Here is a 44331-nt window from a genome sequence, read left to right as displayed (position 1 = left end):
CGTGCGGGGCGGCGTCGCCCAGCGCGGCGATGTCGCTCACGCGCACGACGTCGGCCCAGTTCGCCAGCGCGCCGCGCGCGGCTTCCGCCTCTTCGACGACAGGACGACAGCAATGACCCAGCCTCCCGTATCCCCGAGCGACGCCGGCGCGCAGCAGGACGTGACCGGGCGCCGCGCGCGCACGCTGTCCGGCACGCGGCTCGGCGTGTCGAACTATCTCGGGCTCGCCGGCGCGCTCGCCGCGATGATCGCGCTGTTCTCGACGCTCAGCTCGCATTTCCTGACCTACGATACGTTCAGCACGATCGCGAACCAGATCCCCGATCTCGTCGTGATGTCGGTCGGGATGACGTTCGTGCTGATCATCGCCGGCATCGACCTGTCGGTCGGCTCGGTGCTCGCGCTGGCCGCGTCGATGGTCAGCGTGGCCGCGCTGAAATGGCATTGGGGGCCGCTGCCCGCCGCGCTGATCGGGATCGCGGTCGCGACCGTGACCGGCTCGCTGACGGGCGCGATCACGGTGGGCTGGCGGATTCCGTCGTTCATCGTGTCGCTCGGCGTGCTCGAGGCCGCGCGCGGTGTCGCGTACCAGCTGACGAATTCGCGCACGGCCTACATCGGCGACGCGTTCGATTTCCTCTCGAACCCGATCGCGCTCGGCATCTCGCCGGCGTTCCTGATCGCGGTCGCGGTGATGATCGCCGCGCAGTTCGTGCTCACGCGCACCGTGTTCGGGCGCTATCTTGTCGGTATCGGCACGAATGAAGAAGCCGTCCGGCTTGCCGGGGTTAACCCGCGGCCGTATAAAATCCTCGTATTCGCACTGATGGGCGCGCTCGCGGGGCTCGCGTCGCTGTTCCAGATCTCGCGGCTCGAGGCCGCCGACCCGAACGCGGGCGTGGGCCTCGAACTGCAGGTGATCGCAGCCGTCGTGATCGGCGGCACGAGCCTGATGGGCGGGCGCGGCTCGGTGATCAGCACGTTCTTCGGCGTGTTGATCATTTCCGTGCTGGCCGCGGGGCTGGCGCAGATCGGCGCGAACGAGCCGACCAAACGGATCATCACCGGGGCGGTGATCGTGGTGGCGGTCGTGCTCGATACGTATCGCAGCCGGCGCGCGCGCGCCCGGTAAAACTACACAGAAAGCAGACCAGAGAGAAACGGGAAATGGCGACGATCAAGGATGTGGCGGCCATGGCGGGCGTGTCGTTTACGACCGTCTCGCACGTGGTGAACAATTCGCGGCCGGTGTCCGCGGATGTGCGTGCGAAGGTCGAAGGCGCGATCCGCGAGCTGAACTACGTGCCATCGGCCGTGGCGCGCTCGCTGAAGGCGCGCTCGACGGCGACCATCGGCCTCGTCGTGCCGAACAGCACGAATCCGTACTTCGCGGAGCTTGCGCGCGGCATCGAGGACCAGTGCGCGGCCAACGGCTATTGCGTGTTCTTCTGCAACTCGGACGACGATCCCGTGAAGCAGCGCAACTACCTGCGCGTGCTGCAGGAAAAGCGCATCGACGGGCTGATCGTCGCGTCGGCCGGCGAGGACGCGGTGCTCGCGCAGACGCTCGCCGACGCGCATGCGCCGCTCGTCGTCGTCGACCGCAACATCGAGGGGCTCGCGGCCGATCTCGTGCAGATCGACCACGAACGCGGCGCCTACCTGGCGACGCGCCATCTGCTCGAACTCGGGCACGCGAAGATCGGCTGCATCACCGGGCCGACCGACACGGCCGTCAGCGCGATGCGCGTGCACGGCTTCATCCGCGCGATGGCCGAGCGCGGGATCGACATCGTGCCGGGCGCGATCGCGGAAAGCGATTTTTCGTGCCTGGGCGGCTATCACGCGGCATCGCGGCTGTTCGAGTCGGTGCACCCGAGCGCGATTTTCGCGGGCAACGACCTGATGGGCGTCGGCGCGCTGCGCGCGGCGGCCGAGCGCGGCATGCGCGTGCCGGACGACTGCTCGATCATCGGCTTCGACGACATCGAATTCTCCCGTTATACCTATCCGGCGCTGTCGACGGTCGGCCAGTCGGTGCGCGCCCTCGGCGAAATGGCCGCGCAGACGCTGATCGAGCGGATCGGCGGCGGCTCGACGGCCGCGCCGAGCCGTCGTCGTGTCGTGTCGCCGCGCCTGGTGCTGCGCGAATCGACGGCGGTCTACCGCGAGCCGGCCGCGCCGGGTGCTCGCCCATGACGGCGCGTGCGGCAGGCGCCGGCCGCGTGACGGTGGTCGGCAGCCTCAACATGGATCTCGTCGTACGGGCGTCGCGGCTGCCGTTGCCGGGCGAAACGCTCGCCGGTCACGCGTATGCGCAGGCCGCGGGGGGCAAGGGCGGCAACCAGGCCGTCGCGGCCGCACGGCTCGGCGCGCAGGTCGCGATGATCGGCTGCGTCGGCGCGGATGCGCACGGCACCGCGCTGCGGGCCGGCCTCGAGACCGAAGGCATCGACTGCTCGCGGCTCGCGACGAGCAAGACGGCGTCGACCGGCGTCGCCTTGATCGTCGTCGACGACGCCAGCCAGAACACGATCGTGATCGTCGCGGGCGGCAACGGCGAAGTCACGACGGATACGGTGGCGCGGCACGAGGCGGCGCTGGCCGCGACCGACGTGCTGATCTGCCAGCTCGAGACGCCGCCGGACGCCGTGTTCGCTGCGCTGTCGGCCGGGCGGCGGCTCGGCCGCACCGTGGTGCTCAATCCGGCGCCTGCCGTCGCGCCGCTGCCGGACGGCTGGTTGCCGCTGGTCGATTACCTGATCCCGAACGAAGTCGAGGCGGCCGCGCTGACCGGGCTGCCGGTGCGCAATCCGGCCGAGGCGGAAGCCGCGGCGCGTGCGTTGCGGGCAGCCGGCGCGCGCAATGTGCTGATCACGCTTGGCGCGCGCGGCGTGTTCGCGGTGACGGCCGACGGCGCGGCGCGCCACTATCCGGCCCCCGTCGTCAAGGCGGTCGACACGACCGCGGCGGGTGACACCTTCATCGGCGGTTTCGCCGCACGGCTCGCGGCCGGCGCGGACGTCGATGCCGCCATCCGCTTCGCGCAACGCGCGGCGGCGCTGTCGGTCACGCGCGCAGGCGCGCAGCCGTCGATTCCCACGCTCGCCGAACTGGCCGAATAGGGCTGGATCGCGCATCCCGGCCGGCGCGTGCGACAACAGGCGGCCGGCCATCTTTCCCCACTTGTCTGTCCTCGATTGCTTGCCGTGCGCGTTCGCGAAGCGGGCCGGCGATGCTTCGCCCCTATTATTCTGGAATCTGTAATGAACTGGTGAATTGCTGAAAAAATTGATGTGAATACCATCAAGCTGCGCAACATCCGGTCGTAAATACACCTGGGCGAAACACTGTTTCGAAAAACGGGCCTTGCCCGTCCACGACGACGCAACACAGGAAGAATGATGGTGATCGGAAACCTGACGATACGTGCGCGCATCGGTTTGACGATGGCGTTTCTCGCGGTACTGCTGGGCGTGATTGGCGTGCTCGGCGTGTACGGGATGACGCGCTCGAACGATGCGACGCGCGAGATTTTCACGAACCAGATGCCGAGCGCGGTCGACGTGGCCGTTGCCGAAATGTACGCGGCGCGCGAGCGCCTGGCGCTCGATCGCGCCGCGCTGCTGGCGGGCACGCCCGACTCGGCTGCGGCCGTGGAACGCAGCCGCGCGATGCGCACGCAGTCCGACGCGTGGTGGCAAAAATACCTTGCACTGCCGCGCGGCCCGGAGGAAGACCGGCTCGCGCAGGACGTCGCCGCGAAGCGGCAGGCGCTGCAGCGCAGTTGCGACGCGTTCGGAGGGCTGGTCGCGGCGGGCGACCACGACCGGATCGGCGAGGGCGCCAAGCAGCTCTCGACGCTTTATAACGAGCTCTCGGTTGCGGGCGAAGCACTGCGCAATTTCCAGTTCACCGACGGGCAGGCGGGCTTCAACCGCGCGGAATCGTTGTACGAGACGCTGCGCGTGCTGTCGATCGTCCTGCTTGCGGCCGGTCTGGTTGCCGCCGCGTTTTCCTGGCTGACGCTCAGCCGTGCGATCGGCCGTCCGCTCGCGGACGCACTCGCGCATTTCGACGCGATCGCCGCGGGCGACCTGCGCCGCTCGATCGTCGTGCATCGGCGCGACGAAATGGGCCAGCTCCTGGACGGTCTCGCGAGGATGCAGCGCGGCCTCGTCGACACGGTGCGCACCGTGCGCGGCGGCAGCGAGTCGATCGCGACCGCGGCGCGCCAGATCGCCGCCGGCAACATCGACCTGTCGTCGCGCACGGAAGAGCAGGCGTCCGCGCTGCAGGAAACCGCATCGAGCATGGAACAGCTGACCGGCACCGTGAAGCAGAACGCGGACAATGCGCGGCAGGCAAGCTCGCTGGCAGCGAACGCGTCGGAGATTGCAAACAAGGGCAATACGGTAGTCGGCCAGGTGGTCGGCACGATGGGCGAGATCAACGACAGCTCCGCGAAGATCGTGGACATCATCGCAATCATCGAGGGAATCGCGTTCCAGACCAACATCCTGGCGCTGAACGCGGCGGTCGAAGCCGCGCGCGCCGGCGAGGAAGGCCGCGGCTTCGCGGTCGTCGCGGGCGAGGTGCGCAGTCTCGCGCAGCGTTCGTCGAGCGCGGCCAAGGAGATCAAGATGCTGATCGACGCGTCGGTGGAGCGCATCCGGACGGGGTCGACGCTGGTCGACGAAGCCGGCCGCACGATGAGCGACGTGATCGGTGCGGTGCAGCGCGTGACCGACATCATGGGCGAGATCGCGGCGGCGTCCGAGGAACAGAGCGGCGGCATCGACCAGGTCGCGCGCGCGGTCGCGCAGATGGACGAGGTCACCCAGCAGAACGCCGCGCTCGTCGAGGAAGCGGCGGCCGCCGCGCAATCGCTCGACGAACAGGCCGCGCGCCTGCGCGAGACGGCGTCGGTGTTCCGGATCGACGACGACGCGGCGCAGCCGGCGACCGCTGCCGCCGCACGTCAGGCGCCGCGCGCGGTGCCCGCAGCGGCTGCGGTGCCGGTTTCGCCGCCCGCGCCGGCCGTGGCGCGCAACGATCGTGATGCAGCGCCGAAGCGCGCCGCGCCGGCGCGCAAGCCGGCTGCCGCGGCCGCCGCGCCCGCTCCGGTGGCTGCCGGCGCCGACGACTGGGAAACGTTCTGATTCGCGCGTGACGCGCATCTTTTCGCGGTAACGCTCCCCGGTATCTTTCCCCGTATCTCTCCCCATTTGGCAGCACACGACGCCCGCGACATGCGGGCGTCGTCGTTTCGACCGATGGAATGTGACAGCGCACGTGAAAGTTCGTGCGTCGCCGCGCGCTGCGTGTTCGCATCCGCACTACGGGTATCTCCGGACGATGCGAAAAAAATTTGTAACGGCGCGCGCAGCGTGTCGTCGTAAACGGCCGCTCGAACGTCCAGGGATGAAGGGGGAGTGAAGGGTGCCGCGACGACGACGGAGGTGTCCAACGCACGAGACGTTCCGATGCTCGACGAGACGTCGCGGATGCCGTTTCCGCGACACGGGAGATCGATTGTAAAGCGTCGAAATGCGTTGTCCAAGCGGTGTTGTCGAGAATGACGAACTTCATACGAAGAGTTCGTGAAAAAAAATAAGAAAGGGTTTAGGATGAATTCGAACGCGCTTGCTTCTGCGCAGTCATAGAAGGCAGGCACGTCTTCAGACTCAGGCGAGGGAGGTAGCATGGATATTTACAGCAGCTTCGCGAACCGCTTCGAAAAAACGCGAGAGGAAGAGTTCTCGCTGGAGGAGTACCTCGCGCTCTGCAAGAACGATCCGTCAGCGTACGCCACGGCTGGCGAACGCATGCTGGCTGCAATCGGGGAACCCGAACAAATCGATACCCGCATCGACCCGCGCCTGTCGCGGATCTTCGCGAACAAGGTTATCAAGGTCTATCCCGCGTTCCGTGAATTCTACGGAATGGAGGAAGTGATCGAGCAGGTGGTCGCGTACTTCCGCCACGCTGCGCAAGGGCTCGAAGAGAAGAAGCAGATTCTCTACCTGCTCGGCCCAGTGGGCGGCGGCAAGTCGTCGATCGCCGAGCGGCTGAAGCAGCTGATGGAGCGTGTGCCGTTCTATGCGCTGAAGGGTTCGCCCGTCAACGAATCGCCGCTCGGGCTGTTCGACTACGACGAAGACGGCCCGATCCTCGAAGAGCAGTACGGCATTCCGCGCCGCTACCTGAAGAGCATCCTGAGTCCGTGGGCCGTCAAGCGCCTGCACGAATACAACGGCGATATCCGCCAGTTCCGCGTGGTACGCCGCTTTCCGTCGATCCTGCGGCAGATCGGCATCGCGAAGACGGAACCTGGCGACGAGAACAACCAGGACATTTCGTCGCTCGTCGGCAAGGTCGACATCCGCAAGCTTGAACAGTACGCGCAGGACGACGCCGATGCGTACAGCTACTCGGGCGGCCTGTGCCTGGCGAACCAGGGCCTGCTCGAATTCGTCGAAATGTTCAAGGCGCCGATCAAGGTGCTGCACCCGTTGCTGACCGCGACGCAGGAAGGCAACTTCAAGGGCACCGAAGGATTCGGCGCGATTCCGTTCGACGGCGTGATCCTCGCGCACTCGAACGAGTCGGAGTGGAAGGCCTTCCGCAACAACCGCAACAACGAGGCACTGCTCGACCGGATCTTCGTCGTGAAGGTGCCGTATTGCCTGCGCGTGTCGGAAGAGATCAAGATCTACGAGAAGCTGATTCGCAACTCGTCGCTGGCCGAGGCCGTGTGCGCGCCGGGCACGCTGAAGATGATGTCGCAGTTCTCGGTGCTGTCGCGCCTGCATGAGCCGGAGAATTCGAGCCTGTTCTCGAAGATGCAGGTGTACGACGGCGAAAACCTGAAGGACACCGATCCGAAAGCGAAGTCGTACCAGGAGTATCGCGACTACGCGGGCGTGGACGAAGGGATGACCGGCGTGTCGACGCGCTTCGCGTTCAAGATCCTGTCGCGCGTGTTCAACTTCGACTCGAGCGAGGTCGCGGCCAACCCCGTGCACCTGATGTACGTGCTCGAACAGCAGATCGAACGCGAGCAGTTCCCGCCGGAGACCGAGCAGAAGTACCTGTCGTTCGTGAAGGACGTGCTCGCGTCGCGCTACGCGGAGTTCATCGGCAAGGAGATCCAGACGGCTTACCTCGAGTCGTATTCGGAGTACGGGCAGAACATCTTCGACCGCTACGTCACGTATGCGGATTTCTGGATCCAGGACCAGGAATTCCGCGATCACGACACGGGCGAGAGCTTCGACCGCGCCGCGCTGAATGCGGAACTGGAGAAGATCGAGAAGCCGGCCGGGATCAGCAATCCGAAGGATTTCCGCAACGAGATCGTGAACTTCGTGTTGCGTGCACGGGCGGCGAACGCCGGGAAGAACCCCGTGTGGACGAGCTACGAGAAGTTGCGCGTCGTGATCGAGAAGAAGATGTTCTCGAATACCGAGGAACTGTTGCCGGTGATTTCGTTCAACGCCAAGGGTTCGGCGGAGGAGCAGCGCAAGCATGAGGACTTTGTGAACCGGATGGTCGCGAAGGGCTATACGCCGAAGCAGGTGAGGCTGCTTTGCGACTGGTACCTGCGCGTGCGCAAGTCGTCATGACGCGCGCGGTACCGCGCCCGTGCGGCGAGTCCGTACGGGCGCTTTCAGAGGCGCCGCCCGCATGACGGCAGACGGCATGCGCGGCGAGTGCCCCGGCAGATCGACTTTCGAGCGGGAGACCGGGAGTGCTTCATCAAATCATCGACCGCAGGCTGGCCGGCAAGAACAAGAGCATCGCCAACCGCGAACGCTTTCTGCGTCGCGTCAAGAACTACATTCGTCGTGCCGTGTCCGACGCGGTGCGCGACCGTAGCATCAAGGATATCCAGAGCACGCAAAGCATCACGATTCCGCGCAAGGACATCGCCGAGCCGAATTTCCGGCACGCGCCGGGCGGGCGTCGCGAATACGTGCACCCGGGCAACGAGGACTACGTGCGCGGCGACAAGATTCCGCGTCCGCAGGGCGGCTCGGGCGGCGGCGGCAGTCAGGCGAGCAACGAAGGCGAAGGGCAGGACGACTTCGTGTTCGAGCTGTCCCGCGACGAATTCATGCAGTACTTCTTCGACGACCTCGAACTGCCGCGCCTCGTGAAGACGCACCTGCTGACGGTGCCGAGCTGGAAGAACGTGCGCGCGGGCTGGTCGGCGGAAGGCACGCCGAACAACATCGACGTCGTGCGCTCGCTGCGCAGCGCGCTCGGGCGACGCATCGCGCTCGGTTCGCCGCTCGTCAACGAGCTGCGCGAACTCGAAGCGCGGCTCGAGGTGATGAAGCTCGATCCGGAAGACCGTCGCGAGGATATCGCGACGCTCGAGGCCGAGATCCATCATCTGAAGGGGCGCATCTGGCGGATCCCGTTCATCGATCCGTTCGACCTGCGCTACATCAACCGCGTGAAGCAGCCGCAACCGTCGAGCCAGGCCGTGATGTTCTGCCTGATGGACGTGTCGGGCTCGATGGACGAGCAGCGCAAGGATCTCGCGAAACGCTTCTTCATCCTGCTGTACCTGTTCCTGAAGCGCAACTATGAGCGCATCGAGGTCGTGTTCATCCGTCACCACACGCGCGCCGAGGAGGTCGACGAGGACACCTTCTTCCATTCGACCGAAAGCGGCGGCACCGTCGTGTCGAGCGCGCTCGAACTGATGCGCAAGGTGATGAACGAGCGCTACTCGCCGACCGAGTGGAACATCTACGGCGCGCAGGCGTCCGACGGCGACAACTGGACTGACGATTCGCCGAAGTGTCGCAAAATCCTGGAAGAGGATATCCTCACCAAGACGCGTTACTTCGCGTATATCCAGGTCGCCCCGGAAGAGCAGAACCTGTGGCTGGAGTACGCACAGCTGGCGCTGTCGCAACCGCACCTCGCGATGAAGAAAGTCGAATCGGCTGCCGATATTTACCCGGTGTTTCGCGAATTGTTCGAAAAGCAGGTGGAAATGTCATGACGACCCGCCATCTGCACAACGAGTCGCGCGGCTATGCGCCGCGCCCTTCCGGCGACGACACGGCCGGCCCTGCCGCATCGCAGCAAAGCGGCCGGACCGAACCGGCGGCGCCGGCCGCCGACTTGCCCGGTGCCGGGCAGAAGGAAGCGCGTATGAACGTTGCCGAACGCAAGCCGCTGCCGTGCCCGTCCGACTGGACGTTCGAGCTGCTCGAGGAATACGACACGCACATCTCGCAGGTCGCCGAGCAGTACGAGCTCGACATCTATCCGATCCAGCTCGAGCTGATCAGCGCCGAGCAGATGATGGATGCGTACGCGTCGGTCGGGATGCCGGTCAACTATCGCCACTGGTCGTTCGGCAAGCACTTCCTCGCGACCGAGAAAAGCTATCGCCGCGGCCAGATGGGCCTCGCGTACGAAATCGTCATCAACTCGAATCCCTGCATCGCGTATCTGATGGAAGAGAACACGATGACGATGCAGGCGCTCGTCATCGCGCACGCGGCGTACGGGCACAACTCCTTCTTCAAGGGCAACTACCTGTTCCGGTTGTGGACCGACGCGCACGCGATCATCGACTATCTCGTGTACGCGAAGAACTACGTCGCCGAATGCGAGGAGCGCTACGGCCTCGATCGCGTCGAGGAACTGCTCGATTCGTGCCATGCGCTGATGAACTACGGCGTCGACCGCTACAAGCGGCCGCAGAAGCCGTCGTTGTCGAAGGAGGCCGCGCTGCGGCGCGAGCGCGAGGCGTATCTGCAGTCGCAGGTCAACGAGCTGTGGCGCACGCTGCCGGGCAAGAAGCCCGAGCAGATGGAGGAGCAGGAAGGACGCTATCCGCCGGAGCCGCAGGAGAACCTGCTGTATTTCGCGGAGAAGAACGCGCCGCTGCTCGAGCCGTGGGAGCGGGAAGTGATCCGCATCGTGCGCAAGATCGGCCAGTACTTCTATCCGCAGCGGCAGACGCAGGTGATGAACGAAGGCTGGGCGACGTTCTGGCACTACACGCTGCTGAATACGCTGTACAACCAGGGCAAGCTGGAAGACGGCTTCATGATGGAGTTCCTGCACTCGCACAGCAACGTGGTCTACCAGCCGCCCGTCACGAAGCCGTACTACAGCGGGATCAACCCGTATGCGCTCGGCTTCTCGATGATGAGCGACATCCGCCGGATCTGCGAGGCGCCGACGGAAGAGGACTACAAGTGGTTTCCGGAGATCGCGGGCACCCCGTGGCTGCCGGCGATGCACTACGCGATGCGCAACTTCAAGGACGAGAGCTTCATCGCGCAGTACCTGTCGCCGAACCTGATCCGCGAGATGCGGCTGTTCTCGGTGCTCGACGACGACATGCGCGATTCGCTCGAGGTGTCGGCGATCCACGACGAGTCCGGCTACCAGTACGTGCGGCAGGCGTTGTCGCGGCAGTACGACATCCATCACCGCGAGCCGAACATCCAGGTGTGGGCCGTGAACACGCGCGGCGACCGCAGCCTCACGCTGCGCCATTTCATGACCGACAACCGCCATCTGTCGAACGACAGCGAGGAAGTGCTCAAGCACATGGCGCGGCTCTGGCAGTTCGACGTGTTCCTGGAAAGCGTCGACGAGGCCGGGACCGTGCGCAAGCGCTACGAGTGCCGCTACGTGCCGCCGGAGGTGCGCGTCTGACGATCGCCCGAGAGCAGTTTGCATCGGACGCCAGCCTGAGGGCTGGCGTTTTCATATGACGAACGCGTACCGGGAGAAAAATTTTCTACATCCGGACGAACCCGGAAAGCCCGTTACTTTACATTTCGCTAAAATCCCGTAGCGCCGTGCCGCCGGAACCGGTGCCACGTGCGACCGTACGCGACGGCCCGCGAGCCGTCTCGCCCAGAAAGCACTAAAAGGAACAGACCAACCCATGGACGTCCAGACCGACCAAGCTGCGCTGTCCGCGCATGACACCCGGCGGCGCGTGTTCGCCATCGTCGGCGCCTCGTCGGGCAACCTCGTCGAGTGGTTCGACTTCTACATCTACTCGTTCTGCGCGCTGTACTTCGCACCGGCGTTCTTCCCGAGCGGCAACACGACCACGCAGCTGCTGAACACGGCCGGCGTGTTCGCGGCCGGCTTCCTGATGCGTCCGATCGGCGGCTGGCTGTTCGGCCGCATCGCCGACCGTCACGGCCGTCGCACGGCGATGATGATCTCGGTGCTGATGATGTGCGGCGGCTCGCTCGTGATCGCGGTGCTGCCGACCTATGCGCAGATCGGCGCGCTGGCGCCGGCGCTGCTGCTGGTCGCGCGCCTGTTCCAGGGGCTGTCGGTGGGCGGCGAATACGGGACGAGCGCAACCTACATGAGCGAAGTCGCGCTGAAGGGGCGGCGCGGTTTCTTCGCGTCGTTCCAGTACGTGACGCTGATCGGCGGCCAGCTGTGCGCGCTGCTGGTACTCGTGATCCTGCAGCAGGCGCTGTCGAACGACGAGCTGAAGGCGTGGGGCTGGCGCATTCCGTTCGTCTGCGGGGCGGCGGCCGCGCTGATCTCGCTGTACCTGCGCAAATCGCTCGACGAGACGTCGACGAGCGCATCGCGTGACAAGAAGGACGCGGGCACGATCCGCGGCGTGTGGCAGCACAAGGGCGCCTTCTTCACGGTGGTCGGCTTCACGGCCGGCGGCTCGCTGATCTTCTACACCTTCACGACGTACATGCAGAAGTACCTCGTGAATACGGCCGGCATGCATGCGAAGACGGCCAGCAACGTGATGACCGTCGCGTTGCTCGTGTACATGCTGATCCAGCCGGTGTTCGGCGCGCTGTCCGACAAGATCGGCCGCCGCACGTCGATGATCCTGTTCGGCATGTTCGCGGTGATCGGCACGGTGCCGCTGATGCACGCGCTGAAGACCGTCACGAGCCCGACGGCCGCGTTCGTGCTGATCACGATCGCGCTGGCGATCGTCAGCTTCTACACGTCGATCAGCGGCCTCATCAAGGCCGAGATGTTCCCGCCGGAAGTGCGCGCGATGGGCGTCGGCCTGTCGTATGCGGTCGCGAACGCGATCTTCGGCGGCTCGGCCGAGTACGTCGCGCTGTGGTTCAAGTCGATCGGCAGCGAGGAAACCTTCTACTGGTACGTGACGGTGCTGTGCGCGATCTCGCTGATCGTGTCGTGGCGGATGCGCGATCCGAGCAAGGAAGGGTACCTGCGTCACGAACCGTGATCGATTGCGCGGCGCGCGCATCCGCATCATGACGAACGTCCCGCCAGCCGGCGGGACGTTTTTTTGCGGCGTGCGATTTCACGGGCGGAGCCGTCACGGCGGCGACACGGCGGTGGCATCCGCTGGTCGACGCGGGGCGTACCGGCATGCGTGCATCCCGTCATATCGATATTGAAATCGATTCGTTGTTTGTTGCAGGCGATTTCCTTAATCTGAACTCGTAGTTCGTGTGACACCTCCTTGACTGGGATTCGCGCCCGCTGCGTGCAGCGGGCGTCTTTTTTTGCGCGCCGCGCGGTTCGCAAGCCGAGGCAGGGCCGGTGCCGCGTGGCGGCTTGCTTGCCCATGGGCGCTTGCTGCATGTCATCGCGACGGTCCCGGTCCGCGGTGACGGGGCCGCCTGCGGCCGACCGAGTGGATGGCGATGCGATGCACGTCATGCCCGTGCCGAGTCAAAGACACGATGAGCAAACTTGCGGTCGCCTTGCTCAGGGCTTCCGGGGCGACGCCAGGAGGGGGCAACACGATCGTCGGGCCGGTATCCAGACGACATGCGTCTATGCACGCGGTCGAACTGTCGCCGACGTTGCTCGACGGCGACGCCGAGTGCCGCGCCAGATGCTCGCGCAGCAGGGCGGATCGGTGCTGCCGGTCGGCCGCTTGCACGATGGCGCAGCGACCAGTGAAGCGGACGACTTGCGAATGTCACGCGTCTCGTGTACCTCGCGGCACTTGCGCCGAACACCGGCGAAAACACCGACCGGCAGCGGATGTCGGTGCGGACGAACGCGCGCCGGACATCACCCTCGAAACAAACCATGCATCGCTCGCCAGACGACGACTGGGCGGTTGCGGAATGAGACGCGTCCGTGACGGAGCGTTCGTCGATGTGATTATGCGGAAAATTCCGGATCGCCATGGCGAATCGCGATCGAAAGTCGAATTTGGACGCAATGGCTATTCCGTATGGCCAATTCCGCGGCGAAACGAAAATCCTTGGAGCGTTCGGGCATTTGACTTGTCCTACATCCGATCGGTTATAAAAATAAATTTCAAATTACTTCGCGCGGAAGCGCGAGGGATTATTGGCTTTCAATAATCCTGACGATTGGTGTAGGTTTCTTTGGCTGTCCGCGGCGCATCGTGCCGCATCGCTGGCCATCGCTTCTGGCGGGCGGTCGATTTGGAGATCCGGCGAGACGATCCGCGACAAGCGCTTCAAACAGACGGGAGCGACGGATGTCGGCATATGTCTGCATTTGAATTCCGGGTGAGTGAAAGTCAATCCAATAATTCTTACTTGTACTATATCGGGAATCTGCATTCGAAAATAGAATGACTCGGTCGTCATTTTTCTGGATGGAATCATTCGCTTATTCGGAATAGGGCGATTCGATCCGGCTGCGGGTAGTGAGGTGCCTGCATGGCGATCGAGTTGTTTCGAGAAAAACGTCTGCTTTTAGAGGAATTCAACGATGAAAATGAATCTGCTTCGGGGTTGCGTTGCAGCCGGCATCGCGAGCGCCGCGCTGGTACCGTCGGTTTCCCACGCGTTCGACGGCGAGCTCGCCTTCTACGGCAGCATCTCCGACGTCACCTGCAACATCAACGGCGCAGCGCCCGGCGCCGGCAACCGGAAGGAAGTGCAACTCGGCGACCGCATCAGCCCGAGCAAGTTCGACAAGATCGGCGCGACGTCGGAGCCTGTCCCGTTCAGCCTGGTACTTGGCGGCAACGCGGGTTGTGCGGACGGCACCAAGGTCGTGATCGATTTCGATCCGGTTTCGGTCAACGTCAACCCGGAAACCGGCAACCTGAAGCTCATCGGGACCAAGCCGGCGGAGGGCGTCGAGATCCAGATCAGCGATGCAGGCAACGGCAAGACCGGCAAGATCGTGCTTGGCAAGCCGCAGAATCTGGCGGACGCGCAGGTCGCGACCATCGACAAAAACACGGCGACCCTGACGTACTCGGCGGCTTACGTATCGACCGCCGAACCGGCCGCGATCAAGACCGGCTCGGGCAACTCGTTCATTCGGTACACGCTCGCTTACCACTGATCGGTGCATTTCCCGTTCCACGTCATGGCCTTGTCAATTCGTAATCCTTATTTAGCATCCGTGGCCGGCTTCGTGGCGTGGGCTGCCTGCGCCGCGATGGCGCAGGCAGCGCTTCTGCTGGACGGCACCCGCGTGATTTTCCCTGAGCATGCCCGCGACGTGACCGTCCGGATGGAAAATTCCGGCACCGCGCCGGTGCTCGCACAGAGCTGGATCGACGACGGTCGCGCCAACGTGCCTCCGGAGCAGATGCGCACGCCGTTCATCGTCGCGCCGACGCTGGTACGCGTCGAAGCGGGGCGGGGCGCGGTGCTGCGCATCACGAACATGCAGGAGCCGCTGCCCGCCGACCGTGAGTCGGTGTTCTGGCTCAATGTGCTCGAGGTGCCTGCGGCGGAGCAGGACACGGACAACCTGCTGCGCTTCGCTTTCCGGACTCGCATCAAATTGTTCTACCGGCCCGCGGCGCTTGCGAACGACGTCGAGACCGCGCCGGCCAAACTGGTCTGGAAGGTATCAGCCAGTACGTCGCATGCGAACGAGCGACAGGTGTCGCTCGACGTTTCCAATCCGACACCCTATTACGTCTCGTTCGGGATGGTTGAAGGCGATGTCGGCGGAACCTTCATCCCGGCCGGCGGCGGGATGGTCGTGCCATTTGGCACCCAGCGTTTCCCGTTGCCGGGTGTCGCCGCACGATCGCATCGCCCCGTGGCCGTGCGATACATGGTCATCGACGACTACGGCGGGCGCAGCACGATAACCAAAAAACTGACCGACTGAGCAGTCGGTCCACGCAACGCGCCAGAGGCATGATCCTGCATGTCGAATCCGAGGTGGCAATGAGATGCGAGAGATTCGGTATGCGAAATAACTGTATCGACATGCGGAGTTTAGAAGGTTCACGTTCGTCATTCACATCCGGACCCGTCCCGCGACCCGCGCGGCGTCCTTGCCTGCTGGCAGTCGCTTCGGTATTTGCTTCGGTAGCGATGTCGGCGAGCGCAAACGCTGTCGCGGACGCGATCGAGCCGGACAACGCACGCCATGCAGGCGCGGGCGCATCGCCGATTCTCCCGCCTGCTGGCGCGACGCATTTCGACGATTCGATGCTGATGCGTGGCCCGGGCAGTGAGCCGATCGATACGACGCCGTTCGAGCGGCCGAACGGCATCGTACCGGGCCAGCATCGTGCGGATCTGATCGTCAACGGGCAGTGGCGCGGTGTCGAGGAGATCACGTTCCGGCGTGACGAGCACGGCGACGTGCGGCCGTGCTACGACCGCCTGCTGCTGCAGCGGGCCGGCGTCGACCTCGACCGGAGCGAGCGAGGCCAGGACGGCAGCCAGCCGACGAATCCGATGCCCGACGCGCTGTTCTGCGACGCGCCTTCCCGGTACGTGCCCGGTGCTGTGCTGTCGTTCGATCCGGCGGAGCAGAAACTGTATCTGACGGTGCCGCAGTTCTATATGCGGCGGGCCAGCCACAGCACCTATGTCGACCCGGCAAACTGGACGAATGGCGTGCCGGCTGCGTTGCTGAACTACAACGTCAGCGCGTTCACGACGCGCTCCGGCGGCGACGAGTTCTCGCAGCTCTACACCGGCCTTTCGATGGCGGCGAGCGCAGGGCGCTTCCGGATTCGCCACAACGGCAACCTGACCTGGTCGCAGCGCGGTGGCGCGCGCTACCAGCGCGGTTACGTCTATGCACAAACCGATCTGCCCGAATGGCGTGCGCAGTTGCTGGCGGGCGAGAGTTCGACCAGCGGTGCACTGTTCGACGCCATATCGTTTCGAGGCGTGCAACTGGCCAGCGATGACCGGATGCTGCCCGACGAGCAGCGCTACTACGCACCGATCGTGCGAGGCATTGCACAGACGAACGCAAAGGTGTCGATCTATCAGCGCGGCTACCTCGTTCACGAGACGACCGTCGCCCCCGGGCCGTTCGCGATCGAGAACCTTCAGGCGATGAGCTACGGCGGCGACCTGAACGTGACGGTGACCGAAGCGAACGGCGAAACGCGCAGTTTCGTGGTGCCGTTCGCAACGACGGTCCAGTTGTTGCGTCCCGGTAGCACGCGGTTCAGCGCGATGGCGGGACGGGCAATCGAACTCGGCGGCGATATCGGCACGCAATACGTCGGCCAGTTCACGGTGCAGCGTGGCGTCAGCAATACGGTGACGGCCTACGGAGGCGCCGCGTTTGCGAATCGCTACCAGTCGGTACTGATGGGTGCCGCGCTCAACACGTCGATTGGCGGCTTCGCGGCGGACGTCACGATCGCGCGGACCCAGCCGCCGGGCGGTGACCGTCTGACCGGGTCGAGTATCCGCGTGTCGTACAGCAAGAACCTGCCGAACAGCGGCACGAACTTTTCGCTGCTCGCCTATCGCTACTCGACGAAAGGCTATCTCGGCCTGCGCGACGCGTTGCTGCTGAACGGCAGGGGCGACCAGGGCGCCGGCGCCGAAGCGTTTCCGCGGCTGCGCAATCGAGTCGACCTCAACGTGAGTCAACAGATCGGGCGATCGGGCAACGTTTACGCGAACGGATCGGCGCTCAGCTACTGGGCGGGGGGAGGGCAGTCGCTCAGTTTCACGCTCGGCTACAGCACGCAATGGCGCGACGCCACGCTGACCGCGTCGGTGCAGCGTGTGCGCAACCTGTCCGCACGCGGCCCGTCGTCCGGCGGCGAGGCGGGCAGCACGCTCGTGAGCGTGAACGTATCGATCCCGCTGGGGCACAACACGCGGCGCGCGCCGATCTTCAGCACGCTCGTCACACACGACAGCAGCGCCGGCACGAGCGCCACGGCGAGCGTGGCCGGCCGATTCGGCGAGCGGAGCGACGGGTCGTATTCGTTATCGTCGAGCTACGACGGCAACAACCGCGCGGCGTCAGGCGGCGTCGGCATCGGCTATCAATTGCCGTCGATGTCGCTGTCGGCGAATTTCGGGCTCGGGCGCGAATACCAGCAGGCATCGGCGAACGCGACGGGCGGCCTGGTGCTGCACCCGGGCGGTCTGACGGCGGCGCCCACGCTGAACGAGACGATCGGCGTCGTGCACGCGCCGCACGCGCGCGGTGCGCTGGTCGCCAATACGAGCGCACGCGTCGACCGGTTCGGCTACGCGATCGTACCGAGCCTCATCCCGTATCAGCTCAACAAGGTCGACATCGATCCCAAGGACGTCCCGGATGATGTCGAACTGAAGACCGTTTCGCGCAGCGTTGCCCCGCGCGCGGGCTCCGTCGTCATGCTGTCGTACGACACGCTGAAGGCGCGTGCGTTGCTGATCGATGCGCAGACCGACGACGGTCGGCCGCTCCCGTTCGCGGCACGCGCGCTCGACGCGCGCACTGGCGCCGCGCTCGGCGTGGTCGGCCAGGGCAGCCGCCTGTTCGTGCGCGGTGCCGAGAACGACGGTCGGATCCGCGTCGAATGGGGGGCGCGTCCCGACCAGCAGTGCGTGATCGATTATTCGGTGCCGGCAGCACAGCGCACGGGCAGTGGTTACGTGCCGATGACCGGCACCTGCCGTGTGTCGACGGCGTCTCCACTGGCCGCCGCATCGTCCGCCGGCCGTGTCGGGGAGCGTTAGTCCGATGCAGCGCGCCGTCTTTCCTGTCGACGCTGTCATCCGCATCGCGCGATGCCGCTCACGCGGGCGGGCCGGCACCGTTCGCTTCGTGTGCGTGGCGGTGTTGGCATGCGTGGCGAGCATCGCGACGGTTCGGTGCGAGGCGGCGCTTTCCGTGATCGGAACCCGCTTCGTTTATCCGGGTGACGCGCGTTCGCTCGCGATACTCGCGCGCAACGGCGGGCCGGCACCCATCCTCGTGCAGGCCTGGCTGGACGATGGTGACGCGAACGCCGACCCGAGCCGCCTGCGTGTGCCGTTCGTCGTCGCGCCGCCGCTCGCGAGACTCGATCCGGCGCAGCCGTTGTCGATCCGCGTGCAGTCCATCGGCGGCGATCTCGCACCGGATCGGGAATCGTGCTTCTGGATCAACCTGCTCGAAGTACCGCCGGCCGCGTCGGCGGGCGATCACATGCTGCGCATCGCGTACCGGCTCAGGATGAAGCTGCTGTATCGGCCGGCGGGTCTCGAGGGGGACTCCGAACACGCACCGAACCGGCTCGCCTGGACGCAGGGCGGCACGAAGGCGGCCTCGTCGATCGTCGCGATCAACCCCACCCCGTATTACGTGACCCTCACGCGCGTGACATTGGATGGCGAATCCATCGGGCTTGCGAACGGCGCGGTGGATGTCGCGCCGTTCGGTCGCGCCGAGATCCCGGTCGGTGCGCAGGCCGCCGCGCATCCGGGCGAGGTCGTGTTCGACGCCGTCGACGACAGCGGCGCATCGCACGAATACCGGGCGCGGCTCGCCGTCGCAGTGGGCGCCGGTACGTCAACGCTTGCAGTACCCGTCCTGCCGGGGGCATCGGCAGGGATTCAACTACTACAAGGAAAACGAAAGTGAACAGGACATACGCTTTGGTATGGAGCGCCGGGCAGGGCGCTTGGCAGGTGGCCGGCGAGCGGGCACGCCGGCGCGGCAAGTCCGCGGTGCGCAGGCACGTCGTCGCGTTGCTGGCACTGCTCGCAGGCGGCACGCTGGCGCCCGTGTACGCGCTGCCGGTGGGCGAGACGATCTTGTCCGGGAAGGCGGACTTTCTTCGCTACGACAACGGTCAGCAGATGTCGGTCAACCAGCATAGCGACAAACTGGTGACGAACTGGCAGTCGTTCAACATCGACAAAGGGCAGCGCGTCACGTTCAACCAGCCGTCCGTGACGTCGATCGCGCTGAACCGGGTCGTCGGGCAGGACGCCAGCGCGATCCTGGGCAACATCGACGCGAACGGCCGCGTGTTCCTCGTCAATCCGAACGGCATCCTGTTCGGCAAGGGGGCGCAGGTCAACGTGGGCGGGCTGGTTGCGACGACGCTGGACATCAAGGACGACGACTTCGAGGCCGGCCGCTACCGGTTTGCCGGCTCGTCGCCGAGCGAAGTGCTGAACGTCGGCAATCTCGTCGCGGGCGAAGGCGGCGCGATCGCGTTGCTCGGCGCGAAAGTGACGAACCGCGGTATCGTCCAGGCGCAGATGGGTACCGTCGCGCTGGGTGCGGGCAGCGACGTCACGTTGAATTTCGACGGTGGCAAGCTGCTCGGCGTGCAGATCGACAAGGGCATACTCGAGGCGCTGGTGAGCAACGAGCAGCTACTGAAGGCCGACGGCGGGCAGGTGCTGATGAGCGCGAAGGCGGCCGATGCGGTGCTGCGCACGGTGGTCAACAACCAGGGCACCATCGAGGCGAAGACGCTCAGGAACAAGGCCGGCCGGATCACGCTGGACGGTTACGATGCAGGCACCGTCAACGTCGCAGGCATGCTGAACGCCAGCGCGGCGACGCCGGGCAACGGCGGCACGATCGAGACGCGAGGCGCCGACGTGAAGGTGGCGCTCGGTGCGATGGTCGATACCCGTGCGACCAACGGGTATGGCGGTACCTGGCGCATCGCGTCGTCCGAGCTGAAGGTCAAGGCTGGCGCGAACCAGCCGGGTACGATCGTGGCCGACACGTTGGCCCGCAACCTTGCGACCACCCATGTCGAACTCGTCGCCGAACGCGGCACGCTGTCGGTCGACGGGCCGGTGACCTGGGCCAGCGGCAACCGGCTGGGTCTTGCCAGCAAGCAGGGCAACGTCGCGATCAACGGCGCGTTGCGAGCCACGGGCGCGAACGCGCGCCTCGACATCGCATCCGGGCAGGGCGTGCAGATCGCGGCGCCGATTTCGCTGACGGGCGCGAATGCGCTGTTCACGCTGGACCATGTCGGCGGGTATTCGCTCGCCAACGGCGCGGCCGTGACGTTGTCGGGGCTCGGCGCGGGCTTCGAGTCGAATGGCCAGCGCTACACCGTGATCCAGACGCTCGGCCAGTTGCAGGCGGCCGGCTCGAACCTCGGCGGGCTGTACGTGCTCGGCAACGACATTGCCGGCACGTACTACGGCAGCGCGTTCCAGACCATCGGCTCCGGCACGGCGTTCTACGGTACGTTCGATGGCCTCGGCAACACGATCAGCAACCTGACCATCTCGAGCAGCGGCCCGTATGCGGGCCTGTTCGGCCGCAACACCGGCACCATCGCCAATCTCAAGCTCAAGTCGCTGCGCGTCAGCGCGGCATCGGGGGTCGGGCCGGTCGCCATCGGCGGGTTGGTCGGCGAAAACGTCGGCAAGATCTCGAACGTGACGGCGACAGGCATGCAGGTGAGCGCGGGTGCCAATCGCAGCAATGCGCTGGGCGGGTTGGCCGGCATCAACCTCGGAGAGATCCGCGATACCTCGTTTGCCGGGTCGGTGACAGGTAACGGCATGTCGTATGCGGTGGGCGGACTGGTCGGCGAGAACGGCACGAATGGACCTGACAGCGTGCTGGCCGACAGCACGGCGAACGCGACCGTATCCGGCGGCGCGTCGAACCAGGCATCGATCGGCGGGCTCGTCGGCGTCAACCGAGGCGGCAGGATTCTCCGCTCATCGAGCCTCGGTTCCACGTCGGGAGCGAATCTTGCCGGCGTGAACGTCGGCGGGCTCGTGGGTGCGAACCTGCTCGGCGAGATCGACGGCGGATCGGCGTCGGGACGCGTGACGGGGGGATCGAGCGGCATGGCGGGCGGGCTCGTCGGGATCAATACCGGCACCGTTACCGATTCGATCGCCTCCGGCGTCGTCGACGGCCGATACGCACAGGGAACCGGCGGCTTCGTCGGGCTGAACCAGGGCATCGTGCGCAACAGCAAGGCGCTGGGCGCGGTGTCGAGCGCGTCGACCGGTGCGACGGGCGGTTTCGTCGGCATCAACGTGGGCATCGACTCGCTCATCGACATGGCGGAAGCGCATGGCGCGGTCTCGGGCGGGCAAGGCACCAACGGCGGTTTCGTCGGCAGTCACTTCGGCGGCCGGATTTCCCACGCGGTTGCGCGCGGCAAGACGACCGGCGGCAATTACAGCAAGACGGGCGGTTTTGTCGGCAGCAACGGGGCCGAACTGATGGACGTCGACGCGAGCGGCGACGTGTCGGCCGGAAGCTGGGCGTCGGTGGGCGGCTTCGCCGGCACCAACCTGTCGTCGGGCACGATTGCGACGGCGCAGGCGACCGGCAAGGTCCAGGGCGGCTCGTCGAGCACGGTCGGCGGGTTCGCGGGTGAAAACCTGGGCACGATGATCGACGTGTCCGCGTCGGGCGCGATCTGGGCTGGCTGCTATGCGACGCTCGGCGGTCTCGTGGGCCTGAACACGGGGCTGGTCGAGCGTTCGGCCGCCAGCGGCCGGATCAACGGATCGTCGGGTCAGACCTTCGGCGGTCTGGTGGGCATCAACCGGGGCACGTTCCGCAACAGCGGGACGTCGGGCGACGCGGCGCTGCAAAAGATCGCGGGGCTCAACCTCGGCGTGATCGAGTAATGCAGCCGGCGGCGGGCACGCACGCTGCCGGCGTGCGGCGCTCGCCGCCCAGTCAGTGAGAGACATCATGACAAGGATTCAGTGGCGCGGGCTCGGGCGAACAGCTCGGCGGATACTTCGGTTGGCGGTGGCCGGGTGCGCGGCGTTTGCCTGGATAGCGCATGCCGCGGCGCCCGGCGCCTCAACGGCGCTCGATTGCACATTCAGCAACGTCGAGGCGACGCCGTGGCGACTCGTCACGCCGTTGACGAGCGCGACGCCGGTCGGCTCGGTCCTGTACCAGCGTACCGTTTCGTTGTTCGTTTCGTTCAACCACGGCGGCCCGGGCGCCGACGGCGCGCACGAACTGGTGAACGCCGGGCACTGGATGCCGGGCACCATGATTGCAGACGGTGTCGCGCAAACGAATGTCGACGGTATCGGCTTCAAGTGGGCTGGCGTATCCGGTGATGGCGTCGAACGAACGTTGCAGCAGAGTGGTTCTCCGATGGCCGTCGGGAAAACCGAAGTCATCGATCCGGCGGGTGGTGGAACCAAGGGCGATGTCCAGATCATGCGTTACCGGCAGTTCCTGGTACTCGGCAAGCCTGCGTCACAGTTGCCGGAAGGCAAGCTGGTCGTCCGGAATTTGCCGGGCAACCCGACCGTCGCGATCTATGCGGTCGATCTCCCGAAAGGCGCCGTATCGATCGGCGGCGACGTGACGGTGCCGGAACAGACCATCCCCCCCAATCGATGCAAGCAGAGGCGAACCTTTGTCGGCGTCGGCAACATCTGCATCGGCAGCGAATGCCAGATCACGGTGCCGAATCGCTGCGAGATCCAGTCGAACATGATCGTGCCGGTGACGCTCGGCAATTTCTCGATCAGCAATTTCCCCAGCCTGCACGCGACGTCGAAGCCCGTCGATTTCGATATCACGCTCAGTCAGTGCGCTGCCGCGGCGAAACCGTCGATCAGCTTCCGCGACAAGGCGGCCAAGCCTAACGCGGACCGCACGCTGCTGCAGTTGAGCGCACCGGCCAGTCAGAGGGTCGCGCAAGGTTTCAACATCGTGATGACGAACGCGCTGACCGGCGAGCGGATAGCCTACGACGAACCGGGCGCGGCCACCCAGTATCCGATGCGGCGCACCGGAGATATCGCCGTGATGTCGCTGCGCGCCCAGTACATCCGCACCGGCACGGATAGCGAACTGGCGCCCGGTTACGCCGGCGGCGGTGCGGAGTTTTCGTTTACGTTTCCATGAAAGTGCGCATGGCATCACGCATCGCGGTGATGCGCGCGCGCCATGCCTCATCACGAAACCCGCAGAGCAAAGCACCATTTGTTGGTTCGGAATCGCCGCACGCGCTGATACGTTAGCGGCTTTGCGACGACACACAGCGTCGCGATGTTCCTCGAACCGGCCGCCGCGCGATCCGCGCCGGCCTTCATAACAAATCAGGTCGTGCTCATGAAACTCCACACTCTCGCTACGTGGCTCGTCGGGGCCGCACTCGTCACGGCCGGCACGGTCGCGCACGCGGACCGCCTCGACGACATCAGGAAGGCCGGCGTGCTGCGCGTCGCGACCTTCGACAGCAATCCGCCGTTCGGCTATGTCGACGGCAAGAGCAATCACATCGTCGGCCTCGACGTCGACTATGCGAAGGCGCTGGCCGACAAGCTCGGCGTGAAGCTGCAGCTGCAGCCGACCAATCCCGCGAACCGCATTCCGTTCCTGACCTCCGGCAAGGTCGACCTGGTGCTCGCGAACTTCACGATCACCGACGAGCGCGCGAAGCAGGTCGACTTCAGCATCCCGTATTTCTCGTCGGGCCAGCAGTTTCTCGCGAAGAAGGGCGTGCTGAAATCGGCCGACCAGCTGAACGGCTTGCGCGTCGGCGCGGACAAGGGCACGACGAACGAGATCACGCTGCGCGAGAAATTCCCGAAGGCGACGATCGTCGCGTACGACGACACGCCGTTCGCATTCGCCGCGCTGCGCGCCGGCAACGTGCAGGCGATCACGCAGGACGGGCCGAAGCTGATCGGCCTGCTCGCGAACGTGCCCGACAGGCAGAACTACGAGATCCCGGCATTCACGATCTCCAACGACTACATGGGCGTCGGCGTGCCGAAGGGCGAGACGCGCCTGCTCGGCTTCGTCAACGACACGCTCAAGGGGCTCGAGGCGAATGGCCGCGCGGGCCAGATCTACGACGCGTGGTTCGGTCCGACGACGAAGACGCCGCTCACGCGCATCTTCCGCATCGGCGACAAGACCTGAGTCGCATGCAGGACGCGCCGCGCTCCGCCATCGGTCGTGCCGGTGCGTGGGGATCGCGGCGTTTTTCGTTTCTCTTGATCGCTTGCTTCGCGCCCGCACCACCATGCTCGGCTTGGCTCCCAAATATCTGTCCTGGCTCTGGCAGGGCTTCCTGCTGACGCTCGGCCTCGCGGCCGCGTCGGCGCTCGCCGCGACGGTCGGCGGACTGCTGCTCGCCGTCATGCGGCATGCGCGCGGAACGGCGCCGCGCACGCTCGCGGCCGGCTATGTCGTCGCGTTCCGCAACACGCCGTTGCTCGTGCAGTTGCTGTTCTGGTATTTCGGCGTCGCGTCGTTGCTGCCCGACACATGGGTCGCATGGCTGAACGCGCGCCATCAGCTGAGCGCGGGCCCGTTCACGCTCGCATGGCCGTCGTTCGAGTTCGTCGCGGGCTGGTTCGGGTTGAGCGCGTACACGGCCGCGTTCGTCGCCGAGGAATGCGAAGCCGGGCTGCGCGGCGTGCGCCGTGCGCAGCATGATGCGGCCGCGGCGCTCGGCCTCACGCCGATGCAGTCGCTGCGCTACGTCGTGCTGCCGCAGGCCGTGCGCATCGCGCTGCCGCCGTTGTTCGGCCAATACATGAATCTCGTGAAGAACTCGTCGCTCGCGATGGCGATCGGTGTCGCCGAGCTGTCGTACGCGTCGCGGCAGGTCGAGACGGAGACGTTCAAGACCTTTGCCGCCTTCGGTGTCGCGACCGTGCTGTACGTCGCCGCGGTGGCCGCGATCGAGGCCGGTGCCTACGCGGCCACGCAATGGCGCGACCGGCTCGGGGCGGGGCGTTGACGATGGATCTCTCGCTGCTGCTCGACAACCTGCCGTACCTGCTCGTCGGCGCATTCCCGGATGGCCCGCTCGGCGGCGCCGCGCTGTCGCTCGTGCTGGCGATCGCGTCGGCCATCGCATCGGCGGTGCTGGGCGTGGCGCTCGGTGTCGCGATGGCGCTCGCGCGCGGCCCGCTGCGCGTGCTGCTGCTCGCGTTCATCGGCTTCTTTCGCGCGATTCCGGTGCTGCTGCTGATCTTCTGGACGTACTTCCTGATGCCGATGCTGCTGCACATGGACGTGCCGGGGCTCGCGACGGTCGTGTGCGCGCTGGCGCTGATCGGCGGCGCGTATCTCGCGCATGCGGTGCATGCGGGCATCGTCGCGGCCGGCGACGGGCAGTGGCAGGCGGGGCTATCGCTCGGACTCACGCGCTGGCAGACCGTGCGCTACGTGCTGCTGCCGCAGGCGATCCGGATCATGACGCCGTCGTTCGTCAACCAGTGGGTCGCGCTCGTGAAGGACACGTCGCTCGCGTATATCGTCGGCGTGCCGGAACTGTCGTTCGTCGCGACGCAGGTGAACAACCGGCTGATGGTGTATCCGGCGCCGATCTTCCTGTTCGTCGCGGCGATTTATCTGGTGCTGTGCACGTCGCTTGACGGTGCGGCGCGCTGGTTGCTGTCGCGTCGTCCGCGCGCGGAGCGCATCGCGCGGGCTGCGGCTGAACGCACGGAACCGGTGCGGTGACGGCGTGCGCGCCGCGTGCGATGCATGCGGCGCGTTTCCGGTGATGAAGGTGAGAGCGTGCGGCTATCCGCAGCGGGCCGCGTCGTCGCCGAGCGAGCGGCGACGGGCGTGAAGGTGCTTCAGAACTTCGGTGCTTGAGAACTTCAGTACTTCAGCGCGTCAGCGTCAGGACGCGCTGTAGTGCGTATCGAACACCGAACGCAGCGTCGACGGACCGGTCGCGAAATCGCCCCACAGCGGGCCGTCGCTCTGCGCGAATGCAAACGGCGTCGTACTGATCGACGCGAGGCGGAAGCGCCATTGCGCCGCTTCCTGGCGGAACGCGGTGAGCTGCATGTCGGACAGCCCCGTCTGCGCGCTCGCGAGCGTGACGAGCGGATCGACCGGGTCGTTCGCGACGCGAACTTCGAAATGCAGGTGCGGGCCGGTGGCCGCGCCGGTCATCCCGACCGAGCCGATGCGCTGGCCCTGCTTGACGGTTTCGCCGGTCTTCAGCCCGCGCGCGAACGCGGACAAATGCGCGTAGTAGGTCGAATAACCGTCCGCGTGATCGACGATCACGTAGTGGCCGTAACCGCCCGGATCGGTGCCGACGAACGACACGACGCCGTCGGCCGCCGCATTGACGGGCGTGCCTGACGGTGCGGCGAGATCGACGCCGGTATGGAATGCCATCGCCTGCGACAGCGGGTGGACGCGTTCGCCGAAGAACGAGCTGATCCGCGTCCACTTGACCGGCATCGTGAACGCGGCCGCTTCGAGCGGCGCGCCGTCGAGCGTGTAGTACGCGCCGTTGTCGGCGCCCGGCGCGCGGAACCAGATCGCACCGAACGTGCGGCCCGCGACGCGCAGCTCGAGCGCGGTGAGGTGTGGCGTGCCGTTGTTGGTGTCGTACGCGATGCGGTAGTAGTCGCCGCGCTGCGCGCCGGCGCGCAGCGCGACCTTGCCGGTGACGAGATCGCCGAGCTGGATGCGCACTTCGGGCGGCACGTCGAGACGGTTCAGCGTATCGGACAGCGTGAGTTCGATGTCGCCCGCGCGCATCCCGTGCTGCTGCTCGGGCGGCGCGAGCTGGAACAGGCTCGTATAGCCGAGCATGTCGTTGCGGTGCGCGCTGAGCGGCGCGAACAGGCCCGGCTGCAGGTTGCGGTCGGGGCGTTCGTCGCGTTCGTTGCGCTCGCCGATCGTGCGCGCGAGTTCGCTCGTCACGAAATGCTGCGCGGTGGGAAACGGCGTGTCGGACAGCACGCGCTGCGGCAGCGCGGCCGTGCCCGAGTCGACGGCGCCCGGCAGTTGCGAGACGGCCGGCAGCGCGGCGGCGAGACCGAAGGCGGCGAGGGCGCCGAGCACGGCGGCCGGCACGAGCGCGCGCACGAGGCGCTGCGCGCGCCCGGGCGCGAAAGCATCAGGAATTGCGGCAGGCTTGACCAAAGGTGTCCACATCCAGGAAAAGCGGTTCAAAGAGGTGTGGGCGGGAACCATCGGCGGCAGATCCGTCGGGGGACGACGGGGCGGGCGACGGGCGTGCAACAAAACAGGCCCCGCCAGGGGCCTGTGTCGTTTCCGTTCGACCCAACTCGCGGGCAGGCCCGCTTCGAACGGCGGCGTGACCTTTCCGGGTCGAACCCGGTTTATCACGAAGACGCTAAAGAAAGATGACAGCGTCAGTCTACCGATGTTCCGCGAAACGTTAAAAATTTTAAAGAGGGTCGGCTCATTCGTTTCGCACTGCGGTAAATCGGGTTAAATCAGCATTTATTGCGCGGCTTTTCGTCAGACAGGAAATTTTTGCGCGCGCACGCGCAGCGCGGCGGATGTCCTGACCGCGTCGAAGCCGGCGTCGAGCATCGCTTCCGCGTCGTTCCACAGATTGCCGCGCAAGCGGTTGGTCCAGATCATCGATGCGAACACGCCTTCGAGCAGCGACACGAGATGGACGGCCGCGAGATGCACGTCGAGATCGGCGGCCAGTTCGCCGGCCGCGATCGCGCGGCGCAGCAGCGCCTTGGTGATGCGCAGCATCTGCAGCTCGAGCAGCATGCGGCGGCGCTGCAACGCGCCGTTCTCCTCGCTCTGCTCGCATTTCGTATAGAGGATCACGAGCACGCGCTGCATCGCGCCCGGCTCGCCGCATTGCCGCAGGTAATGCGATGCCGCGCGGCGCAGCGTGGCGAACGCGGGCAGGCTGTCGACCGCGTCGAACCCTTCCGACGTACGCGCGAATGCGCGGTCGCACATCGCGAGACACACTTCCATCTTGTTGCGGTAATGGCCGTACACGGCGCCCCGCGACATTCCGGCGGCCTCGGCGAGGTCCGCCATCGCGGTTTGCGCGACGCCTTTTTCGAGCAGCACGAGCTCGGCGGCGTCGAGGATCCGGTGCTTGATGGCGAGCGATTCTTCCCGGGTCTTGCGGGCCATGTCGTGAATTTCCTTACAGTTCGCTGTCGTTTTATTGAGACAGTATGGCGGCCGGATGACGACCGCCTGTATTTAATCAGTCGTGACTGATTATAATCGGCCACCCTGAGCCGCCGCATTGTATCGGCGGCGAACGATCCGAGGTCAGCACATGAATAACAAACGCTCCCTGGGGCGCCGCCTGCGGCTGGCGTCGTTCGCGCTCGCGGCCGTGCTGGCCGCGACCGGCTGCGGAAAGGGCGAACGGGACAAGGCGCCGGAGGCCATCCAGGACGCGACGGTCGTGACGGTGCGTCCGACGGCCGTGCCGATGACCGTCGAATTGCCGGGCCGGCTCGACGCATATCGGCAGGCGGAAGTGCGCGCGCGGGTCGCGGGCATCGTCACCGCGCGGACTTACGAGGAAGGCCAGGAAGTGAAGCAGGGCGCGGTGCTGTTCCGCATCGACCCCGCACCGCTGAAGGCCGCGCGCGACGCAGCGAGAGGGGCGCTCGCGAAGGCGCAGGCCGCCGCGCTCGCGGCGAGCGACAAGCGCCGCCGTTACGACGACCTGGTGCGCGACCGCGCGGTCAGCGAGCGCGATCACACCGAGGCCGTCGCGGGCGACACGCAGGCGAAGGCCGACGTCGCGTCCGCGCAGGCCGAGCTCGCCCGCGCGCAACTGCAGCTCGACTATGCGACCGTCACCGCGCCGATTTCCGGCCGCGCCCGGCGCGCGCTCGTGACCGAAGGCGCGCTCGTCGGCCAGGACCAGGCGACGCCGCTCACGACCGTCGAGCAGCTCGACCCGATCTACGTGAATTTCTCGCAGCCGGCGGCCGACGTCGACGCACTGCGCCGCGCGGTGAAGAGCGGGCGCGCGACGGGCATCGCGCAGCACGACGTCACGGTGACGCTGCTGCGCGCCGACGGCACCGCGTATCCGCTGAAGGGCAAGCTGCTGTTCAGCGATCTCGCGGTCGATCCGACCACCGATACCGTCGCGATGCGCGCGCTGTTCCCGAATCCCGAGCGCGAACTGCTGCCGGGCGCGTATGTGCGGATCGCGCTCGACGCGGCCGTCGACCAGCGCGCGATCCTCGTGCCGCGCGATGCGCTGCTGCGCACGGCCGATCGCACGTCGGTGCGCGTGGTCGGCGAGAACGGCAAGGTGAAGGACGTCGAAGTCGCCGCCGACCGGATGAGCGGCCGCGACTGGCGCATCACGCGCGGTCTCGCGGGCGGCGAGCGCGTGATCGTCGACAACGCCGCGCAGTTCGCGCCGGATACCACCGTCAAGCCCGTCGAGCAGGCCTCGCCGACGAAGGCCTCGTCGGCGAAGTCCGCATCACCGGCGGCCGCCCGTCAAACCTGACCGGTTCACATAGACCAACATGGCACGTTTCTTCATCGATCGCCCCGTCTTCGCGTGGGTGATCGCACTCTTCATCATGCTCGGCGGCGTGTTCGCGATTCGCGCGCTGCCCGTCGCGCAGTATCCGGACATCGCGCCGCCCGTCGTCAGCATCTATGCGACGTATCCGGGTGCGTCCGCGCAGATCGTCGAGGAATCGGTGACCGCGCTGATCGAGCGCGAGATGAACGGCGCGCCGGGGCTGCTGTATACGTCCGCGACGAGCAGCGCCGGGATGGCGTCGCTCTACCTGACGTTCAAGCAGGGCGTCAACGCCGATCTCGCGGCCGTCGAAGTGCAGAACCGGCTGAAGACGGTCGAGGCGCGGCTGCCCGAACCCGTGCGGCGCGACGGCATCCAGGTCGAGAAGGCTGCGGACAACATCCAGCTCGTCGTGTCGCTGACGTCCGACGACGGCCGGATGAGCGACGTGCAGCTCGGCGAATACGCGTCGGCGAACGTCGTGCAGGCGCTGCGCCGCGTCGACGGAGTCGGCCGGGTGCAGTTCTGGGGCGCCGAATACGCGATGCGGATCTGGCCCGACCCGGTGAAGATGGCCGGGCACGGCCTCACCGCGTCGGACATCGCGTCGGCCGTGCGTGCGCACAACGCGCGCGTGACGGTCGGCGACATCGGCCGCAGCGCGGTGCCGGACAGCGCGCCGATCGCGGCGACGGTGTTCGCCGACGCGCCGCTGAAGACGCCGGCCGACTTCGGCGCGATCGCGCTGCGCACGCAGCCGGACGGCGCCGCGCTCTATCTGCGCGACGTCGCGCGCATCGAGTTCGGCGGCAACGACTACAACTATCCGTCGTACGTGAACGGCAAGGTCGCCACGGGCATGGGCATCAAGCTCGCGCCCGGCTCGAACGCGGTGGCCACCGAGCAGCGCGTGCGCGCGGCGATGGACGCGCTGTCCGCCTACTTCCCGCCGGGCGTGAAATACCTGATCCCGTACGAGACGTCGTCGTTCGTGCGCGTGTCGATGAACAAGGTCGTCACGACGCTCGTCGAGGCCGGCGTGCTGGTGTTCCTCGTGATGTTCCTGTTCATGCAGAACCTGCGCGCGACGCTGATCCCCACGCTCGTCGTGCCGGTCGCGCTTGCGGGCACGTTCGGCGTGATGCATGCGGCCGGCTTCTCGATCAACGTGCTGACGATGTTCGGGATGGTGCTCGCGATCGGCATCCTCGTCGACGATGCGATCGTCGTCGTCGAGAACGTCGAGCGGCTGATGGTCGAGGAAGGGCTCGGGCCCTACGACGCGACCGTCAAGGCGATGCAGCAGATCAGCGGCGCGATCGTCGGCATCACGGTCGTGCTGACGTCGGTGTTCGTGCCGATGGCGTTCTTCGGCGGCGCGGTGGGCAACATCTACCGGCAGTTCGCGCTGGCGCTCGCGGTCTCGATCGGCTTCTCGGCGTTTCTCGCGCTGTCGCTGACGCCCGCTTTGTGCGCGACGCTGCTCAAGCCGGTGTCCGGCGACCATCACGAGAAGCGCGGTTTCTTCGGCGGGTTCAACCGCTTCGTCGCGCGCTCGACGCAGCGCTATGCGACGCGCGTCGGCGCGATGCTGAACAAGCCGCTGCGCTGGCTGGTCGTGTACGGTGCGCTGACCGCGGCGGCCGCGCTGATGCTCACGCAACTGCCGAGCGCGTTCCTGCCCGACGAGGACCAGGGCAACTTCATGGTGATGGTGATCCGGCCGCAGGGCACGCCGCTCGCGGAAACGATGCAGAGCGTGCGCGAGGTCGAATCGTACATTCGTCGCGACGAGCCGGCCGCGTACACGTTCGCGCTCGGCGGCTTCAACCTGTACGGCGAGGGGCCGAACGGCGGGATGATCTTCGTCACGCTGAAGAACTGGAAGGAGCGCAAGGCCGGGCGCGATCACGTGCAGGCGATCGTCGCGCGCATCAACGCGCGCTTCGCGGGCACGGCGAACACCACGGTGTTCGCGATGAACTCGCCGGCGCTGCCCGATCTCGGTTCGACGGGCGGCTTCGACTTCCGGCTGCAGAACCGCGGCGGGCTCGACCATGCGGCGTTCAGCGCCGCGCGCGAGCAACTGCTCGCGGCGGGCGGCAAGGATGCGGCGCTCACCGACCTGATGTTCGCCGGCACGCAGGACGCGCCGCAGCTCAAGCTCGACATCGATCGTGCCAAGGCGTCGGCGCTCGGCGTGTCGATGGACGAGATCAACACGACGCTCGCGGTGATGTTCGGCTCCGACTATATCGGCGACTTCATGCACGGCACGCAGGTGCGCCGCGTGATCGTGCAGGCCGACGGGCGGCACCGGCTCGATCCGGACGATGTGCAGAAGCTGCGCGTGCGCAACGCGCGCGGCGAGATGGTGCCGCTCGCGGCGTTCGCGACACTGCACTGGACGCTCGGGCCGCCGCAGCTCACGCGCTACAACGGCTATCCGTCGTTCACGATCAACGGCTCGGCCGCGCCGGGCCACAGCAGCGGCGAAGCGATGGCCGCGATCGAGCGGCTCGCCGCGAAACTGCCGGCCGGCATCGGCTACGCGTGGTCGGGGCAGTCGTTCGAGGAGCGGCTGTCGGGCGCACAGGCGCCGATGCTGTTCGCGCTGTCGGTGCTCGTCGTGTTTCTCGCGCTCGCGGCGCTGTACGAGAGCTGGTCGATCCCGTTCGCGGTGATGCTGGTCGTGCCGCTCGGCGTGATCGGCGCGGTGCTCGGCGTCACGCTGCGCGCGATGCCGAACGACATCTACTTCAAGGTGGGGCTGATCGCGACGATCGGGTTGTCCGCGAAGAACGCGATCCTGATCGTCGAAGTCGCGAAGGACCTGGTCGCGCAGCGCATGTCGCTCGTCGACGCGGCGCTCGAGGCCGCGCGCCTGCGGCTGCGGCCGATCGTGATGACGTCGCTCGCATTCGGCGTCGGCGTGCTGCCGCTCGCGTTCGCATCGGGCGCCGCGTCCGGCGCGCAGATGGCGATCGGCACCGGCGTGCTCGGCGGCGTGATCACGGCGACGGTGCTCGCGGTATTCCTCGTCCCGCTGTTTTTCGTGATCGTCGGCCGCCTGTTCGACGTCGGCCCGCGCCGGCGCGGCGGGTCGCGGCCGGCGACGATGGAGGGTGCGCAATGACGTTTCACCTGAAGGCGCGCGCGACGCCGCGGGCCCCGGTCGCGCTGGCCGCTGCACTCGCGTTCGCGCTCGCCGGCTGCTCGCTCGCGCCGCGCTACGAGCGGCCGGCGGCGCCGGTGCCGGCCAGCTATGCGCCGGTCGTCGGCGGCACGCAGCCGGCGTCGGTCGCGGCGCCTGTCGATGCCGCGCTGCTCGACGACTGGCGTGCATATTTCACCGACCCGGCGCTGCAGGCCTGGATCGACGCGGCGCTCGCGAACAATCGCGACCTGCGGATCGCGGCCGGCCGGCTCGACGAAGCGCGCGCGCTATACGGCGTGCAGCGCGCGGACCGGATGCCGTCGCTCGACGCGAACCTCGGCTACGAGCGCACGCGCCAGTACGACCCGGTCGTGCGCGAGAGCGCGGTGAGCGGGCTGTATCGCGCCGGCGTGGGTATCAACGCGTACGAGCTCGACCTGTTCGGCCGCGTGCGCAACCTGTCGGATGCGGCGCTCGCCGAGTATTTCGCGACGGCCGACGCGCAGCGCACGGTGCGCATCGGCGTGATTGCCGAAGTCGCCGGCGCGTACGTTTCCGAACGGTCGTTGCACGCGCAACTGGCGCTGGCGCAGCACACCCTCGACGCACGCGAGCGCATCGCCGCGCTCACGCAGCGCCGCTATGCGGCCGGCACGAGCGATGCGATCGAGCTGCGCTCGGCCGAGATGCTGGTCGCGTCCGCACGTGCGTCGCAGGCCGCGCTGCAGCGCGAACACGCGCAGTCGGTGCGCGCGCTGCAGTTGCTTGCCGGCGATTTCGCGCGCACGGTGCCGGCCGACGGCACCGCGCTCGACGCGCTCGCGATCGCGCCGGTGGCACCCGGCGCGCCGAGCGCGCTGCTCGAGCGGCGGCCGGACATCCGGCAGGCCGAGTCGCGGCTCAAGGCCGCGAACGCGCAGATCGGCGCCGCGCGCGCGGCGTTCTTCCCGCGCGTCGCGCTGACGACCGACTACGGCTCGGTCAGCGACGCGTTCTCGAGCCTGTTCGCGGGCGGCACGAGCGTGTGGACGTTCGCGCCGCGCATCACGCTGCCGATCTTCGCGGGCGGCCGCAATCGCGCGAATCTCGACGTCGCGACCGCGCGCAAGCACATCGCGGTCGCCGAATACGAGAAGACCGTGCAGACCGCGTTTCGCGAAGTGGCCGACGCGTTCGCCGCGCGCGACTGGATCGATCGCCAGCTTGCCGCGCAGCAGGACGTGTACGCGGCCGACGGCGCGCGGCTGAAGCTCGCCGAGCGCCGCTATGCGGGCGGCGTCGCGACGTATCTCGAACTGCTCGACGCGCAGCGCAGCACGTACGAGTCGGGACAGGAACTGATCCGGCTCAAGGAACTGAGGCTCGCGAATGCGATTGCGCTGTATCGCGCACTGGGCGGCGGGTGGACGCCGGCGTCAGCCGGGGAGGCCGCCGCGTGATTCGCTAGCCGTGCGGGTGGCGATCGCGCATTGCGATGTGTCGTCGCCACCCCGGCCGGTGTGGCGTCCATCCGGCCATCGGCACCGATCGACGATGAACGCATCCGCGCGTCGTCGTCATCCACGTTGTTTCTCCCCGCGGTCGAGCTGAGGCGCACCTTCGACCCGTCACGCATCCTGGCGACCGATCGCGTCATCACACGGCCCCGAGCGTGCCGGACTTCCTCCTTTTTCGATTCCATCCAGGGCGCCGAAACGTCGCGTGCGCGTCGTCGCACAGGTACGCCGAATGTCGAGACGGCGCACGGCATTACATGCGGCTTTTAATCCCGGGTTGACGATTCAATTGATTCTTGTATCGGGAATAATGACGGGTGACGAAATGTCGCGGTAAAACGTTTGTGCGGATTGCGCAATCGTTTGCGCGAGAAATCCGTAGCACCGAAAATCGGCTGTTAATTTCCTCTCAGTTGAAAATCGATGAATGCATTCGTTGCGGTCGGGCAACGATGGCAGGATCGGACAGAATTTTGGCATTTTTGATTGGTAATCCGTCGAAGCCATATCCAGCAAGGAAGGGCGGGGAATAAGTGATCCCAAAAAGGAAATGTCTTTAATTTTCAGTCGGTTCTGGAAAATCAAAAAGGACTGCGGATGAAAATATCGTGATTGAGAATTTCAAGGAAACAGTGGGTTTGAAAGTACGCAAGGCGAAGATTGTCATTTGCGATTTGACAATGCTTTACAGAATTCTTTCATTCATATCTCGATAATGCCGCCTCGTGACGGACGGAAGCCAACCACACGCTGCCTTTTGTATCCGCCACGTCGTCCATTCCCTTTGCAATTCTCACGGAAAACGTCATGAAAAAATCCCTCCTGGCCGCTGTCGCACTCGCAGCCCTGTCCACCTCGGCCTTCGCAGCCGGCACCGGCACGATCAACTTCACGGGCGAGATCGTCGCGGGCGCGTGCGGTATCGACTCGGGTTCGGTCAACCAGACCGTGAACCTCGGCAAGGTGCCGACCCACACGTTCAAGAAGGCCGGCGACAAGTCGGAGCCGGTCAAGTTCGACATCGTCCTGACCGACTGCGACACCAGCATCTCGAAGAACGCATTCTTCACGTTCACGGGTACGTCGAACGCGGCCCAGCCGAAGCTGCTCGCCACGATCGGCTCGGCAACCAACGTCGGCATCCGCGTACAGGGCGCAACGGGCGAAGACCTCGACAACGGCGTCGAACAGGCCGCTGCAACCCTGCTGCAGAACGGCAACAACACCGTGCGCTTCGCCGCACGCTACGAAGCGACGGCAGCCGACGTGACGCCGGGTACGGCCGACGGCGTCGCGAACTTCACGGTTCGCTACCAGTAAGCGGCCGTCACGGGGGAGGGGTGCGCGCACCCCTTCTCCTGCTTGCCTTCCTGCCCAGCTTTTTCTCGGACTTCCGGTAGCGCCGCGTGCGAATCAGACATTCCTTCCTTTGCGTCTCCGTGCTGGTGGTCGGCAGCCAGAGCCATGCGACGGAATTCAATTCGTCGTTCCTCGACATCGACGGCTCGAACAACGTCGACCTGTCGCAGTTCGCGCAGGCCGACTTCACGCTGCCGGGCGAATACATGCTCGACGTGCAGGTCAACGACCTGTTCTACGGGCTGCAGGCGATCCAGTTCATCGCGCTCGACCCGTCCGGTGCAGGCAAGCCGTGCCTGCCTCCGGAACTCGTCGCGCAATTCGGGCTGAAGCCGTCGCTCGCGAAGGACCTGCCGCGCTTCCAGGGCGGTCGCTGCGTCGATCTCGGCGCGATCGAGGGCGCCACCGTGCGTTACCTGAAGAGCGACGGTCGGCTCAAGATCACGATTCCGCAGGCCGCGCTCGAATTCACCGATTCGAACTACCTGCCGCCGGAGCGCTGGTCCGAAGGGATTCCGGGCGCGATGCTCGACTATCGCGTGATCGCGAACACGAACCGCAACTTCGGTTCGGGCGGCGAGCAGACGAATTCGATCCAGGCCTACGGAACGATCGGCGCGAACTGGGACGCGTGGCGCTTTCGCGGCGACTACCAGGCGCAGTCGAACGCGGGCAGCAGCGCGTACGCGGATCGCACGTTCCGCTTCAGCCGGCTTTACGCATTTCGTGCGCTGCCGTCGATCCAGTCGACGGTGACGTTCGGCGACGACTACCTGAGTTCGGACATTTTCGACACGTTCGCGCTGACAGGCGCGTCGATCCGCAGCGACGACCGCATGCTGCCGCCTTCGCTGCGCGGCTATGCGCCGCTGATCGCGGGCGTCGCGCGCACCAACGCGACCGTGACCGTCTCGCAGGCGGGCCGCGTGCTGTACGTGACGCGCGTGTCGCCGGGCGCATTCGCGCTGCAGAACATCAACACGAGCGTGCAGGGCACGCTCGACGTCGCAGTCGAGGAAGAAGACGGCAGCGTGCAGCGCTTCCAGGTGACGACGGCCGCCGTGCCGTTTCTCGCGCGCACCGGACAACTGCGCTACAAGGCCGCGGTCGGCAAGCCGCGGCAGTTCGGGGGCGCCGGCATCACGCCGTTCTTCGGTTTCGGTGAAGCGGCGTACGGCCTGCCGCTGGATTTCACCGTGTACGGCGGCTTCATCGCCGCGTCGGGCTATACGTCGATCGCGCTCGGTGTCGGCCGCGATTTCGGCACGTTCGGCGCAGTCTCGGCCGACGTCACGCATGCGCGTGCGCGCCTGTGGTGGAACGGCGCGACGCGCAACGGCAACTCGTACCGGATCAACTATTCGAAGCATTTCGACACGCTCGATGCCGACGTGCGCTTTTTCGGCTACCGCTTTTCCGAGCGCGAATACACGAACTTCGCGCAGTTCTCGGGCGACCCGACCGCATACGGCCTCGCCAACAGCAAGCAGCGCTATTCGGCGACGCTGTCGAAGCGCTTCGGCGACACGTCGACCTATTTTTCGTACGACCAGACGACTTACTGGGCGCGCTCGTCCGAGCAGCGCATCGGCCTCACGTTGACGCGTGCGTTCTCGATCGGTGCGCTGCGCAACCTGAACGTCAGCCTGTCGGCGTTCCGGACGCAAAGCGCGGGCACGAGCGGCAACCAGTTCTCGGTGACCGCGACGCTGCCGATCGGCGGTCGTCACACGGTCACGTCGAACCTGACGACGGGCAACGGCAGCACGAGCGCGAACGCAGGCTACATCTACGACGATCCGGACGGCCGCACCTACCAGGTCAACGCGGGCGCGACCGACGGCCGCGCATCGGCGAACGCGAGTTTCCGCCAGCGCACGTCGACGGTCCAGTTGACCGCACAGGCGTCGACGGTCGCGAACGCGTATGCGGCCGCGTCGCTCGAGGTCGACGGCTCGCTCGTCGCGACGCAGTACGGGCTCGCCGCACACGCGAACGGCAACGCGGGCGATACGCGCCTCCTGGTCTCGACCGACGGCGTGCGCGACGTGCCGCTGTCCGGCACGCTCACGCACACCGACTCGCGCGGCTATGCGGTGCTCGACGGGATCTCGCCGTACAACGTGTACGACGCGACCGTCAACGTCGAGAAGCTGCCGCTCGAGGTGCAGGTATCGAACCCGATCCAGCGCATGGTGCTGACCGACGGCGCGATCGGCTTCGTCAGGTTTTCGGCGGCGCGCGGCAGCAACCTGTACCTGACGCTGACCGACGCGGCCGGCAAGCCGCTGCCGTTCGGCGCATCGGTGCAGGACGCGGCGAACGGCAAGGAGCTCGGCATCGTCGGCGAGGGCGGCGCGGCGTTCCTGACCCAGGTTCAGCCGAAATCGGCGCTCGCGGTGCGCGCGGGCGAACGCACGCTGTGCACGGTGGACGTGCTGCCGAACCAGCTTCAACTCGAAGGCACGCCGATTCCGGTGACGTGCCAGGCATCCGGCGAGTCGCACGCAGCGGCCGCACGGATCGAACGATGATTTCACGGATCCAGCGATGAACCACGTTTTCTCCCTTTCCTTCCTGCGCCGCGCGTCGTGCATGCTGAGCGCGGCGAGCGCGCTGCTCGCCGGTGTCGCGCACGCGGCGATCGTCCCGGACCGCACCCGCGTGATCTTCAACGAAGGCGAACAGGCCGCGATCGTCACGATCACGAACAAGAGCACGACGTATCCGTATCTCGTGCAGTCGTGGCTCGAGGACGCGAAGGGCAACAAGATCGCGTCGCCGCTGATGGTCGTGCCGCCGCTGCAGCGCATCGAGGCGAACGAGCGCAACGTGCTGCGGATCGCGAAGCTGCCCGGTGCCGCGCTGCCGGCCGATCGCGAATCGGTGTTCTACCTGAACATCCGCGAAGTGCCGCCGAAGTCCGATATACCGAACACGCTGCAGATCGCGCTGCATACGCAGATGAAGCTGTTCTACCGGCCGAAGGCCGTGCAGCCCGCGCGCGACGAGGACTGGACGCTGCCGATGACGCTGCGGGTGGACCCGGCCGCGCACACGCTCGTGTTCGACAACCCGACGCCGTACCACGTGACGGTGGTGGAGGTGACGGCAGGCGCGCAGAAGACGCCGGTGCCGATCGAGCCGGTGATGGTGAGCCCGATGAGCACGGCCGGTGTGCCGTTCAAGGCCGCGACGCCGTCGACGCTGTTCGTCACGCATATCGACGATTACGGCGGCCAGGTGGCGGTCGAATACGCGTGCGATGCCGGTGCGTGCAAGAGCGTGAAGCGATGAGCGGCGGGATGCGCGAACGGCAATGGCCGGCAGCATGGCTGCGCTGGCTCGTGCTTGCGTTGCTGGTCGCGGCGGCGCAGCCGGCGTGGGCGCTGCGATGCCTGACGAACAGCGGCGCGACCTCGCTGACCGAGCCGATCGGCGGCGTGGCGTCGTATCCGACCGACGCGCCGGACGGCTACGTGATCTGGGTGTCGCCGGTCCGCACGACGTCGGGGTATTGCTACAAGGACCTCGGCGATGCCGACAGCCTGAAAGTCGTCGACAACATCTATTTCTACGCGAATCCGAATCGCACGAACCCGGCCGCGTGGGGGCTGGAGATCGGCATCCGCTACAAGGGCGTCGACTACTTCGACAAGACGAGCAATCGCGGCGGCGGGGTGTTTACCGGCTATGCGGTGCCGCCGTGCAGCAGGGAAGACTTCGATCACAGGCGTTGCGAGCAGACCCGCATCAGCATCGACTACCAGGTCGTCGTGCGCAAGAAGGGCAACTGGGTCCAGCCGCCGAGCGATATCTACACGGTGTTCCAGTTCGACGGCGAGTTCGGGCTGAATGCATTCGGCACGAGCTTCCAGTACCGCCTGAGCGGCCTGCGCAACCTCAAGCCGACGCCGTGCTTCGTCGACGTGCTCGTGACGCCCGAACCGGGCATCGTCAACTTCGGACAGGTGCAGGCGGTGGGTAACGGCTTCCTGCCCGCGGTGCCGCGCAAGCCGTTCTCGTTGTCGTTGTCCAAGAAGTGCAACGTCGCGGTGCGCGTCGACGGCTATTTCGAAACGAGCTATCCGCTGCAGAACGGCCTGCTGGTGCCGGCGAAGGACAGCAATTTCGGGATCGGCATCGAGGACAGCAAGGGCAACGCGATTCCGTTCAACCAGCAGTTCACGCTCGCGCAGTTTCCGTCGAACGTGATGAATCAAAGCGTGCGGATGGACGCGGTGCTGAAGTCGTTCGGGCCGCCGAAGATCGGGCGGTTCGATGCAACCGCAACGATCCGGCTGTTCATCTACTGACGCGCGCTGCGTGCGCGGCCGGACGCGCCGCGCGCGCCATGAAAGAAGCGCCGGCATGCCGGCGCTTCTTTGCGGCGCTCCCGACGCCGTGCCACACCCACCTGGCGCCGCGGGCCGTTTACGGTGCCATGCCAATTCCTTCCCGCGGAAAGCTTTCCCCACGCCACCGCTCCGCGGCAGCCATCCCGTCCGACAAAAACACGGATCCCGTCAATTAATCAGACAAATCCTGACGATCTGAAGGGGCATTTCGTAATCGTATTGAGAATGATTTGCGTTTACGTTAAATTGCGCTATCTCGAAATCTGACGGAGCAGATCGATGGCAATGGCGGAAGTGCTCGAACGGCCGGCAGCCGCAGCGGCGAACCCGTTCCTCGGCAGTTGTCCGGACCTCCCGTCACGTCCCGCACCGCGGGCGCATCGCGGCGCGCAGCCGCGTGCGCAGGGCGCGCTGCTCGACGTGCTGATCGCCCATCGCGCGATGCTCGTGAACGTCGCGCGCGGCTTCGTCGGTTGTGCGAGCCGGGCCGAGGACGTCGTGCACGACGTGTTCGTGAAGCTCGTCGAATTCCCGAACCAGGACGCCGTGCGCCAGCCGGTCGCGTACGTGACGCGGATGGTGCGCAACGCGTCGATCGACGCGTGCCGCCGGCAAAGCCTCGAGAACGTCTATCACACGGAAGAGGACGACGGCTTCGACGTGCCGTCGCCGGAACCGACGCCCGAGGCCGCGCTGCTGACGCGCGACACGCTGCGTCGCGTATGGGCCGCGCTCGACGACCTGCCGGCGCGCAGCCGCGCGGCGTTCGAGATGGTGCGGCTGCGCGAGGAGACGCTGCAGACCGCGGCGCGCGCGCTGAACGTGTCGCAAACCCTCGTGCATTTCATGGTGCGCGACGCGGAGCGGCACTGCGCGGAATGCCTCGACGCATGCCATCGCGGCGTCGCGTGCCCGGTGTTTCTCGGCGGCCGCGCGCGGCGACGGTAAAAAAACGCGCCGGCCAATCGTCTTCAAGACAGGAGCGGCCGATTCAACGGTCCAACGATCCGACGGTCCGGTCACTTGCCGCTTCGCATCCTTCAACCGCTTCCCGTTTTTTCGATCATGACGCAAGCCACGACGCCTTCCGCCGATACCGACGACCTCGTCTACACGGTCGTCATCAACGACGAAGAACAGTATTCGATCTGGCCGACGTTCCGGCCCGTGCCGGCCGGCTGGCGCGAGGTCGGCGTGCGCGGCCCGAAAGCCGACTGCCTCGCGCACATCGAGACCGTCTGGACCGACATGCGCCCCGCGAGCCTGCGCCGCGCGATGGACGGCGAACGCGCGACGCGCACGTCGTGACCCGCCGCGCCGCGATCCGGCGCGTCACCTGAAGAGGACGTTGCATGACCCTGCTTTCGTTGCCGACGCTCGACGACCTGCGTATCGAGCCGGGGCTGCCCACCGTCGTGTCGCCGCGCAGCGCCGACGGCATTTCGATCGACGAGATCGCGCCGCTCGCGCATGCGATCGCGGCCGACACGCTCGAACGGGCGGGCGGTGTGCTGTTCACGGGCTTTCACGTGCCGTCGATCGATGCGTTCCAGCGGTTCGCGGCATCGTTCGGCGATCCGCTGATCGGCTATGAATACGCGTCGACGCCGCGCAGCCAGGTCGAGGGCGCCGTCTACACGTCGACCGAATACCCGCCGCACCGCGCGATTCCGCTGCACAACGAGCAGTCGTACACGCGCGAGTGGCCGCTGCGGATCTGGTTCCATTGCGCGCTCGCGGCGCCGAAGGGCGGGGCGACGCCGATCGCGGACAGCCGCGCCGTCTATCGCGCGCTCGATCCGGCGCTCATCGCGCGCTTCGAGCAGCGCGAGCTGCTGTACGTGCGCAATTTCGGCCAGGGGCTCGACCTGCCGTGGCAGCAATCGTTCGGCACCGAGGAGCCGGCCGAGGTCGAGCGGATGTGCGCGGCGCGCGGGATCGAATGCGCATGGCGCACCGACGACGACGGCGAACTGCTGCTGCGCACGCGCGAACGCTGCCAGGCCGTCGCGCGCCATCCGCGCACGGGCGACCGCGTGTGGTTCAACCAGGCGAACCTGTTTCACCTGTCCGCGCTCGACGACGACATGCAGGAAGCGCTCGTCGACGCGGTCGGGCTCGAGAACGTGCCGCGCAACGTGTATTACGGCGACGGCGAGCCGCTCGAGGCCGACGCGCTCGCCGAGATCCGCGGCGTGCTCGACCGCCAGCGCATCGTGTTCCCGTGGCGGACGGGTGACGTGCTGATGCTCGACAACATGCTGACCGCGCACGCACGTGACCCGTTCGAGGGGCCGCGCAAGGTGGTCGTCGCGATGGCGCAGAGTTACACGGTCCCGCGCGCGACCGAACGGAGGACCGATGACGCGTAGTAGCGCCGCGCTGGCCGCGCGCGGGCTGACGGTGGGTTATCGCGACCATGTCGTGATCGACGGGCTGGACCTGTCGATCGCGGCCGGCCGCGTCACGGCGCTGTGCGGCCCGAACGGCTGCGGCAAGAGCACGCTGCTGCGCACGCTCGCGGGCCTGCAGCCCGCGCGTGCGGGCCAGGTCGACGTGAACGGCAAGCCGCTCGCGTCGTTTCGCCGTCGCGCGCTCGCGCGCGAGCTCACGATGCTCGCGCAGTTCAACCAGATTCCGTCGGGCCTGACGGTGCGCGAGCTCGTCGCGTACGGGCGCTACGCGTACGGCGGCTTCCTGCGCGGGCTGTCGCGCGCCGATCATGCGGCGATCGACGAGGCGCTCGACACGAGCGGTCTCGCCGGCGACGCCGGGCGCGACGTCGGCGCGCTGTCGGGCGGCGAGCGGCAGCGCGCGTGGATCGCGATGGCGCTCGCGCAGCAGGCGCCGATCGTGCTGCTCGACGAGCCGACGACCTATCTCGACATCCATCACCAGCTCGACATCCTCGACGCGCTGCGCGCGCTGAACCGCGCGCGCGGGCTGACGATCGTGTGGGTCCTGCACGACCTGAACCAGGCAGCGGCGTACAGCGACGAGATCGTGCTGATGCGTGCCGGCCGCCTCGTCGCGCAGGGCTCGCCCGACGCGATGCTGGAGCCTGCGCAGCTGCGCGCGGCGTTCGGCGTCGACATGCTGAAGCTCGCGCATCCGCAGACGGGCGCGCCGATGTGCGTGCCGGCCTACGGACCGCCGGCATCCGGCGCGACGGACGCGTTCGATCGCACAGTCCAGCGGGATATCGCCGTATGACGACGTTCGCGATGCGCAAACGGCTCGCGGCGAGCGGGCAGGGCGCCCACGGTGCGGCAGCCGCCCGCCGCGCCGGCGCGCTCGCGCTCGGCCTCGTCGCGCTGATCGCGGTGCTCGCGGTGCTGCGCGTCGCCCCCGACCTGCGCGTGTGGTGGAACGCCGTGCCGGGCAGCGACGCGGCCGCGCTCGCGGGCGTGTTCCTGTTCGATCTCAACCTGCCGCGCGTCGCGGCCGCGCTCGTCGCGGGCGGCTGCCTCGGGATCGCGGGCGCGCTGTTCCAGTCGCTCACGCGCAACCCGCTCGCGTCCCCCGACCTGCTCGGCGTGACGGGCGGCGCCCAGCTCGGCCTGCTCGCGGCGATGCTGGTGCCGGCGCTCGCCGGGGTCGCATCGGTGCCGCTGCTGTTCGTCTGCGGGCTGGTCGCCGCCGCGTGCGCGATCGTCGCGGCCGGCGGCTGGCGCGCGACGCCGCTGCGGCTCGTGCTCGCGGGCAGCGTCTGCATGCTGCTGTTCGCGGCGCTGTCGACGCTCGTGCTCGCGTTCTTCGAGCAGAACATCGCGGGCGCCGCGCTGTGGACCAACGGCAGTCTCTATCAGCCGGGCGCGACCGGGCTCGCGCTCGCCGCACGCTGGCTCGTCGTGCCGCTGCTGGCGCTGCCGTTCGTGATCCGGCCGCTGAATCCGCTCGCGCTCGGTGACGAGGCGGCGGCCGCGGCCGGCGTGCGTGTCGACGCGACGCGGCTCGCGACGACGATCGTCGCCGTCGCGTTCACCAGCGTGGCCGTCAGCATCGCGGGCCCGCTGTCGTATGTCGGGCTGGTCGCGCCGAACCTGCTGCGCCAGGTGCGCGGCGCACGCGCGGCGCGGCTCGGCGTGCTGGTGCCGCTGTCGGCGCTCGCGGGCGGTGCGCTCGTGCTCGTCACCGACAGCACGGTGCTCGCGTCGGGCCTCGACGCGACGCTGTCGACCGGCGTCGCGATCGCGCTCGTCGGCACGCCGCTGATGCTCGCGATGATCCGGCGCGGCGCCGCGTGGTCGGGCGTGCTGCACGCACAAGCCGAACGCGCGGCCGGCGGCGGGGCGACGCGCATGGTCGGCTGGCTCGAACGGCTCGGCTGGCCGCTGCGCACCGCGCTGTTCGTCGTGGCCGGCGCGCTCGTCGTGTTCGTCGGCGTGTCGGCCGGCCCCGAATGGCTGTCGCCGGCACGCTGGTCCGCCGCGCTGTCGGGTCACGATCCCGTCGCGCGGATGCTGATCGACCTGCGCATGCCGCGGCTGCTGTGTGCGCTCCTGGCGGGTGCGCTGCTGGCGGTGAGCGGGGTCGCGATGCAGAGCGTCGTGC

At 66.8% G+C, this 44331-nt stretch carries 32 protein-coding genes and 1 pseudogene (1 of these 33 only partly in view); 29 read left to right on the top strand and 4 right to left on the bottom strand.

Annotated features, from left to right (window positions below):
- Nucleotides 1-217, bottom strand: a pseudogene (locus tag DID99_RS38470) (hypothetical protein); the annotation flags it as partial.
- Between DID99_RS38470 and DID99_RS14955 the strand changes: the two are divergent.
- The 8 genes from DID99_RS14955 to DID99_RS14915 all read left to right on the top strand — a co-directional run bounded on the left by DID99_RS14955 (nt 113) and on the right by DID99_RS14915 (nt 12238).
- Nucleotides 113-1132: an ABC transporter permease gene (locus DID99_RS14955; RefSeq protein WP_044843602.1), complete on the top strand. Its 1020-nt coding sequence runs from the start codon at nt 113-115 to the stop codon at nt 1130-1132. The pseudogene DID99_RS38470 and the gene DID99_RS14955 sit on opposite strands and share 105 nt — an antisense overlap.
- Before the next feature lie 35 nt (nt 1133-1167).
- Complete coding sequence (locus DID99_RS14950) at nt 1168-2199, top strand: LacI family DNA-binding transcriptional regulator (protein ID WP_044843601.1); 1032 nt, start codon at nt 1168-1170, stop codon at nt 2197-2199.
- Complete coding sequence (gene rbsK, locus DID99_RS14945) at nt 2196-3125, top strand: ribokinase (protein WP_124667025.1); 930 nt, start codon at nt 2196-2198, stop codon at nt 3123-3125. Before DID99_RS14950 ends, rbsK begins: the two co-directional genes overlap by 4 nt.
- Before the next feature lie 279 nt (nt 3126-3404).
- Nucleotides 3405-5162, top strand: a complete 1758-nt coding sequence (locus DID99_RS14940; RefSeq protein WP_124667024.1) for a methyl-accepting chemotaxis protein — start codon at nt 3405-3407, stop codon at nt 5160-5162.
- Between the two features lie 543 nt (nt 5163-5705).
- Nucleotides 5706-7628, top strand: coding sequence for a PrkA family serine protein kinase (locus tag DID99_RS14930; RefSeq protein WP_044843599.1), 1923 nt, complete (start codon nt 5706-5708; stop codon nt 7626-7628).
- Nucleotides 7629-7753: 125 nt separating this feature from the next.
- A complete protein-coding gene (locus DID99_RS14925; RefSeq protein WP_044843598.1) occupies nt 7754-9022 on the top strand; it encodes a YeaH/YhbH family protein in 1269 nt (422 codons plus the stop codon).
- On the top strand, nt 9019-10698 hold the full coding sequence (locus DID99_RS14920; protein WP_044843597.1) for a SpoVR family protein: 1680 nt from the start codon (nt 9019-9021) through the stop codon (nt 10696-10698). The genes DID99_RS14925 and DID99_RS14920 overlap by 4 nt, the downstream gene beginning before the upstream one ends.
- Nucleotides 10699-10933: 235 nt before the next feature.
- On the top strand, nt 10934-12238 hold the full coding sequence (locus DID99_RS14915; RefSeq protein WP_124667023.1) for an MFS family transporter: 1305 nt from the start codon (nt 10934-10936) through the stop codon (nt 12236-12238).
- Nucleotides 12239-12264: 26 nt separating this feature from the next.
- Here the strand turns inward: DID99_RS14915 and DID99_RS14910 are convergent, their stop codons facing one another.
- Complete coding sequence (locus DID99_RS14910; RefSeq protein ID WP_124667022.1) at nt 12265-12585, bottom strand: hypothetical protein; 321 nt, start codon at nt 12583-12585, stop codon at nt 12265-12267.
- 1128 nt (nt 12586-13713) lie between these two features.
- Here DID99_RS14910 and DID99_RS14905 point away from each other — a divergent pair.
- The 9 genes from DID99_RS14905 (at nt 13714) to DID99_RS14865 (ending at nt 25611) form a co-directional block, all read left to right on the top strand.
- Entirely contained in the window at nt 13714-14298 is a 585-nt protein-coding gene (locus tag DID99_RS14905) for a fimbrial protein (protein ID WP_124570458.1), read from the top strand.
- Between the two features lie 24 nt (nt 14299-14322).
- Complete coding sequence (locus tag DID99_RS14900) at nt 14323-15081, top strand: molecular chaperone (protein WP_124570550.1); 759 nt, start codon at nt 14323-14325, stop codon at nt 15079-15081.
- Between the two features lie 209 nt (nt 15082-15290).
- Nucleotides 15291-17906 carry a fimbria/pilus outer membrane usher protein gene (locus tag DID99_RS14895; RefSeq protein ID WP_124667021.1) on the top strand — a complete coding sequence of 872 codons (2616 nt, stop codon included), beginning with the start codon at nt 15291-15293 and terminating at the stop codon, nt 17904-17906.
- Between the two features lie 4 nt (nt 17907-17910).
- The gene (locus tag DID99_RS14890; RefSeq protein WP_124667020.1) at nt 17911-18792 is read left to right on the top strand and encodes a molecular chaperone; all 882 of its coding nucleotides are present in this window, start codon (nt 17911-17913) and stop codon (nt 18790-18792) included.
- Complete coding sequence (locus DID99_RS14885) at nt 18789-21785, top strand: GLUG motif-containing protein (protein WP_124667019.1); 2997 nt, start codon at nt 18789-18791, stop codon at nt 21783-21785. Before DID99_RS14890 ends, DID99_RS14885 begins: the two co-directional genes overlap by 4 nt.
- Before the next feature lie 67 nt (nt 21786-21852).
- Nucleotides 21853-23034 (top strand): fimbrial protein, encoded by a 1182-nt coding sequence (locus DID99_RS14880; protein WP_124667018.1) that lies wholly within the window; start codon nt 21853-21855, stop codon nt 23032-23034.
- 207 nt (nt 23035-23241) lie between these two features.
- Entirely contained in the window at nt 23242-24057 is an 816-nt protein-coding gene (locus DID99_RS14875; RefSeq protein ID WP_124667017.1) for an ABC transporter substrate-binding protein, read from the top strand.
- 103 nt (nt 24058-24160) lie between these two features.
- Complete coding sequence (locus DID99_RS14870) at nt 24161-24883, top strand: amino acid ABC transporter permease (protein ID WP_124522206.1); 723 nt, start codon at nt 24161-24163, stop codon at nt 24881-24883.
- A 2-nt stretch (nt 24884-24885) separates the two neighbouring features.
- Complete coding sequence (locus tag DID99_RS14865; protein WP_124667016.1) at nt 24886-25611, top strand: amino acid ABC transporter permease; 726 nt, start codon at nt 24886-24888, stop codon at nt 25609-25611.
- 165 nt (nt 25612-25776) lie between these two features.
- On the opposite strand, the gene DID99_RS14860 is transcribed toward DID99_RS14865, so the two are convergent.
- Both DID99_RS14860 and DID99_RS14855 read right to left on the bottom strand, forming a co-directional pair.
- A complete protein-coding gene (locus tag DID99_RS14860) occupies nt 25777-27054 on the bottom strand; it encodes a M23 family metallopeptidase (protein WP_124667015.1) in 1278 nt (425 codons plus the stop codon).
- A 330-nt stretch (nt 27055-27384) separates the two neighbouring features.
- On the bottom strand, nt 27385-28032 hold the full coding sequence (locus tag DID99_RS14855; protein ID WP_124485531.1) for a TetR family transcriptional regulator: 648 nt from the start codon (nt 28030-28032) through the stop codon (nt 27385-27387).
- A gap of 151 nt (nt 28033-28183) precedes the next feature.
- Between DID99_RS14855 and DID99_RS14850 the strand changes: the two genes are divergently transcribed.
- From DID99_RS14850 to fhuB, 12 genes are all read left to right on the top strand, one after another.
- Nucleotides 28184-29386: a MexX/AxyX family multidrug efflux RND transporter periplasmic adaptor subunit gene (locus DID99_RS14850; RefSeq protein ID WP_124667014.1), complete on the top strand. Its 1203-nt coding sequence runs from the start codon at nt 28184-28186 to the stop codon at nt 29384-29386.
- Nucleotides 29387-29405: 19 nt separating this feature from the next.
- Complete coding sequence (locus DID99_RS14845) at nt 29406-32543, top strand: multidrug efflux RND transporter permease subunit (RefSeq protein WP_124667013.1); 3138 nt, start codon at nt 29406-29408, stop codon at nt 32541-32543.
- A complete protein-coding gene (locus tag DID99_RS14840; RefSeq protein WP_124667012.1) occupies nt 32540-34003 on the top strand; it encodes an efflux transporter outer membrane subunit in 1464 nt (487 codons plus the stop codon). The genes DID99_RS14845 and DID99_RS14840 overlap by 4 nt, the downstream gene beginning before the upstream one ends.
- Before the next feature lie 864 nt (nt 34004-34867).
- Nucleotides 34868-35380 carry a fimbrial protein gene (locus DID99_RS14835; protein ID WP_044843588.1) on the top strand — a complete coding sequence of 171 codons (513 nt, stop codon included), beginning with the start codon at nt 34868-34870 and terminating at the stop codon, nt 35378-35380.
- Nucleotides 35381-35499: 119 nt separating this feature from the next.
- Entirely contained in the window at nt 35500-37953 is a 2454-nt protein-coding gene (locus tag DID99_RS14830; protein ID WP_124522271.1) for a fimbria/pilus outer membrane usher protein, read from the top strand.
- A gap of 16 nt (nt 37954-37969) precedes the next feature.
- Complete coding sequence (locus DID99_RS14825; protein ID WP_124485527.1) at nt 37970-38716, top strand: molecular chaperone; 747 nt, start codon at nt 37970-37972, stop codon at nt 38714-38716.
- Nucleotides 38713-39735 (top strand): fimbrial protein, encoded by a 1023-nt coding sequence (locus DID99_RS14820; protein ID WP_124485720.1) that lies wholly within the window; start codon nt 38713-38715, stop codon nt 39733-39735. Before DID99_RS14825 ends, DID99_RS14820 begins: the two co-directional genes overlap by 4 nt.
- A 321-nt stretch (nt 39736-40056) precedes the next feature.
- A complete protein-coding gene (locus DID99_RS14815; RefSeq protein WP_044843584.1) occupies nt 40057-40725 on the top strand; it encodes an RNA polymerase factor sigma-70 in 669 nt (222 codons plus the stop codon).
- A 117-nt stretch (nt 40726-40842) separates the two neighbouring features.
- Nucleotides 40843-41085: an MbtH family NRPS accessory protein gene (locus DID99_RS14810; RefSeq protein WP_044843583.1), complete on the top strand. Its 243-nt coding sequence runs from the start codon at nt 40843-40845 to the stop codon at nt 41083-41085.
- A gap of 44 nt (nt 41086-41129) precedes the next feature.
- A complete protein-coding gene (locus DID99_RS14805) occupies nt 41130-42149 on the top strand; it encodes a TauD/TfdA family dioxygenase (protein ID WP_124570467.1) in 1020 nt (339 codons plus the stop codon).
- Complete coding sequence (locus DID99_RS14800; RefSeq protein WP_124485525.1) at nt 42139-42990, top strand: ABC transporter ATP-binding protein; 852 nt, start codon at nt 42139-42141, stop codon at nt 42988-42990. Before DID99_RS14805 ends, DID99_RS14800 begins: the two co-directional genes overlap by 11 nt.
- Nucleotides 42987-44331: the 5' portion of a Fe(3+)-hydroxamate ABC transporter permease FhuB gene (fhuB, locus tag DID99_RS14795; protein WP_124667011.1), read on the top strand. The gene runs 758 nt beyond the window's last position; 1345 of the gene's 2103 nt are visible here — the first part of the coding sequence; it begins with the start codon at nt 42987-42989; its stop codon lies beyond the right edge, outside the window. The genes DID99_RS14800 and fhuB overlap by 4 nt, the downstream gene beginning before the upstream one ends.

The sequence above is a fragment of the Burkholderia sp. Bp8986 genome (genome assembly GCF_003854225.1).
Classification (GTDB): Bacteria; Pseudomonadota; Gammaproteobacteria; order Burkholderiales; family Burkholderiaceae; genus Burkholderia.
Note: the sequence above shows the minus strand (reverse complement) of the source record. Positions and strands in the feature narration are given on the sequence as shown.

What these genes read in the sequence shown, in the direction of transcription:
- DID99_RS14955 (WP_044843602.1), top strand. Translation starts at nt 113, where the DNA reads ATGACCCAGCCTCCCGTATCCCCGAGCGACGCCGGCGCGCAGCAGGAC.
- DID99_RS14950 (WP_044843601.1), top strand. Translation starts at nt 1,168, where the DNA reads ATGGCGACGATCAAGGATGTGGCGGCCATGGCGGGCGTGTCGTTTACG.
- rbsK (WP_124667025.1), top strand. Translation starts at nt 2,196, where the DNA reads ATGACGGCGCGTGCGGCAGGCGCCGGCCGCGTGACGGTGGTCGGCAGC.
- DID99_RS14940 (WP_124667024.1), top strand. Translation starts at nt 3,405, where the DNA reads ATGGTGATCGGAAACCTGACGATACGTGCGCGCATCGGTTTGACGATG.
- DID99_RS14930 (WP_044843599.1), top strand. Translation starts at nt 5,706, where the DNA reads ATGGATATTTACAGCAGCTTCGCGAACCGCTTCGAAAAAACGCGAGAG.
- DID99_RS14920 (WP_044843597.1), top strand. Translation starts at nt 9,019, where the DNA reads ATGACGACCCGCCATCTGCACAACGAGTCGCGCGGCTATGCGCCGCGC.
- DID99_RS14915 (WP_124667023.1), top strand. Translation starts at nt 10,934, where the DNA reads ATGGACGTCCAGACCGACCAAGCTGCGCTGTCCGCGCATGACACCCGG.
- DID99_RS14910 (WP_124667022.1), bottom strand. Translation starts at nt 12,585, where the DNA reads ATGGGCAAGCAAGCCGCCACGCGGCACCGGCCCTGCCTCGGCTTGCGA.
- DID99_RS14905 (WP_124570458.1), top strand. Translation starts at nt 13,714, where the DNA reads ATGAAAATGAATCTGCTTCGGGGTTGCGTTGCAGCCGGCATCGCGAGC.
- DID99_RS14900 (WP_124570550.1), top strand. Translation starts at nt 14,323, where the DNA reads ATGGCCTTGTCAATTCGTAATCCTTATTTAGCATCCGTGGCCGGCTTC.
- DID99_RS14895 (WP_124667021.1), top strand. Translation starts at nt 15,291, where the DNA reads ATGTCGGCGAGCGCAAACGCTGTCGCGGACGCGATCGAGCCGGACAAC.
- DID99_RS14890 (WP_124667020.1), top strand. Translation starts at nt 17,911, where the DNA reads ATGCAGCGCGCCGTCTTTCCTGTCGACGCTGTCATCCGCATCGCGCGA.
- DID99_RS14880 (WP_124667018.1), top strand. Translation starts at nt 21,853, where the DNA reads ATGACAAGGATTCAGTGGCGCGGGCTCGGGCGAACAGCTCGGCGGATA.
- DID99_RS14875 (WP_124667017.1), top strand. Translation starts at nt 23,242, where the DNA reads ATGAAACTCCACACTCTCGCTACGTGGCTCGTCGGGGCCGCACTCGTC.
- DID99_RS14870 (WP_124522206.1), top strand. Translation starts at nt 24,161, where the DNA reads ATGCTCGGCTTGGCTCCCAAATATCTGTCCTGGCTCTGGCAGGGCTTC.
- DID99_RS14865 (WP_124667016.1), top strand. Translation starts at nt 24,886, where the DNA reads ATGGATCTCTCGCTGCTGCTCGACAACCTGCCGTACCTGCTCGTCGGC.
- DID99_RS14860 (WP_124667015.1), bottom strand. Translation starts at nt 27,054, where the DNA reads ATGTGGACACCTTTGGTCAAGCCTGCCGCAATTCCTGATGCTTTCGCG.
- DID99_RS14855 (WP_124485531.1), bottom strand. Translation starts at nt 28,032, where the DNA reads ATGGCCCGCAAGACCCGGGAAGAATCGCTCGCCATCAAGCACCGGATC.
- DID99_RS14850 (WP_124667014.1), top strand. Translation starts at nt 28,184, where the DNA reads ATGAATAACAAACGCTCCCTGGGGCGCCGCCTGCGGCTGGCGTCGTTC.
- DID99_RS14845 (WP_124667013.1), top strand. Translation starts at nt 29,406, where the DNA reads ATGGCACGTTTCTTCATCGATCGCCCCGTCTTCGCGTGGGTGATCGCA.
- DID99_RS14840 (WP_124667012.1), top strand. Translation starts at nt 32,540, where the DNA reads ATGACGTTTCACCTGAAGGCGCGCGCGACGCCGCGGGCCCCGGTCGCG.
- DID99_RS14835 (WP_044843588.1), top strand. Translation starts at nt 34,868, where the DNA reads ATGAAAAAATCCCTCCTGGCCGCTGTCGCACTCGCAGCCCTGTCCACC.
- DID99_RS14825 (WP_124485527.1), top strand. Translation starts at nt 37,970, where the DNA reads ATGAACCACGTTTTCTCCCTTTCCTTCCTGCGCCGCGCGTCGTGCATG.
- DID99_RS14820 (WP_124485720.1), top strand. Translation starts at nt 38,713, where the DNA reads ATGAGCGGCGGGATGCGCGAACGGCAATGGCCGGCAGCATGGCTGCGC.
- DID99_RS14815 (WP_044843584.1), top strand. Translation starts at nt 40,057, where the DNA reads ATGGCAATGGCGGAAGTGCTCGAACGGCCGGCAGCCGCAGCGGCGAAC.
- DID99_RS14810 (WP_044843583.1), top strand. Translation starts at nt 40,843, where the DNA reads ATGACGCAAGCCACGACGCCTTCCGCCGATACCGACGACCTCGTCTAC.
- DID99_RS14805 (WP_124570467.1), top strand. Translation starts at nt 41,130, where the DNA reads ATGACCCTGCTTTCGTTGCCGACGCTCGACGACCTGCGTATCGAGCCG.
- DID99_RS14800 (WP_124485525.1), top strand. Translation starts at nt 42,139, where the DNA reads ATGACGCGTAGTAGCGCCGCGCTGGCCGCGCGCGGGCTGACGGTGGGT.